Origin of the sequence: Galactobacter caseinivorans, from assembly GCF_003640665.1 — a bacterium.
In the GTDB taxonomy this organism is placed as follows: domain Bacteria; phylum Actinomycetota; class Actinomycetes; order Actinomycetales; family Micrococcaceae; genus Galactobacter; species Galactobacter caseinivorans.
The window spans coordinates 1-57,671 of sequence record NZ_QQXL01000007.1; the positions used below are offsets into that span (position 1 = coordinate 1).

Sequence of the window (57,671 nt, forward strand, 5' to 3'; positions counted from 1 at the left end):
TACACCGCCCTCTCACGGCGGCAGCACGGGTTCAAATCCCGTTGGGGTCACCAAGGTCAAGGGACCGGTTCTTCGGAACCGGTCCCTTGTTCTTTTCCAGGCACGACGCTGGCTCCTGTTCTTTTCCAGGCACGACGCTGGCTTCCAGGCACGGCGCTGGCCTGGGACGATGGATGCGTGAGCACTCCTGATTCCCCCGAGCAGCCCCCGGCGCCCGCTGGTACCGTCGCCGAGGCGAGCGAATCCCGCATCATCGAGATCCTCCTCGCGTCCTACCCGCAGGCCGCGCCCGCAGCCGCTGAGACTCACGCCCACGCGGCCGGCTCCGGCGTGCTGCTGGGCATGGGCGACGACGCGGCGCTGCTTCGCTTCCCGGGCGGGCGCGTACTCACCACCGTGGACAGCCTGGTGGAGGGGCAGGATTTTCTGCGCGAATGGCCCTGCGGCTACCGCACCACGGGGCGGGACGTCGGTTTCAAGTCCACGGCCCAGAACGTCTCCGATATCAACGCGATGGGCGGCCGCTCGGTCGGCGCGCTGGTGGCGCTCTCCCTGCCCCGCGACGTCGAGCTGGCCTGGGTGCAGGGCTACGCCCAGGGTGTGAGCGACGCCGCGCGGGTCCTTGGCGCGGACGGCTTTGGCATCGTGGGCGGGGACCTGAGCCTGGCCGGCGAGGTGACCGCCACCATGACGGTCCTTGGCTCCCCGGGGGAGGCAGTCGTCACCAGGTCCGGCGCCAAGGCGGGGGATCGCATCGTGGTGGCCGGGCACCACCTGGGACGAGCCGACGCGGCGCTGTCCCTGCTCAACTCCACCGAGCCCCAAGACCGGGTGGAGACCTGGGGTGATCTGGAGCGCCGCGTGGCGGAGGCCATGTTCCGGCCGCTGCCCCCGCTGTCCGTGGGCCCGGAGGCGTGCCGCGTCCTGACCTCCCTGATGGATGTCTCAGATGGTCTCCTCAGGGACGCCTCGAGGATTGCCGCGGCCTCCGGAGTGGCCCTGCGCCTGGACCCTGCTGCCATCGACGAGGAGGGCGCTCGCTTGAGCGGCTGGGCCGGGCGCCACGCCGGTGACGCGGTACGTCGCGTGCTGCTGGGCGGCGAGGACCACCTGCTGCTGGGCACCTGCCCGCCGCACGGCCCGCTCCCTGATGGGTTCCGCGAGCTAGGAACGGTGACCGACGGGCAGGGTGTGTGGCTGGGGGAGCGCAGCCTCGACGCGGCGCGCGGCTTTGATCACTTCTCGTAGGGCTGGCCTAGTTGCGCAGGGCGGAGGTGAGCTGCGCGGCCACCCGGCAGATGGCTTCCGCGTGCATCTTGCCTGGATGGCGGCTGAGGCGCTCAATCGGCCCAGACATGGACAGCGCCGCGATGACACGTCCGGAAGGCCCGCGCACCGGCGCGGAGACAGAGGCGACCCCAGGCTCGCGTTCGCCGAGCGACTGAGCCCACCCGCGGCGTCGAACACCGGCCAGGACCGTCGCCGTGAAGCGAGCCCCCTCCAGGCCGTCCACCAACCGGCCGTGATCCTCCCAGGCCAGCAACACCTGCGCGGCGGAGCCCGCGCGCATGGAGAGCTGCGTGCCCACGGGGATGGTGTCCCGCAGGCCCACCGGGCGCTCGGCGGAGGCCACGCACACGCGGTGCTCGCCCTGGCGGCGGAAGACCTGGGTGCTCTCTCCCGTGAGGTCTCGCAGGTGGAGCAGCAAGGGGCCGGCGGCGGAGACCAGGCGGTCCTCGCCGGCCGCGGAGGAGAGCTCCACCAGGCGCGGGCCAAGCATGAAGCGCCCGTGCACGTCCTTGGCCAGCAGGCGGTGATGAACCAGGGCCTGGGCCAGGCGGTGCACCGTGGGGCGGGCCAGGTGTGTGGTCTCCACGAGTTGCGCCAACGACGCGGGCCCTGCCTCCAGTGCGTCCAACACCTGAGCGGCCTTATCAATGACTCCAACACCACTGGGATCGTCCATGCGGGCAACTCTCCCATCTCATATAACGAGATGCAAGACCGCATATTGGACGGTCGCCGCCCAAGGTGTGAGCATTGAAGGACCAAGCAGGACACCCGGTTGGAGGAACAAGATGGCGACGACGTCGCGGCCAAGCACGTTGGCTGAGAAGGTCTGGGCGGACCATGTGGTTTCGCGCGGCGAAGGGGAGGGCTCGGATCGCCGGCCTGATCTGCTCTACATCGACCTGCACCTCCTCCACGAGGTGACCTCCCCGCAGGCCTTTGAGGGCCTGCGCCTGGCAGGGCGCCCGCTGCGCCGTCCAGAGCAGACCATCGCCACCGAGGATCACAACACCCCCACGCTGGCGATTGATCGGCCCATCGCGGACCCCATCAGCGCCAAGCAAATCGATACGCTGCGCAACAACTGCGCCGAGTTTGGCGTGCGCTTGCACTCGCTGGGTGACAAGGAACAGGGAATTGTGCACGTGGTGGGCCCGCAGCTGGGTCTGACTCAGCCGGGCATGACCATCGTGTGCGGAGACTCTCACACCTCAACCCACGGCGCCTTTGGTGCCCTGGCCTTTGGCATTGGCACCTCAGAGGTGGAGCACGTCATGGCCACCCAGACGCTGCCGCTCAAGCCCTTCAAGACCATGGCCATCACCGTGGATGGGACGCTGCGCACCGGTGTGAGCGGCAAGGACATCATCCTGGCCGTCATCGCCAAGATCGGGACGGGCGGCGGGCAGGGATACGTGCTGGAGTTCCGTGGCTCCGCCATCCGTGCGCTGTCCATGGAGGCGCGCATGACCGTGTGCAACATGTCCATCGAGGCAGGAGCACGCGCGGGCATGATTGCGCCGGATCAGAAGACCTTTGACTTTGTGCAGGGCCGCCCGCACGCGCCGCAAGGCGCGGACTGGGACGCCGCGGTGGAGTACTGGAAGACGCTGCCCACAGACGAGGGCGCCAGCTTTGACGCGGAGGTGTTCCTGGACGCCGACGAGCTGGAACCTTTCGTGACCTGGGGAACCAACCCGGGCCAGGGCGTCTCGCTCTCCGACTCCGTGCCGAACCCCGCGGAGATGGGGGATGAGAACGCTGCGGCGACGGCGCGCAAGGCCCTGGAGTACATGGGGCTGGAAGCCGGGACGCCCATGAAGGACATCCGCGTGGACACGGTCTTCTTGGGCTCCTGCACCAACTCCCGCATGGAGGACCTGCGCGCGGCGGCGGACATCATCCGTGGGCGCCAGAAGGACCCGCAGATTCGCATGATCGTGGTGCCGGGGTCCGCGCGGGTGCGGCTGGAGGCGGAGGCGGAGGGGCTGGACCGCGTCTTCACCGACTTTGGTGCCGAGTGGCGCTTTGCGGGCTGCTCCATGTGCCTGGGCATGAACCCAGACCAGCTGGCCCCGGGGGAGCGCTGCGCCTCCACCTCAAATCGCAACTTTGAGGGCCGCCAGGGCAAGGGTGGGCGCACCCACCTGGTCTCCCCGCTGGTGGCGGCCGCCACCGCGATCCGCGGCACGCTCAGCTCACCGTCAGACCTGCCTGCCCTGCAGCCGGTCGCCTGAGCCCGCGTCGCGTCAGAATCTAAGGAGACACCATGGACAAGTTCACCTCCCACACCGGCATCGGCGTCCCGCTGCATTCCTCCAATGTGGACACCGACCAGATCATCCCGGCCGTGTATCTGAAGCGGATCACCAAGACCGGATTTGAGGATGCGCTCTTTGCCAACTGGCGCCAGAACCCGGAGTTCATCCTGAACCAGGAGCCGTACAACCGCGGCTCCGTCCTGGTGGCCGGCCCAGACTTTGGCACCGGTTCCTCGCGTGAGCACGCCGTCTGGGCTCTGCGGGATTACGGGTTCAAGGCAGTGATTTCCGCCCGCTTTGCGGATATCTTCCGTGGCAACTCCGGCAAGCAGGGGCTGCTGGCAGCAGAGGTGGAACAGGGCGATGTTGAGCTGATCTGGAAGGAGCTGGAGAACTCCCCGGGCACAGAGGTCACCGTGGATTTGCCCTCCCGCACGGTCAGTGTCGGCTCGCTCACCGTGCCCTTTGTCATTGACCCGGACACCGCCTGGCGCCTGTCGGAGGGGCTGGATGATATTGACCTGACCCTGCGCAAGGAGGCGGATATCACGGAATACGAGAACCGCCGCCCCGGTTATAAACCTCGGACACTACCGGCTCGCTCCTGAGCTGGCCCGGCGCGCCGCCAGAGCGCCCCAAAGGGCGTCAGCTCGGCTGGCTGGGTATGATGATCCAGCCCCTGGAAACCCACGGGGCGCTCGACGACGGCGAGGTGCCAGAAGCGTGTTGAACAAGGTCCTGACGATCAACGGGGGGCAGCCCCTCAAGGGAACCGTGGCTGTTCGCGGTGCCAAGAACCTGGTCCCCAAGGCGATGGTTGCCGCCCTGTTGGGTGACTCACCGTCGGTGCTGCGCAATGTCCCGGAGATCAAGGACGTGGACGTAGTCACGGGTCTCCTGAACATTCACGGCGTCACCGTGGACAAGGATTCCGTCACCGGAGACCTCACGCTGAACCCGGCCGCGGCCAAGTCCGCCTCCTCCAAGGAGATTGACGCGTACGCGGGGGACTCCCGCATCCCGATCCTCTTCTGTGGGCCGCTGATGCACACCATCGGCGAGGCGTTCATCCCTGACCTGGGTGGTTGCCGCATTGGCGACCGCCCCATTGACTACCACCTCAACGTGCTGCGCGAGTTTGGTGCCGTGGTGGACAAGGCCCCCAACGGCATCACCATCTCCGCGCGCAACGGGCTGCACGGAGCCAAGCTTCACCTTCCCTTCCCCAGCGTGGGCGCCACCGAACAGGTGCTGCTGACCGCGGTCAAGGCCCACGGCGTGACGGAGCTGAAGAACGCGGCCATGGAGCCAGAGATCATGGACTTGATCTCCGTGCTGCAGAAGATGGGCGCCATCATCAACGTGCGCAGCGAGCGCACGCTGGTCATCGAGGGCGTCACCCAGCTGCGTGGATACGACCACACGGCGCTTCCGGATCGCAACGAGGGTGCCTCCTGGGCCTCCGCTGCGTTGGCCACGGGTGGCGACATCCTGGTGCAGGGCGCTGACCAGAAGGATCTGTCCGCCTTTTTGAACACCTACCGCAAGCTCGGCGGCGAGTTTGATGTGGTGGGTGATGGCATCCGCTTCTATCACCCCGGCGGCGAGCTGAACCCGCTGGTCGTGGAGACGGACGTGCACCCCGGCTTCATGACGGATTGGCAGCAGCCGCTGGTCGTGGCTCTGACGCAGGCGCAGGGCGTGTCGATTGTGCACGAGACCGTGTACGAGAACCGCTTTGGCTTCACCGACGCCCTGGTGCGCATGGGTGCAACCATCCAGCTGCACCGCGAGTGCCTTGGCTCCAATCCCTGCCGCTTTGGCCAGCGCGATTTCTTGCACTCCGCGGTCATCACGGGCCGGGCGCCGTTGCACGGTGCCGACTTTGTGATCCCGGACCTGCGCGGCGGCTTCTCGCACGTGATCGCTGCCCTGGCGGCGGAGGGAACCTCTAACGCCAGCGGCATTGAGCTCATCAACCGCGGCTACGAGCACTTCCTGGACAAGCTGCAGGGGCTTGGCGCCGACGTGGAGCTGCGGGACGCGGCACTCTGATGCGCCGCCCCGCGGAGCCGCTGCGCACCCGCATCATCTTTGCCGCCCTGGCCGGCCTGGTCCGCCCGGTGATGAATGCCTTCATTGGGCATCGGTGGGAGGGCTTTGACAAGCTTCCGGACGGCTGCATCATCGTGACCAACCACATGACGGAGATTGATCCGTTTGTGGTGGCTCACGCGATCTACTCCAACGGCAAGTACCCCCGTTTCCTGGCCAAGCAGTCCCTGCTGAAGCTGCCCGTGGCCGGGTGGCTGTTGAAGCAGACCGGTCAGGTTCCGGTGGATCGTGGTGGCGCGGGTGCCGGGGCGTCCCTGGAGGCGGCAACCGAGTTGCTGGCGCGCGGCGGCGTCATTGGCATTTACCCGGAGGGGACGCTGACGCGGGACCCGGATCTGTGGCCCATGAAGGGCCACACCGGGGCCGCACGCCTGGCGCTCAAAACCGGCGCGCCGGTGGTCCCCGTGGTGCATTGGGGGGACCAGGAATTCTTCCCCAGATACGGCAAGATGATCCGGCCCTTCCCGCGCAAGCGGGCAACGGTGAAAGTGGGAGACCCGATTGACCTCTCCGCGTTCCACGGCTTGCCGCTGACCAAAAAGGTGCTCTCTGAGGCCACCGAGGTCATCATGAGCGCCATCACCGATGAGGTGCAGTCCCTGCGTGGCGGCACCCCGCCCGCCCAGCGCTGGAACCCGCTGGCGCACGGCCAGAGCAGCACCGGGCGCCTCAAGAATCAAAACCCCGGCTCCCACCGGAATCAGGACCACGGAACGGACGGTGCAGCATGAAGGCTTCTCCCCAGCGCATTGCCGTCATGGGTTCAGGATCGTGGGGCACCACCTTCGCTAAGGTCCTGGCGGACTCCGACCCCACCGCAGACGTGGTCCTGTGGGCCCGCCGTGCCGAGGTGGCCACCGAGATCTCCGAGTTGCACACCAACTCCACCTACCTTGGGGACCTGCCATTGCCGGCCAACATCACCGCGTCCACGGACCCGGCGGCGGTGCTCGCCGGCGCGGAGCTGGTGATCCTGGCCGTGCCGGCGCAGTCGCTGCGTCAGCAGCTCACCGAGTGGGGCAAGGCCGTGGAGCCGGGCGCCGTCCTGGTTTCCTTGATGAAGGGCCTGGAGCGCGGCACGGATCTGCGCATGACAGAGGTCATTGCCCAGGTGCTGCCTGTGGATCAGTCCCAGCTCGCAGTGGTTTCCGGGCCCAACCTGGCCAAGGAGATTGCGCGCGGGGAGCCCACCGGCTCCGTCGTTGCCGGCTCTGATCGGGACACGGTGGAGTGGATCGCCCGCGCCTGCACCCCTTCCTACTTCCGCCCGTACACCAACTCGGACATCGTGGGTGTGGAAATTGGCGGGATCGTCAAGAACGTGATTGCCCTAGCCGTGGGCATCTGCGATGGCATGGGCATGGGGGACAACACCAAGGCCACCATCATCACGCGCGGCCTGGCAGAGACCACCCGCCTGGCCACCGCGTTGGGTGGCAGCGCAGAGACCATGGCCGGCTTGGCCGGCTTGGGTGACCTGGTCGCCACGTGCTCCTCGCCGCTCTCACGCAACCGCACCGCGGGCAGGCTGATCGGCGAGGGCAAGACCCTTGAGCAGGTGGCCCAGGAGATGACCCAGGTGGCAGAGGGCATTAAGTCCGGCGCCGCCGTGTTGGATCTGGCCGCGAATCACGGCGTAGAAATGCCCATCACGCAGGCCGTCGTGGCAGTGATTGAGGGCAAGGTGGGCGTGAGCTCCATGGCCCGCATGCTGTTGGAGCGAGATTTGAAGTCTGAGGAGATTCACTGATGAGCAGCGCCCCCCGCCCCCGCGTCCTTCTGCTCTTTGGAGGGCGTTCGTCGGAGCACGCGGTCTCTTGCGTGACCGCGGCCGGGGTGATGCGAGCCATTGATCGGGACAAGTATGACGTGGTGCCGGTGGGCATCACACGTTCCGGCACCTGGACGCTGCTGGAGGGCACCACGGATTCCTTCCGCCTGGATCAGGGGCAGGTTCCGGAGATCCTGGATTCCGGGACGCACGTGCGCCTTGGTAGCGCGGGCACGGATCAAGCGCACGACGCCGTTGCTTCGCGCGGGTTGGGCGATGCGGTGGGCCTGGGCAGCGTCGACGTGGTGTTCCCGCTGTTGCACGGCCCCTACGGTGAGGACGGCACCCTCCAGGGCATGCTGGAGTTGGCGGACATTGCCTACGTGGGCTCCGGAGTGGCCGCCAGCGCCATGGGCATGGACAAGCACTACATGAAGGTGGTTTTTGAGTCCGCCGGATTGACGGTTGGCCCGTATGAGGTCATCACGGACAAGCAGTGGCTCAACGCGCCGGAAGAGGCGCTGGCCCGCTGCGAGCGACTGGTGCGCCCCCTCTTTGTGAAGCCGTCCCGTGCGGGATCCTCGGTGGGCATCACCCGCGTGGACGTGGATGGCGATCTGCGCGCGGCCGTGGAGGCGGCGCGGATTCACGACCCCAAGGTCGTGGTGGAACAGGGCATCTCCGGCCGCGAGATTGAGTGCGGTGTGCTTGAGGGGCGCGGCGCCACGCCGACCCGCTCCTCGCTCCCCGGCGAGATCGTGGTCCAGCCCGGAGACCACGGCTTCTATGACTTTGACGCAAAGTACGTTGACGGCGCCGCGGCCAAGACCAGCTGCCCGGCTGACCTGACCCCGGAGCAGACCCAGTCCATCCGCGAACAGGCGGTGGTGGCCTTTGATTCCCTGGGCGGCGAGGGCCTCTCACGCGTTGACTTCTTCCTGACCCCCGAGGGGGAATGGGTCATCAACGAGATCAACACCATGCCTGGGTTTACCCCCAGCAGCATGTACCCCCAGATGTGGGCGGCCAGCGGCATTGAGTATGCGGAGCTCATCGACGAGCTGGTGCAGCTGGCCCTGCACCGCAAGCGCGGACTGCGCTGAGGGCTGAGTAGCCCCAGCGGCGGAGTTCGCCCAGCAGCCGGGACGCCGCCCCTTACTGAGACGGCGTCGGTGTGGGCTTTGCCTGGCAGCGCTTGGTGGGCTGGGCCCGTTGCACGGACTCGGTGAGTGCCGTGGCGACGGAGGCGGAGGTGACCTTGGAGGTATCCAGCGTCACCTCGATGCCGGGGACGCGGCCGTAGGCGGTCAGCGTCCAGGAGTCCTTGGGCTGGTTCTCCGAGGCAATCCAGTCGACCTCCTCCACCGTGGTGCACGGATCCGAGGTGGGGCCCGGATCCGGGGTTCCGCACCGCAGCACAATGCTGGTCGGTGTGCCCCACGATGCCGTGGACTGGCTGGTGGTGGTCCGCTTCTCCTGACCGTCAATCTCTTCCGGAAGGGAGAGCATGACCTCGGAGCAGGCGGCGGAGGCCGCTGAGGGCGCCGGTTCCACCTTCACCGGCGCGGAGCATCCGGCCAGCATGCTCAGGCCCACCCCGCCAAACAGGATCGCGCCAAGCAGGCGGCGCGGGGTGTGGCGCGGGGTGTGGGGGGCGGCGGGGGACAAGACGCGGGGACTCACCTCTCCAGGGTATCGCCCGCGGGTGGATAGACTTGAACCGCCAGTGGCGCCGCACACAGCCGCGCGCCCGGCACCGCCAGCTAAGGCAACAGACGAGGACAGTCCCATGAAGCAGCGCTTGAGCACCGGCTACCCCGCCGTGCTGGAGTGGCTCAGAATTGCTGTCCGCGAGCTGGCTAATCACTCTGACCGCCTCAATGCCATCAACGTCTTCCCGGTTGCAGACGGGGACACGGGCAGCAATCTCTACCGCACGGCCCGGGCCGCCCTGGATGAGGTGGAGGCCCGCCCGGAGGCCAAGGACTTGGGAGCGCTGCTCAGCGTGGCGGGCCGCGCCGGTCTTGAGGGGGCCCACGGTAACTCCGGGACGCTCCTGGCCGTGGTCCTGGCAGGCATGGGCGAGTCCCTTCAGGACGTGCGCAACCTCACGGGGGAGTCCCTGGCGCGGGCGCTGGATGCCGGGCGTGTGCGCGCTTGGTCCGCCCTCTCCGAGCCGGTGCCCGGGACCATGCTCTCCGTCGTGGAGGCGGCCTCCACGGCCGCCCGAGACGCGGTGGACACCGCGGCGCCTGAGGAACAGGGGCGCGCCCTGCTTGGCAAGGTGATAGACGCCGCTTTGGACGCCTCCTATGAGGCGGTGCGCGCTACGGAGGCCCAGTTGGACCGGCTCACCCAGGCGCGTGTGGTGGATGCCGGGGCCGTTGGCCTGCACATCGTGTTGGACGCGCTCTCCTGTGCGGTCAACGCCCGCACGTTCTCCGACGCCCCGTATGAGCCGCTGGACGGCTACGGCATTGACGATCTTCCCGTGCTGGATGCCGTGGAGAGCAATACCGGGGTGGAGGTGATGTGCTCCGTCACCGCCGCGCCGCTGGACGCCGCACTGCTGCGGGCGGCCCTGGATTCGGTGGGGGACTCGGTGCTGATGTCCCCGGTATCACCGGTGGGTGAGTCCTTCCGCTGGCGGGTCCATGTGCACGTTCAGGACGCCGAGCTGGCCTTGCAAGAGGTGGCGCGGGTGGGCACCCCTGAGGACGTCTCCATTACTAGCCTGTGCACGCATCCCGATGACTGATCCGAGCTCGGCACCCGACCCGGCCCAGAAATCCCAGGCGGCCCGGCAGACCCAGGCGGCGGTCAAGGACCCCAGCGCCCTGCGCCCGGAGACTGATCTGGTGCGGGTCATCGGCGCTGCGAGCGCCAAGGTGATCCAGCAGGCCTTTGGTTACACCACGGCGGGCGAGCTGCTGATGCACCTGCCCAGGCGTTATGTGGACGTGGGAGAGATCACGCCCATCACGGCGCTGGCTTTGGGGGAGGACGCCACGGTGGTCGCCACCGTGACGCATGCCTCTCAGCGCCGCATGCACAACCGCCGCGGCTTCCTGTTGGAGGTTGAGGTGGAGGACCAGGATCCCGAGTCAGCCGGGCGCCTGCGCATGACCTTCTTTAATGGCTTTCAGGCTGCCAAGGAATTGCTTCCGGGGGCTCGCGCCGTCTTTTCTGGGCAGGTGGAGGACTACCGGGGTCAGACGCAGCTGAGCCACCCCGAGTACACACTGCTTGGCCAAGATGACGAGGCGGAGGCCCGCCCCTTCCCTGTGTACCCCAGCAGCGGCAAGCTCTCGCAGCTGCGCCTGCGCCGCACCATGGCGACGGTGCTGGACGGCGTCAGTGAGGGCGGCTTCCCGGACCCGGTTCCCGGGGATGTCAGGGCCCGACGCCGCTTGCCCGGCTTGGTCAGCGCGCTGGAGTCGGTGCATAGGCCCCGCCAGATCCCCGAGGCCTATGCCGCCCGGCGGCGTTTTGCCTTTGAGGAGGCGCTGCTGCTGCAGACGGTGCTCGCGGAGCGCCGGTTGGAGAACGCAGGGCGCTCCGCTGTGCCACGCCCGGGAAGTGCGGACGGCCTACTGGCCGCGTTTGATGCGGCCCTGCCGTTCACGCTGACGCAGGGGCAGGTGGAGGTCGGCGCCGAGCTGGCCCGGGACCTTGCGCGTCCCCACCCCATGAACCGCCTGGTGCAGGGGGAGGTGGGTTCCGGTAAGACCCTGGTGGCGTTGCGCGCCATGTTGCAGGTGATTGATTCTGGTGGGCAGGCGGCCATGCTGGCGCCCACGGAGGTGCTGGCCTCACAGCACGCGGCCACGCTGCGGCGCATGTTGGGGGAGCTGGCCCTGGCCGGGCAGTTGGGCGGCGCGGAGCGCGCTACCACGGTGGAGCTGCTGACCGGGTCCCTGCCCGCGGCCCGCCGGCGTGAGGTGCTCTTGAACGCCGCCTCCGGTCGGGCCGGCATTGTGGTGGGCACCCACGCCCTGCTCGGGGACCAGGTGCAGTTCGCGGAGCTGGGGTTGGTGGTGGTGGATGAGCAGCACCGCTTTGGGGTGGAGCAGCGTGACAAGCTGCGCGGGGGAGGCGAGGGGGACGGCCAGACGCCTCACACCTTGGTGATGACGGCCACGCCCATCCCGCGCACAGTGGCCATGACGGTCTTTGGGGATGTGGAGACGTCCATCCTGAAGGGCCTGCCTGCCAACCGTGCTCCGGTGCGGACCTTTGTGGTGCCCGTGCAGTTGCCCGCCTGGCGGGAACGGCTCTTCAGCCTGATGCGTGAGCAGATTGACGCGGGCCACCAGGCCTATGTGGTGGTCCCGCGCATTACCGAGGATCCGGCCGAGGAGGACGCGACGCGGGCGCGGGGCGCCGATCAGGCTGATGCGGCGCCGTTGCAGCGCACCGCGCTAGAGACCATGGAGCAGGTGCTGCGCGCCCACCCCGCGCTGCAGGGCGTGCGCATCGGTACGCTGCACGGCAAGCTGGCCGCGGAGCAGAAGGCGGCCGCCATGGCGGATTTTGAGTCCGGGCGCACCCAGCTGCTCCTGGCCACCACGGTGGTGGAGGTCGGGGTGGACGTGGCCAACGCCACCGTCATGGCGATCATCGATGCCGAGTCCTTTGGCATCTCGCAGCTGCATCAGCTCCGCGGGCGCATTGGGCGCGGCGGCTTCCCCGGAACCTGCCTGTTGGTGACCACCCTGGAGCACGAGCACCCGGCCGTGGAGCGCCTGGAGGCCGTGGCGGCCACGAGCGACGGCTTTGAGCTGGCGGAGAAGGACCTGGAGACGCGCCGCGAGGGTGACATCCTGGGCGCCAGCCAGTCCGGTGGCAGATCCACGCTCAAGATTTTGCGGGTGATGCGCGATGCCAAGGTGATCGCGCAGGCCCGGGAGGATGCCGCCGAAGTGGTGGTCCCGGGCTGGCGCGAGCGCCACCCACACCTCGCGGCCGCAGTAGAGGCCCGCCTAGATACCTCCGAAGCCGCCTACCTGGAAAGGGGCTGACATGTCCCGGATCATTGCCGGTGCCGCCGGCGGACACCCGCTCACCTCCGTGCCAACGGACGCCACCCGGCCCACCACTGACCGCGTCAAGGAAGCGCTCTTTTCCCGGCTGGAAAGCTGGGACGTGCTCGCAGACGCAGTGGTCGTGGACCTGTTTGCCGGCTCCGGTGCCCTGGGAGTGGAATCCGTGAGCCGCGGAGCGCGCTCGGCCCGGCTGGTGGACTCTGCGCAGGCCGCCATGCCAGCGTTGCGCGCCAATGCGGCGCTCGTGAACTCCGCGGTGCGTGCGGACCGGGCTCGCGCGGTGCGTTCCTCCGTGTCCTCCTACCTGGTCGGATACACGGAGGAGCTCATTACCCTGGCCTTTCTTGACCCGCCGTATCCGGTGGGAGAGGAGGAGCTGGCGCAGGTGCTCGCGGCGCTGGCTCCGCAGCTGTCCGACGACGCTGTGGTGGTCTTGGAACGCTCCAGCCGCTCCCCGCGCCCCACCTTCCCGGACGGGTGGAATGTGCTCAAGGAGCGCAAGTACGGCGAGACCACGCTGTGGTTCGCGGAGACGCGGGCACCCGAAGCGGACGAGTCCTAAAACCCCAGGCCGCGCAGGTCCATTCCGGCGCTCAGCCCCGCGGGGTGTGGGCCCGCGGCCCGGACCTCCTCGCGCTGAGCGGCACCCCAAGGCGTGTGCGAGGCAAGGAGTAGCAGGTTCCCTTCCCCCTCGCCGCCGAGCATGTCGCTTGGCCCGGTGACCCACACCGAGGCTCCGGCCGCCTGGAAGGAGCCAACCAGTCGCCGGGTGGCGGGCAGTCCAGGGTCATCGCCCACATTGACGATCACGGTGCCCTGAGGGGTCACCGTGGCCAGCAATTCCCTAGCGTAATCAACGCTAAAGAAGGCATCCGGCGAATGCTGATCCATCGCAATGTCAAGCACGCACAGGTCAAAGCCGCCCGGTTCGCCGACGCGGGGCAGGACGCGCAGCACGTCGTCGATGATGAGCTCCGTGTGCTCCGGTGCCGCCAAGGGGAAGGCCTCCAGGACAAAGGGCATCAGCTCGCTGTCCAGGTCCACCACGACCTGGCGCGTTCCAGGCCGCAGCGACTCGACGAAGCGCGGCAGGGTGAGCGCGCCGCCACCCAGGTGCAACACACCGGCGCGCCTGTGCTCCGGGAGGGCGCTCAGCACCACCTCGGTCACCTTAGCCACCCTGGCCAGGTACTCGTAGATCACCGTCTGGGGGTGCCCCGGTACCAGCGTGGATTGCTCAGCGCCGCCCACGAAAAGCACCCACGCGCCGTCGTGCAACGGGTCCCGCTCCCAGCGGGCCTGAACGCCGGAGGCATCAAGCCAGGTGCTCTTCAGCGCCGGTGCGTGTGGCTCGCTCATGCCGGACCGGCTTCCAAGACGGCGGCCAGGCGGGGGAGGCCCGTGCGCAGGCGCGCCGTGGCCTCGGAGATGACCGCGTCCTGTTTGCAGTGGGCAAAACGCAGCAGGGACCGGAACGCGGGCTCGTGTTCGGGGACGCAGAAGACGCCCACGGGAATGCCCACCACGCCCACCTCCTGAGGCAGAGCCCTGGCGGCCGCCGTGGCGTCGCGGATGCCAAGCGGCGCCAGGTCGGCGATCACGAAGTAGCCGCCCTGCGGAAGGTGGACCGTGGCGCCGGCCGCACGCAGGCCATCCGCCAGGATGTGGCTGCGCCGAGCCAGGTCCGCCGCGCGCTCCGCGAAGAACTCGCGTGGCAGGCCAAGGCCGTGCGCCACCGCCGGTTGAAAGGCTGGGCCGGAGGAGTAGCTGAGGAACTGCTTGACCGTGCGCAGCGCCGCGATCAGCGACTCAGGCCCGGTTGCCCAGCCGATCTTCCAGCCGGTGAGGGAGAACGTCTTGCCGGCGGAGGAGACGGTGATGGTGCGCTCCCAGGCTCCGGGCAGCGTCGCGAGGGGGCGGTGCTGGCCGTCAAAGACCAGATGTTCGTAGACCTCGTCCGCCAGGAGGACCGCGTCGTGACGCGCGGCCAACTCCACCAGCTTGGCTCGCGTGGCGTCATCAAAGCGTGTGCCGGTGGGGTTGTGCGGGTCGTTCACGATGATCACGGCGGTGCGCTCGTCCACGGCCGCCTCAAGGCCTGCCAGGTCCGGCTGAAAACCGGGCGCGAGGAGCGGCACGGGGTGCAGCTCCGCTCCGGCGAGGGAGGCGATGGCGCCGTAGGAATCGTAGAAGGGTTCCAACACCACCACGTTGCTGCCTGGCGTGCAGAAGGCCAGGAGTGTGGCGGCGATGGCCTCGGTGGCCCCGCTGGTCACCACCACCTCACGCTCCGGCTGGACCTCCAGGCCGTACCACTCGCGTTGGTGCTGGGAGATGGCGGCGCGCAGCAGCGGGTGACCGGCGCCTGGGGCGTATTGGTTGAGGCTGCCGAGCACGCCGTTCGCGGCGATCTGGCGCAGTTCCTCTGGGCCGTCAGTGTCCGGAAATCCCTGCCCCAGGTTCACGGCGCCGGTGCGCTGCGCCGCGGCCGTCATCTCCTCAAAGATGGTGGGTGCGGCGTGTCCGTCGGCGCCAATCAGGCGCGCGCCCTGGGCGGCACGCAGCCACGGCGCGGCCTGCGCATTGATGTGGGAACTCATGGGAGTGGGTCCTTCCGGTGGGCTTCTTTTACGCTACCGCCACCATGCGGGGCCAAACGCCGTTAGGGTGGCTGATATGCGTCGAGTTGTCTGCCCCGGATCGTTTGACCCCGTTCACAAGGGCCACCTGGAAATCATCATGCGGGCCGCAAGCCTCTTCGATGAGGTGGTGGTGTCCGTCTCCACGAACCCAGCCAAGAAGTACCGCTTTTCCGAAGAGGAACGCATCGACATGGTGTCGGAGTCCCTCTCCGGCTTCAGCGGCATCTCCGTGGAGCCCATGGGCGCCGGCCTGCTGGCAGAGTACTGCCGCCGGATCGGAGCCAACGCGATCGTCAAGGGCCTGCGGGGCTCCTCTGACTACGAGTTTGAGGCTCCCATGGCCACCATGAATCGTCATCTTTCTGGTGTGGAGACCGTCTTCTTTCACGGAGATGGTCGCTATCAGCACGTCTCATCGAGCCTGATTAAAGAGATTTCTGCCCTGGGCGGGGACATCAGCGAGTTTGTTCCCAAGCCGGTGCTGCAGCGTCTCTGAGGCCGCCTCACAGGGCTTCACCAGCAGGACTTCGGTAGTCTAGGGAGTCGCGATCCCTCGCGATCTTCCCTGCCCAAGGAGCATTCATGGCTGACGACGCCCAAACGAGCGGTTACGTTCCGCGTCGATTCCACCGTAGACCGCGCAAGGTGGTGCGGGTCATTCTGCTCTCCGCCTTGGTGCTTGTGGTGACGGTGGTGGGTGTTGGTGGGGCCTACGCCTCTAAATTGCAGCAGGCTTTTGCCTCAGCAACCTTGGTGGAGAAGACGGACATCCTGCCGACCTATGAGGGGCAGCCCTTCAAGGATCCCGGGGATGGCAGCCGCAACATTCTGCTCTTGGGAGCGGATAAGAGCGAGGACGGCACCGAGCTTGACCTGACTGCCACGGGCACAACTCAGCGCTCCGACTCGATGATGCTGGTGCATATCCCGCAGAATCGCAAGGGAATCTATGTGATGTCCATCATGCGCGATACCTACGTGCAGATCCCCGATGGCCACGGCAGGGCCAAGATCAATTCGGCCATGCAATTCGGTGGCGTGCCCCTGCTGCGCAAGACCATCGAGTCCATGATGGATGTGCACATCGATAACGTGGCGGCACTGGATTTCAACAGCTTTAAGGGCCTGACCAAGGCCATTGGCGGCGTGACGGTGGACAACCCCATTGACTGGTGCACCGACAGCGGTAAGGAGTACTGCTTCAAGAAGGGCAAGGAGCAGATTGAGGGCCAGCGTGCCCTGCGCTGGGTGCGCGAGCGCCACGCGTTCCTCACGGGGGATTACCAGCGGGTCAAGAACCAGCAGCAGTTCATCAAGCAGGTCTTCAAGAAGCTGATGAGCTCCGAGGTGATGGGCAACCCGAACAAGATTGCGGACGTTGCCAAGCAGGTCATGCCGTTCGTGACCATGGACAACGAGCTGGGGGATGAGCAGGTGCTCATTGGCCTTGGCATGCAGATGACGAGCCTGCGTGCCAGCGACATCCACAGCTTCACCCTGCCCAACGCCGGAACCGGCCAGGTGGGCGCGCAGTCTGTTGTGCTCAACAGCCCCGAGTGGGACCGGAAGCTGGGTAAGGCCATGCGAGGGGACAGCATGGAGACCCTCTACAAGAGCCTCCCCTCAGAATTTAAGGGCGACTGACGCGGCGAACGTCCGCGGTTCCGGCCTGGCCGGAAGCTAGACTCTCCACCGGACAGGCCCTTGCCGGCCCACCTCTGACGAAGGAATATTCGCGTTCATGAACGCCGCTGAGTACGCCGAGCAGCACGGGCTGCAGAGGGTCGGTGCCCGCCCAGGGCTCTGGACCTATCTGCAGCAAACCTGGGGTCGACGAGACTTTGCCTACACCCTGGCCAAGTCCCGCATCCAGGCCCGGAATCAAGCCAACCGCCTGGGCGTGGTGTGGGAGATCGTTAAACCCACACTGAACGCGCTCATGTACGGAGCCATCTTCGGGATCCTGCAGGGCGGCAAGCAGGGGCCGCAGTACCCGGCGTTTGTGGTCATTGGCGTCTTCCTCTTTGAGTTCTTCTCCAGCGCCATGTCAGAGGGCGCCAAGTCCATCACGAGCAACCGCTCCCTGGTGCAGTCGCTGAGCTTCCCGCGGCTCACCCTGCCCTTCTCCACGATCATCCAGCAGCTGCTCACGCTGGCTCCCATGATGATCGTCATGTTCATCTATGTGCTGCTGTTGGGCGGGGCGCCGCAGTGGTCCTGGCTCATGATCATCCCGTTGCTCTTCCTCTACACGCTCTTCAATACCGGGGTGGCCCTGATCTGCGCGCGCCTGACCGTGCACCTGGCGGACCTGACGCAGCTGCTCCCGTTGATCACGCGCGTGCTGTTTTACACCTCTGGCGTGCTTTTCAACGTGAACACGATCTTTGCGGCGCACCCGTGGGTGGTGAAGCTCTTTGACTTCCACCCCGTCTATCAGGTGCTGGAGCTGGCACGGGCCATGATCCTGGTGGGTCACCCGTACAACCCCATGCACTGGGTGTACCTCTCCTGCTTCGCCGTTGTGGTGTTTGTCGCGGGCGTCATCTTCTTCTGGCAGGCTGAGGAGCGTTATGGCCGAGACATCTGAGCCCGTGTTCCAGACCGACAAGGACGGGCGTCAGCCCGTGGTGGTGGTGCAGGACCTGCACGTGAAGTACAAGGTCTTCTCCTCCGGCAAGGCCGTGGGCGCCGCCGGCATGGGAGGCCTGCTCAAGCGCGGTATGCGCGGGCTGCGGGAGGTGCACGCTCTCAAGGGCATCACCTTCGTGGCCTACGAGAACGAGTCCATCGGGATCATCGGCTCCAACGGCTCCGGAAAGTCCACGCTGCTGCGCGCCATCACTGGTCTGACGCCGCCGGCGGAGGGCGCCGTCTTCGCGTCCAGCCGGCCCAACCTGCTGGGCGTGGGCGCCGCGCTGATCCCTGCGCTCTCTGGCAATACCAACATCACGCTTGGCAGCCTGGCGTTGGGGTTCACCCGGGAGGAGATCGAGGAGCTGCGGCCCAAGATCATCGAATTTGCCGAGCTGGAGGACTACATCGACTTCCCGATGAAGACCTATTCCTCTGGCATGTCCGCGCGCCTGAAGTTCGCCATCGCCGCCTCCAAGCAGCACGACATCCTGATCGTGGACGAGGCGCTGGCGGTGGGTGATGCCCGCTTCCGCAAGCGCTCCGAGGCCCGCATCCGCGAGATCCGCGAGAACGCCGGCACGGTGTTCTTGGTCTCCCACTCCATGAAGTCCATCCGCGACACCTGCAACCGCACCATCTGGATTGAGAAGGGCGTGCAGATGATGGACGGCCCCACAGATGAGGTTGTGAAGGCGTACGAGGACTCGCGCAAGTAGGCAGGTTCGGCCCACGCTCCGGTTCAGAAGGAGTGCGCGCGGTGGCGTCATCTGGACATACGCCGACCGCAGGGGCTGCCGCTCGACCCCCATCCATGGGGGTAAGACATCACACGGCTGTTACAGGGTAATCCTGAGCCGGCCACGCTCGAAAGGTAGACAGCAGCATTATGGGAGTTAAGGCACTCATCACCAAGGCGCGGAGCAAAAGCGGGGAGCTGACTCGGCGTGAGGTGTATGCACGAGCGCTCAAAGCACCGTTGCGTGGTGACGCTGTCATGTACGAATCCTTCTCGGGTAATGGTGCGCTGTGCAACCCGGAAGCGGTCTTTCACGAGCTGACGTCTTCTCCTGACTTCGACCATCTCAAGCACATTTGGGTGCTCAAGAAGACCACCCCGGACTACGAGACTGTCGTTGAGCACCTGAAAAGCCGTGGCAATGTGGAAATCGTGGAGTACCGCTCCACTCGTTATTGGACGGCCCTGGGGACCAGTAAATTTGTCATCAACAACGCCACCTTCCCGTGGGAGTTCGTCAAACGAACTGGCCAGATATACGCCAATCTTTGGCACGGGACTCCTCTGAAAAAGATGGGCTATGACGTCGAGGACGGCGGTCCGGACGCACGGAACATCGTGCGCAACTTCGTCGCTGCCGACTACTTGGTCGCCGCCAATGAGCGTATGACCGACATGTATCTGCGCGCTTACAAGATGGCGAACATCTTCAAGGGCTCCCTGCTTGAGACCGGCTACCCGCGTACAGATCGCCAACGACTCAACCCTGAAGAGGTAGAGGCAGCCACGGGACGCCTTGCTGAGGCGGGCATCGTGCTCGGAGACCGCAAACTTGTGGTGTTTGCACCAACGTGGAAGGGGAGTTCCTTCTATTCCCCTTCGCAGGATGGCGAGCGGCTGCTGCAACAGGCCCAGCAACTCGAAGAGTTGCTGGGTGCAGAGCACTTTCAGGTGGTGCTCAAAGTCCACCAGACGTTGGCCGCTCACGCTTCGTCGCTGCCAGCCGCGCGGGGCCGGCTGATGCCGCATTCCGTCCCGACGAACGTCGGCCTGGGCCTGGCGGACCTGCTCGTCACGGACTACTCGAGCATCTACGTGGACTACCTGGCCACGGGACGCCCCCTTGCGTTCTACCTTCCCGATCTGGACCAGTACGAATCTTCGCGCGGCATCTACGACACCCCTGAGGAACTCCCTGGGCCGGTGTCTACGAGCCTGGAAGATCTGGCCCGTGACCTGCGCCTCATGGAAACCGCAGGGCACGCTGAGGCTGTGCGCTGGTCGCAGGTTCGTGACGAGGCCGCCCAGCGGTTCACGCCACGAGAGGATGGCCGAGCCTCTGAACGATTCGTAGATGTGGTCTTTCGCGGCAGGACAGATGCCGAGGGGGTGCGTCAGGACTTCGCCGACGGGCGTGAATCCATCTTGATGTACTTGGGTGGAATGAGTTCCAACGGGATCACGTCCTCTGCCCTCAATCTGCTCAGGAACATAGATCACGACCGATTCGATGTTTCAGTGCTCTACTCGCACAGCCGAGCCAATGACAAGCGCAAGAACGAGCGGCTCATTGATCCAAGGGTGCGCCTTTTCTCCCGCCAAGGCACGGTCACGGCGACGTTGCGTGAACGCACCCGCTACCAGCGGCAGAACGCCGAGGGCCTGCCGCCACACGGTCCTCTTCGGCACGAGCTAGACGAACTTTGGGCTCAGGAATCCCGGCGGTGTTTTGGTGACGCATCCTTCGATCACGCCATCGATTTCAGCGGCTACAGCCCCTTCTGGTCTCGCATCATTCTTGGCAGCCGGGCAGATCGCAAGTCAGTGTGGCTGCACAACGACTTGCTGGCGGACTCGCGGCGTACCGTGGATGGGCAGCAGGCCCATAAGGCGAACCTGGAGTCCATGTTCACCCTGTACCGGGACTTTGATTCCTTGGTGTCCGTTTCCTCCGCGCTGGCGGAGTTGAACCGTGAAAACCTCGCGGAGTTTGCTCCCCGCGACCGGTTCGTTGCGGCAGTCAACACTATCGATGCTGAGCGAATTATCGACATGGCCGGCACCGTCGAGGCGCCGCTGATAGAAGGCGCGCGGGTAGACATCGCGGCCGGTGCCCCCCTGAGCTCCGCGATTGAGGAGTTGGCAGCAGCCTATGGAACTGCGGCGCTGGCCCAAGCGGTCAGCCGCACGAGCCGCCTGCAAAAATTCGACCTGGGCGTCTCAGCCGAGCGGCCCGTCTTTGTTTCTGTAGGGAGGCTCTCTCCTGAGAAGAATCACGAACGTCTCATCAGGGCGTTCGCGTCCGTCCGTGACGAGGTGAGCACCGCTCGTCTACTCATCCTGGGTGGGGGGCCGCTGAAGAAGCACCTGCTGGGACTCGTTGAGGAGCTTGGGCTTCAAGGCGCCGTCAACCTTGCAGGTCCCCAGGACAACCCGTTTCTCCTCATGGGGCAGTCGGATTACTTTGTGCTCTCGAGCGACTATGAAGGCCAACCCATGGTGATTCTCGAAGCACGAACTCTGGGGCTCCCGGTGATTTCGACCGCTTTCGGGTCTGTATCCAGTGCAGTGCCCGAGGGCAGCGGGATCGTCGTTGAGCGCGACGTGGACGCCCTCGCGGAGGGCATGTTGCAGGCGGTGCGTCGCCAGATGGTGGCTCATCCCTTTGACCCGGACGCCTACAACACGAACGCCATGGCACAGTTTTACTCGGCCATCAGCACACGCTCGCGACCGGCCGGGGAGCGGGGCGTAGGCTCCTGGTGAGACTGTTGGGAATCAAGCGCATCCGCCCAGTGCATTCTGTCTGATCTGCTTGAAGAAAGGACGTCTCTCATGCGTGGAATCATCCTGGCCGGAGGAACGGGCTCGCGGCTGCACCCGTTGACGATCGCCGTCAGCAAGCAGCTGATGCCGGTTTACGACAAGCCGATGATCTATTACCCGTTGTCCACCCTGATGTTGGCTGGCATCAATGAGGTGCTGGTCATCACCACGCCTGAGGAACGCCAGCGTTTCTGGTCGCTCTTGGGTGATGGTTCTCGATTCGGTATTTCCCTGGAGTACGCCACTCAAGATAGCCCTGATGGCTTGGCGCAGGCCTTTACCATCGGCAAGGATTTTATCGGCAACGAGCCGGTGGCCTTGATCTTGGGTGACAACCTGTTTTATGGGCCCGGAATGGGTGGCAGATTGCAACGACACTCGAATCCAGACGGGGCGGTCATTTTCGGGTACTGGGTTGCCGACCCCCGGGCATATGGGGTGGTTGATTTCGATGCAGACGGCATAGCTACTTCACTGCAAGAAAAGCCTCAACAGCCGCGTTCACACTTCGCCGTGCCGGGGCTCTATTTTTACGACTGCTCCGTCGTTGGCGAGGCAGCCTTGCTCAAGCCGTCGGATCGCGGAGAGCTTGAGATCACAGATCTCAATCAGCGCTACCTGGATCGGGGAGCCTTGACAGTGGAAGAGATGCCGCGAGGCACGGCCTGGCTGGACACGGGGACATTTGACTCCCTCAATGATGCGTCCAACTTCATTCGCACGCTTCAGGCACGTCAGGGCTTGTCCGTCGGGTGTCCAGAGGAGATCGCCTGGCGCCAAGGCTGGCTGAGCGACGAAGAGCTGGCTTCTCGAGCGGAGCCCCTCGTCAAGAGCGGCTACGGCACCTATCTTCTCAACCTCCTCGAGCAGGATCGAGTCTGAAATGAACCCCCGAGTCAGTGTGATCGTTGCCGCCTATAATTCCCCGGCGGAACTCGACATGCTTATTGCCTCCCTTGACGCCCAAACCTTGCCGCAACGCGACTTTGAAGTGTACTTCGTTGACGACGGATCGACGGATGGGACCCTGGCGCGGCTGAACGCCATCGCCAAGTCGCGTCCAAACTATCGAGTCGAATCCATACCGAATAGCGGATGGCCGGGAAGGCCCCGCAACGTTGCTCTGTCTCAGACTGATGCGGATTGGGTTTTCTTCGCGGATCACGATGACTACTTTTTCCCTGATGGGCTCCGGGCAGCAATCGACTTTGGCGACTCCGTTGAAGCCGATGTGGTGCACCCGAAGGAGACGGTGCATGGATGGCGAACGCCAGGGTGGGACTCCTGGCGCGAACAACTTTCGAGCCTGGAGACATGGCGAGCACAGGATGTTCGGTGCATCACGCCCCACAAGCTGTACCGAACTGCCTTCCTCAAGCGACACGGGATCGTCTTCCCCGAAGGTCGGATTCGTTTGGAGGACTTTTCCTTCAACGCAGAAGTCTGGGCGCGCACAGACCGCGTGGCTATCTTTGCGCAGGCCCCGTCTACAAGTGGATGATTTATGATAACAATTCACACAAAGGCGGGTATGACTACGACGTATACTGGCGCTCTTTCGAGGATTCGCTCCAACCAATTCTGACCATAGAAAATGAAGCGAAACGCCTGGTTCTACTGGAACGTTGGTATCGGAGCCGTATCCTTGAACGGCTCGGTCCCCAGTTCAAGGACTATTCCGAGGATTATCGCGCTACTTTAATGCGAACATTCTCGGGACTCCTGCATTATTTCCCTGTTGAGGTCGATTCCTTGTTGACCCCGACGGACCGGCTTCGCTCAGTCTTGCTGCGACGCCAGCGACCCGCTGAGTTGCTGGCTTTGGCGCGGTTGGATGCGCAAGCGTCGCTGAAGGCTGACGTCTCACATCTATCGTGGGACTCGAGTGGCCGGCTGGATATACGCTACGAGGTGCGCCTCATGCAAGATGATCAGGAAATGGTCTTTGTGCGTGAGGGCGAGACGGTGCGCAGGGTGCTCGGCCCGGACTTGGAACAAGCTGTTGATGACGACGTGCGGGATGTGAGTCGTGATTTAGGAACCCTGTGGTCAGAGGTGGTGATCCGCGCGCGATCCACGGACGTCGATTGGAGCGTGCCGGGGCAGGGCAACGCTGTGTGGGTTCCCACCGCTGAAGGTCAGGGGCACATTGTGTTTGAGGGGGTAGCGACCGTTGATCCGGCGGTCGCCGCCTACGGAGCACCACTTGACGGCGATGTTTGGGACACCTTTGTGAGGATCAACGGTCTCGGGTTCGGCGGTGCCCCCCGGCTGAGGATTGTGGGAGGCAAGGCCACCGCGGCGGTAGTGCATGGTCGGCCGTTTGTGGCCTACCGCACCAAGACTGGGGCGTTGGCCATCGACCTGTGTGAAAAGGTGCGTACCGTCGTGGGTACCGGGGGAGCGCGCGCAGAGAGCGTGTACAGCCAGGAGGGAACCCGCCGCGTGGCCCTGCCCAACACTCGCTTCGTGGGTGAAGTCCCGTTGCGAGGGGCCTTCGCGACACCAAGCTGGTCGGCGCCAGCCACCGTGGAAGCCGACGGACGCGACGCTGTGTTGGTGATTCACAATGTAGATCAGCCATTGGCCGATGGGCGGGTGACGTTGCTCGGCGCGCGTAGTGCGGTGCTGTGGGGCACGGAGGTCGATGACTACCCGGCTACGCTGCCGCAGCGACCCGGCCAGCGTTGGCTTCAGAAGTCCCAGAACGCGTTACAAAGTTCACGCACCCTTGCCGGCCTTGCACGACGTGCTGCGGGCAAGCTGCGAGGCAACCAGTGAAAACGAAGGACAAGAATTCTATGAACACGATCATGGTCACAGGCGGGGCGGGTTTCATTGGATCCAACTTTGTACATCACGTGATCGCGACGACGACCGCTGACGTGGTGGTACTTGATAAGTTCACCTACGCTGCCAGCCGCACTTCTCTGGACGGGCTGCCAGCTCGCCGATTGCGTATTGTCGACGGCGATATTTGTGATGCTGGTCTTGTGGACAGCTTGGTGGCGTCAGTGGATGCAGTGGTGCATTTCGCCGCAGAGTCGCACAACGATAACTCGCTTCACGATCCTTCGCCCTTCGTGCAAACTAATCTGATCGGCACATTCACGCTACTGGAGGCAGTCCGGCGTCACGGGCGGCGCTTCCACCATGTGTCGACAGACGAGGTTTACGGTGATCTGGAACTCGACGATCCGGCTCGCTTTACTGAGAACACGCCGTACAATCCCTCGAGCCCCTATTCGTCCACCAAGGCCGGGTCAGACCTCTTGGTTCGTGCCTGGGTGCGTTCCTTCGGTGTTGAAGCAACCCTCAGTAATTGTTCGAATAACTATGGTCCGTTCCAACACGTTGAGAAGTTCATCCCGCGTCAGATCACCAACTTGATTGACGGGGTGCGGCCCAAGCTCTATGGGGCAGGCCTCAACGTACGCGACTGGATTCACGCGGAGGATCACTCGAGTGCTGTTCTCACCATCCTCACGCGAGGACGCATCGGAGAAACGTACTTGATCGGTGCAGACGGCGAGCGGGACAACCTCACTATCCTGAAGGCGCTGCTGGCCATCTTTGGGCGTGACTCCGACTGGTACGACCCGGTGCCTGATCGGCCGGGGCATGATCTGAGATACGCAATTGACTCCAGCAAGCTCCGGGCAGAGTTGGGCTGGGTTCCTCAGCGCCCGGATGTTGAGGCAGGACTGGCGGACACCGTGCGCTGGTACAGGGAGAACGAGTCCTGGTGGCGCAGCGACAAGGCCGCGACCGAAGCTCGATACGAAGCGCAGGGTCAGGCATGAGCGCAGAACTGATCGTTGACCGAACGCCGATTGACGGCCTGCTGGTGATAGAGCTGCCGATAAATGGTGACAGCCGTGGTTGGTTCAAGGAGAACTGGCAGCGCGAAAAGATGGTGGCACGCGGTCTGCCTGACTTCGCGCCCGTGCAACAGAACATGTCCTTCAACGAGAGCCCCGGCGTCACGCGCGGCGTGCATGCAGAGCCCTGGGACAAGCTTGTCTCTGTCGGAATTGGGCGGGTGTTCGGCGCCTGGGTTGATCTGCGACCTGGGGAGGGCTTCGGCACAGTCTTCACTACCGAACTGACCCCTGGGCGTGCCGTCTTCGTTCCACGCGGAGTGGGCAACGCGTTCCAGACACTCGACGCAGGCTCGCTGTACTCCTACCTGGTCAACGATCATTGGTCGGCAGCAGCGAAGTCTGAGTACACCTTTGTGAACCTCGCGGACCCTGCGCTGGGGATCGACTGGCCCATTGACCTAGAACGAGCGATTCTGTCGGACGCTGATCGGGCGCACCCGCTTCTCGCCGACGTCGTTCCGATGCTCGGTGCTCGCACCGTCGTGATCGGTTCGGATGGTCAATTGGGTCGTGAGCTACGCAAGTCGCTGGACCCACGGACCACACGTTTTCTGACGCGTGATCATGTGGACCTGGCACGGCCCGCTTCAATCGAGGCACTTGATTTGCAAGGTGTGGGTACCTTGATCAACGCAGCCGCGTTTACGCAGGTCGACGCGGCGGAGACGCCAGAGGGCAGAACGCTGGCGTGGGCGGCAAATGCCTCCGGAGTGGCTCACCTCGCCGCGCGCTGCGCCTCTGCAGGCGTCACGCTCGTCCATGTCTCCAGTGACTACGTTTTTGACGGATCCTCTGCTTCGCCGTACACCGAAGGCGACGCTCTGAGCCCGCTTGGCGTGTACGGACAGAGCAAGGCTGCCGGCGATCTGGCTGCTGAAGCCTCAGCGAGGAAGCACTACATTATTCGCACCAGTTGGGTGGTTGGCGATGGAAAGAACTTCCTGTCAACCATGGCATCGCTTGCCGACCGTGGCATGAAGCCCACAGTGGTGGACGATCAGCGGGGGCGGCTGACCTCCACCCGCTTGATCGCACAGGGGATCCAGCATTTGCTCGCCAGCGACGCTCCCTACGGCATTTACAACGTCACCGGAGGCGGCGAGCCGAAGAGCTGGGCGGAGATCGCAGCGGTGGTATACGCACAGCGCGGCCGGCCGGGCTCGGATGTGATTCCGGTCAGCACAGCGATGTACGCTGATGGCAGGGCCATGGCAACAAGGCCGAAAAACTCTGTTCTCAATCTTGATAAAATAAATTCCACCGGGTTCCATATACCGGATCATCTTGAAATCATAAGCGAAGTACTCGCTCAGATTAATTGAATTTGCATTAGGAGGATACAGGCATGCCGAAAACCGTTATTACCTATGGCACGTTTGACCTGTTTCACGTCGGACACCTCAACATCCTGAAGCGTCTGAAGGAGAAGGGCGACCGCCTGATCGTCGCCGTCTCCACGGATGAGTTCAACGCCGTGAAGGGCAAGAAGCCCATCGTCCCGTTTGAGCAGCGCATCGAGATTGTCCGCGCCATCAAGTACGTGGACATGGCCATCCCGGAGGACAACTGGGAGCAGAAGCGTACCGACGTGGACAAGTACGACGTGGACGTCTTTGGCATTGGCGAGGACTGGAAGGGCAAGTTTGACGACCTGGAGGACAAGGTCGAGGTCTACTACCTCCCGCGCACGGACGGCATCTCCACCACGGAGCTCAAGCGCGTCCTGTCCAACTTTGACGAAGTGAAGGTGGAGGCCCTCAAGGGCACCCTGGACACGCTCAGCCAGATTGTGAAGGAGCTGAGCTAGGGCCTAGCGTCCTAGCCACCCCGCCCCACGTCACCGAATCGGATTCGAAGGTATGCACCCCAGTTCACTCAGGTCATCTGCCCTTGCCCCCGCCATCACCGTGGTGATTGCTGTCTACAACGACGTGGACCATATCGGAGCCGCCGTTGATTCAGTCCTGAATCAAACGATGGATTCGGTAGAGGTCATCGTGGTGGATGATGGCTCGACAGACGGCACCGTGGACCTGCTGGAGCGCACCTATGCGTCTAATAGCAAGGTAGTGACCCTGCGCATGCCCTCTAATTCGGGTGCCGCTGGCGCTCCGCGCAATATGGGAATGGACCATGCGCGGGGTCAGTACCTGATGTTCTTGGACAGTGACGACGTGCTGGAGCGCCACGCGTGCATCAATATGTACCGCGTGGCTGTCAAGACCGGTGCCGGCCTGGTGATGGGGCAGACCAAGCGCGAGCACGTCGGCGCCGACCGCATGGCGGGGTGGCATACGCGCTTGTATACAGAGCGGCGCTCTGTTGAGAGCATCGAGGACGAGGCCGATCTGGCGATCGACACCAATTCGGTGGCCAAGTTGTATCCTCGAGCCTGGCTGGATGCGCACGAGCTGCGGTTCCCGGAGGATATTCACTACGAAGATCTGGTTTTCACTGCACAGGTTTTTGCCTTGGCGCAGAACATTGAAGTGATTCCAGAAGTTGTTTATTACTGGAGAATCTATCCTAGCGATGAGCGGGAATCGATTACCCACCAGAGGTCCACCACGCGGAGCATCGACTTTAGGGTGGAGGCGCTGCGCCGGATCATCGCGGGGATCGATCCAGCACGCAACCCGAACCTCCGGTCCAGGTTGCAGTTGAAGATCTTGCGGCACGACGCCCGGGTGTATCTCAACGACATTGCAGATGGTGCATCGGACGAATTTTCGCTTGAACTCTTGGTCAGGCTGGCACCGCTGATCCAGGATGTGCCGCTTGAGATATTTGACGACATTGATTTGGCGGAACGCCTTGCCCTCGCAGCTGCGCTTGCGCAGCAGCCTGCCTTAGTCCGAGAAGCCATCTCTGTCCTTAAGGGCAAGGTAGATCTGCCCGGAACAGTCCAGATTAAGGACGGAATCACGCTGTGGCGCCCGGAGGTTTTTGGCGAGGTTGAGGCGGGCCACCGTGCCCGTCAGCTCGCCACCTTCTCCGAGGAGGAGATTGGCTCCATCACGTGGTTCGGGATGAAGTTTGAGCACCGCTTGCAGTCCATGAAGCGCGTCAAGGGTGGCGGTCTGCGACTGGCAGGAACCACGGCGGATCAACTGGGCCACCTGGAAGGGGTCCCCGGGCTTCACTGGCAGGCGCGCCTCTATGAGCGCGAAGGTCTGCAGCGTGACTGGGTCTTTCCGATGGAGGTCGTCCGCTCGGAAGACAGCATCGGTTGGTCCTGGAGCGCCGTCGTCTCTCTGCCGGGCGCCGTGGACTTTACCGTTCTTCCACGCATGACGCTTCGCATTGACCTCCAGGCCGGCGCCGTGCGTAGTTCCGCCGGCATCACGGTCACGAAGAAGCACAAATGGGCCACGTACCGTCGGGCCTCGGGTGGCGCCGTCTCGCGTCTCTTTGGTGCCCGGTATCAGCCGTATAAGACCGTGCAGAATACGCTGGCGCTCAAGCCCTCCCCGGTCCAGGGCCAGCGGAACCGCCTGCGCGTGGCCCTGCGTCCGTTGTGGGCCGCAGCGCGCCGTCTTGAGGCACAGAAGTGGGTCCCGATCCCAGAGCGTGATGCCCTGCACGTGAAGTTTGCCTATTGGTTGATGCGGCGAATGCCTCTGCAGAAGCACATCGTTTTGGTCGATTCCCACATGGGTACCTCCACCTCGGATTCGCCCCACGCGATTGCCCACGCTCTTCGCGAGCAGTTCCCGAACGTCACTGTGGTGCGCGCGGCCTCGGCCGGACGCCCAGTGTGGGCGGCCGGACAGGACGACGTGGTGCGCATCGGCACGTGGAAGCATCTGAGCCTGCTCGCCCGCGCCGGAGGCATCGTCGATAACCAGTCCCTGCCGTGGTACTTCATCAAGCGACGGGGGCAGGTCTACGTGCAAACGTGGCACGGGATCCCGCTCAAGCGTATGGGTTTGGACCAAGCCGAGGTGGCAGGTGACAAGGCCCGCGTTGCGGACCTGAAAAAGCGGTCCGGGTACTGGGATTACCTTTCCATTCCCTCCGAGTTCTTCCGTGAGGTCTTTGTGCCGGCCTTTGCCTACAAGCATGCCGAGCTACCCGTTGGATCGCCGCGCAATGACGAGCTGGTGCTCAGCAATGCGGACACCACGCGAGAGGCCAAAGCCCAGCTGGGCCTGGACCCCCTGCGCCAGACGGTGCTCTACGCACCCACCTTCCGCGACGGGCAGCGGGGACCTGTGGCCCTGGAACTGAACCTGGACGAGTGGGTCGCGCAGATGGCAACGGACTTTCAGTTGCTCGTCCGGCCGCATTACCTCAATCGGATCAATGTTCCGCGCCACCTGCGCCGCCACGTGGTGGACGTATCCTCCGTCAAGGACACGAACCTCGTGATGCTGGCCGCAGATCTCCTCGTCACGGACTATTCCAGCGTGATGTTCGACTACCTGGTCTTGGACAGGCCGCAGGTGCTGTACACCTACGACTTGGAGAGGTACTCCGGCTCCCTTCGCGGAACGTACTTTGATCTGCGTGAGGACGCGCCGGGGCCGCTTGCCATGGACCAAGAGCAGCTGCTGGAAGAGGTGCGGCGGGGCCTGGAGCGCGATACGACGGGTGCCCAGCGCGCCGAATTCCGCACTAAATTTGCCGGCGATGAACCAGGCAACGTTTCCCGCGCGACCGTACAAGCAGTGTGGGGAGAGAAATGAGCGAGCGCCGCTTTAAGAAGATTGTCGTGATGGGCAACGAGGTGGACCGCCTTGGCGGGATCGGCCGCTTCATGAATCAGGTCGCGATCGAGTTCTTCGATCGCGGCTACGAGGTGGAGATGGTGGGGATCGCCCCTCCTCCCGATGGGCATTTCCAGCCCATGCAGCGGCCTGCGGGCATCGCTCAGCAGTTGCTCATGAGCTCGCAGATTCCGGAGGAGTGGACGTTACGAACCCGTGCGCACCATTGGAATCCGGCACGCCGGCGCCGCTACGCCAAGCGCATGAGTCTGCGGGCTGAGGCGGTGGCCAAGCTCAAGGTGCTGCTGCCCCAGTGGGGCCCTGACACACTCATCCTCTGCACCCAGGTCTACGGCATGGAGCACCTGCTCGAGGCCGGCTACGACAGCAACGATCCTCAGTTGCCTCGGGTGATTGGCCAGTACCACGGCTCCGCGCGTGAGGCGCGCCATGTCGGGGACATGAGGCGCGTGCTGCGTGCCTACACCGACGTCGAACGGTTCATCTGCCTGTCCCCGGTTGATGCCGAGGAGTTCCGCAGAGCCGGGCTGAACAACGTGGGCTGGATCGCGAATCCCGTCGCCGTTCCCGAACATGGCGCTGAGACGCAGCGCAAGGTGTTTATGTCCCTGGGTCGTTACGACCCCATCAAGTCGCTGGATCTGTTCATCCGGGCGTGGGCCCAGATCGCGGACCAGCTGCCGCAGTGGTCGGCCGAGTTGTATGGCGAGGGCGCCGAGCGTGAGACGCTGCAGAAGTTGATCGACGAGCAGGGAATCCCGCGTGTGAGCCTGATGGGTAAGACGGACAAGGTGGGCCACGTGTTGGCCTCAACCAGCGTGCACGTTTTGTCCTCTCAGAATGAGGGTTTGCCAATTGCCATCGTTGAGGCGGGCCTGCTCGGCGTCCCCACCGTGTCCTTCGACTGCGCACCCGGAATTTCCGTGCTCGTGGAGGACGGAGTGGACGGATACATTGTGGATCAGAATGATGTTTCTGGCTTGGCGCAACGCATGCTGGAGCTGGGCCGTGACGAGCAGCTGCTGAGCCAGATGTCCGGGGCCGTTGCCTCGTCCTCGCGCCGGTTCCTGCCAGAGAACATCATGAGCGAATGGGACGCCGAAATCGCGGAGCTGTCCCTCTAGTGCGCCACGTGCAGCCATCTCAACTCGCAGCCGTGGCGGCCCGCGGCGCGCGTGGAGTCCTCCGCGTGGCGAAGGCACGGGTGCCGGGCATGGCGCAGCAGGTGGCGCCCTCTTCCGAGTCCGTGCTTCTGGTCTTTGCCGGCGGCAGGTCGCAGGCGTATCAGGCCCTCCAATGGCTCTGGGCCTTGGAACGGCTCGATGACCGCGTGCGGGGCGCTGGCGGCGGCGTCGGCATCGTGTGCCGCGATCCGGACGTGGTCTCGATGCTGCAGGCAAGGACCGGCCTGCCGGTCCGCAGCGCGCGCACCACCCGGGCGCTCAGCCAGGAACTGCGCGCGCCTAAGGTCCGGGTGGCGTTTTACCCAAACCAGGCCGCGCTGAACTTTCAGGCGCTTGCCTCCCCGCTCCCTGCCCACGTGCACCTGAGCCATGGGGAGAGCGAGAAGGTCTCCATGGTCTCCAACAACTTGAAGTCCTACGACCACGTGTTCACGGCCGGGGCAGCGGCGCGTGAGCGGATCGCGGAGCATCTGGTGGCCTTTGACCAGAGCAAATGCATCGACGTGGGCCGGCCGCAGCTGGATCAGCTCTCACCGCCACCTCCCGGTTTTCCCGAATCGGAGAGGCCCACGGTGCTCTACGCCCCCACGTGGGAGGGGGATAGCGCGGCCATGTCGTATTCCTCCGCGCTCTCTGCCGGCCCGCGCATCATCGCGGAGCTGCTGGAACAGGGCTGGCGGGTCATTTACCGCCCGCACCCCCAGCTGGGCAAGCGCAAGCGTGCCTTTGCCAAGGCGGACAAGGAGATGGAGCACCTGCTCCAGACCGCCGGGCCGGAGCATGTGGTGGACCGGGGTAGCGCCTACGGCTGGCAACTCGGGGTGGCGGACGCCATCATCGCTGACCTCTCAGCCGTCGCCTTCGATGCGGTCGGGATGAACACCCCCGTCATCGTGGTTACGCCGGACGCCTCGGGTGCCGCCGTGCTGCACGGCGGGATCCTGGATCACGTCCCCACGCTTGACCCGCAGCGGTTGCGCGTGCGGTCCGCGCTGGAACACGCCGCGAGTCCGGAGGCCGCCACGCGGCGTCGGGCGCTGGCGCAGCGGCACTACGGCGACACCGCGCCCGGAGCGCAAATAGAGCGCTTTATCAACGCGAGCCTGCGGGTCATCGAGGAACGCGAGGCGGCGCTGCAGGCCAGGGACAGCGCCTACGGCACTCGCCGCGAAAGCTAAGCTAGGTCAGCGTCGGCGGTAGCCGGCGACGAGAGGAGCAGCACTGTGCAGGTACGCGAGGTCGTCAACTCGGCCCTAAAGTCCGAGGCGTGGAAGCGCACCAGCCAGTGGATCCGCGGCACTACGGGGCGCGGCCCCGCCGCAGGACACGAGCTGGACGGGGTGAAGGTCCCTGCCCAGGTGGTGGTCTACTTCGGGGACGACGCGGAGAAGATTTACCAGATCCAGCAGTGGATCCCGGTGCTGGAACGCCTGAACCAGACGCGCCCGGTGGTGCTCGTCTTCCGTAAGCTCTCCGCGCTGCGCGCCACCAAGTCCATGACCGCCCTACCCAAGATCTTTGTGCGGCGCTTCGAGGACCTGATGAGCCTGTACGGGGAAAACGAATACAAGCTGGCGCTGTACGTGAACAACGGCGTCAACAACTTCCAGTCCATCAATGAGGCGCACGCGGTCCACGTGCACGTCAACCACGGGGAATCAGACAAGATCTCCATGGTGGCCAATCAGGTCAAGGCCTACGACCGGGTGTTTGTGGCCGGTCCCGCCGCCGTGGCCCGCCACGAGCGCGTCCTCTTCGACTTTGACATGAACCATCTGGAGACCGTGGGGCGCCCGCAGCTGGACATCGAGTTCCCCGCGGAACTTGACCCAGTTCCCGGCCTGCGCACCGTGATGTACGCGCCCACGTGGTCGGGGGAGAACGAGGCCAACAACTACACCTCGCTTGACCTCTACGGCCGCGCCATCGTCAAGACTCTGCTGGGTGCGGACGACGTCCGGGTGGTCTACAAACCCCACCCACGCGTCGCGGATGCGGACGACGCCGCGGTGCGGGCTGCGCACGAATGGATCGTTGCGCAGTTGAAGAGTGACAAGGCGAACACCGGCCGCGCGCACGAGGTGCGCATGGAGGGCAACATCCTTGCCATGTTCGATGCGGTGGAGGCGATGATCACGGACGTTTCCTCCGTGGGCCTCGACTTCCTCTACACCCACCCGGAGAAGCCGCTGGTGCTCACCGATCGGCGCAGCGACCCGGAGGCGCTGGCGGAGGAGGCCCCGGTCTCTCGCGGGTGCGCCGTGGTGGATGCCACCTCGGTGCAGGACGTGAAGTCGCTGCTGCGCGGCGCCATTCGCCAGGATCAGTTCCAGGAGGAGCGGGCCCGGATCCGCACCTTCTACTTTGGCGATGTGCAGCGTGGGGACTCCACGGCGCTGTTCACCGGTGCCATTGAGCGTCTCATCGAGGAACGCGGGGCGCAGGTCATTGATCGCCGCGCCCGCTTTGGTGAGTCCGCCAGCGTCGTCGGCGAGTAGTGAGGCGCGCCACAGCGCGCCACGCCACGCCCGAGGCGTTTGGAGCGAGGGCTGGCGCGGGATAGACTGATGTGTCGGTTTGTGTTTGTCGATCCAAGGAGTCACGGGAATCATGGGTGTTAAAGCGCGCTCTACTGCGCTTAATCCTGCTTCCAAGTGGGTCTTTAACGTGCGAGACCTGGTCAATGCGGCCGGAATCATGCGTGAGGAGACGCTGACGCTCCCGGCGCCCGTTGAAATGGGCGTCGCGATGATCGGAGTTCAGGAAGGCTCACCAGTTGAGCTGGACCTGAGGTTCGAGGCCGTGCACGAGGGGGTCCTGGTGACCGGTACCGCCTCCGTCCATGTGACGGGGGAGTGTGGGCGCTGCCTGGACCCTATCGCGTACGACCTGGAAGCCGACGTGCAGGAACTCTTCTTCCTCCAGAAGGAAACTTCGGGGAAGGAAGAGGATTCCGAGCAGTTTGTCGTGGTGAATGATGAGCTGGACCTGGAGCCTGTGCTCCGGGACGCGATCGTGACCCTCCTGCCGTTCCAGCCCGTCTGCCGGGAAGAATGTCAGGGCCTGTGCTCCGAATGCGGAGTGCGGTTGGACGAGAACCCCGGGCATCACCATGACGTGGTGGACCCGCGCTGGGCGGCCCTTCAGGGCCTAGCCGGCGCCGTTGCCAAATCGGCGACGGAGACCAAGAGCAACGAGATGGAAGAGAGATAGCCGTGGCTGTTCCGAAGCGGAAGATGTCCCGCGCGAATACCCGCGCCCGCCGTTCCCAGTGGAAGGCCACCGCGCCGACCCTGGTGAAGACCGTCGAGAACGGCCGCGTGACCTACAGCCTGCCGCACCAGGCCAAGGTCGTGACGGATTCCAATGGCACCGAGCTGTTCCTTGAATACAAGGGGCGCAAGGTCGCTGACGCCTGAGCGCGTTGATGACTGAACAACAGTTGCTAGCGGAGCGCCTCGGGGTCAACATTGATCCTGAGACGCTCCGTTTGGCGTTAACACACCGCTCGTACGCCTACGAGAACGGCGGGCTGCCCACGAATGAGCGCCTGGAGTTCCTGGGCGATTCTGTGCTGGGCTTTTCCGTGACGGGTCACCTGTACTCGCACTACCCGCACCTGCCGGAGGGTGAGCTGGCCAAGCGCCGCGCCGCCGTCGTCAGCACCCGTGCGCTCGCGCGCCTGGCGCGGGAGATTGGCGTGGGTGAGTTCATCTTGCTTGGCCACGGAGAGGTACGCACCAACGGACGCGAAAAGTCTTCCATTCTGGCGGACACCATGGAGGCGCTCTTTGGCGCCACCTACCTGACGGGCGGCCTGGAGCCGGCCCGTGATCTGGTGCTGCGACTTGTTCTTCCGTTGTTGCGTGAAGTGGACGAGTCCGGGGCCGGCACAGACTGGAAGACCTCCATCCAGGAGGCCGCAGCGGAGCATCACCTGGGTCAGGTGCGCTACGACGTCACCGGCGAGGGGCCGGATCACGCTCGGGTCTATCACGCCATTCTGCGCATCGGCGAGGCCAGCTATGCGGGCGGAACCGGCAATTCCAAGAAGGAAGCGGAGCAGGAAGCCGCCGAGGCCTCCTGGAAGATCCTGAGCGCCGACCTGGCAGCCAAGCAGGCCGGTTCCCGAGGCTCCAAGAAGTCCTAGCGTGCCGGAGCTGCCAGAGGTTGAGGTAGTCCGCCGCGGCCTGGAAACCTGGGTGGTTGGGCGGCATGTTTTGCGCGCCCGGGTGCTGGATGCCCGCTCCGTGCGCCGGCACCAGGACGGACCGCAGGACTTTGAGCTCAGCCTGAGCGGCGCCACGGTGGGTGCCGCGGTGCGCCGCGGCAAGTTCCTCTGGCTGCCGCTGAGTGCGCCAGACCCCCTGCCCGACGCCGCGGCTGGGGTGGCGCTGGTGGCGCACCTTGGCATGTCGGGACAGTTGCTGGTGGAGAACGCCGGGCAGCCACAGGAAAAGCACCTGAAGGTCTCGCTGGACCTGGCAGACGCGCCAGGGGAGGGCATGAGCGGTGGGGAAGCCGGAGTCCCTGGGGCGGCGGCCGGGACCAGGCAACTGCGCTTTGTTGACCAACGCATCTTCGGTGGCATGTGGCTCTCCCCGTTGATCCCCACGCCGGATGGGGGCCCGGGCGGGTGTGGATCCGACGCGGCCAGTTTCCCGGCGGACGCGGCGCACATTGCCCGGGATGTACTGGATCCGCTGACCACTGCGTCCGCGCTCAGAGCCTCCTGGAAGACCAGGCGCGTGAGCGTGAAGACCGCCATTCTGGACCAGTCGCTGCTGGCCGGCGTCGGGAACATCTACGCAGACGAGGCGCTGTGGCGCACCCGTCTGCACTACCTCACGCCGGTCGCTTCACTCTCTTTGGCCCGCACCGCGGAGCTGCTTCAGGCGCTGCGGGACGTCATGGGTGACGCGCTGGAGGCCGGGGGGACCAGCTTTGACGCGCTGTACGTCAACGTGAACGGTGCCTCCGGCTACTTTGACAGGTCGCTGAACGCCTACGGACAGCAGGGCAAGCCGTGCTCGCGCTGCGGGACCCTGATGGTGCGCGAGAGTTACATGAACCGCGGCTCGCACTTCTGCCCCACGTGCCAGCGACGGCGTTGACCGCCTGTGCGCCGGCTGGCTAATCAGTCATCGGCACGTTGACGTCCGCCGCCCACTTCCTGATGGCCTTGCGCTCGGAAGCGTTGCAGACGTAGCCATATCCCACCCAGGCATTGCCTTGCTTGAGGTCAGGCTCGTCGAGGTACTCGAGTGAGTAGCAATCTGCCATGGACTCGTGGCTGCCGCGGAACAGGCCCTTCTTCAGGAGCTTGTCCATCTCGCTGGCCTTGGGCCAATTGCGCTCCTCGTCCACGACCTGATAAACGTGAGCCATCTCGTGAACCACGATCATCTTTTGTGACCATTGCCCAAAGGTTCCATCGCGGCGCCGAAGGTGAATCTTGGCCTTGTTGTCTTTGACGCAGCCACCGATTTTCATATCGCCCTTCAGCTTGGAATTGCACGCGGTGGTGGCGTCCCAGGACAGCGCGACAAATCCGTCCGCGCTGTCATCGACATACTGCTCAATGCTGGTTCCAGAGGAGTTTCCTCGACGCTTCTTGGCGGCTGCGATGGCCTTCTCGAGGCTCTCAAGGTGCTGGCGTGCCTCGGTTGCGGCCTTCTTGGCATTGGACTCGGAGAGCCCGGACTGGCTCAGGTACCCCTCTAGGTAGCGGAATCTCCTCTCGTTGGTCACGAGCGGAGCCACGGGGTTGCCGTTGAGCTTGGCGGCCAAGGTGTTGAACTTGTCCCTGTCCTTCTTAAACGCTGCAATGACCTTGGCCACGGGGTCCGTGCTTGGTGCGGAAGGGGCCGGCTGAGGAGCCGGACGCGTGGGCAGCGGCTGCCGGCTGGGGAGCGGCGCCCTGTGAGTGGGGATCGGGATCTGCCTGCTTGGCAGGGGCGCCTGCCGGCTGGCCAGCGGCGTTCGTGGCTGCCGCGTGTCGGGGTCAGACGGCACCAAGGAACTGCTGATAAGAGCCGAGATTAGGGCGACGGCGCCAACCAGCGTGAGTGAGCCGACGCCAATGACCCAGCCCCATGCGCCGCTGCGCCGCGGGGTCAGCTGCTGGGGCCGCATGCTGTTCGGGTTCACCGCGGCAATCCACTGGCGCAGCTGCGGGTACGCCCTGGGGTGCTGGGCAATCAGCGCGTGAAGGTCCCAGCGCCGGGCCGCAATGTCGGCAAGGAGTTGGGGGTGTGCATTCGGGTCGCGTGCGGCGAGCCAGTCACGATCCGCAGGTCCCATTGCCATGTCCACATGATAGACGTCATCCACGGAAGCGCATCAGAGCCGTTTTGCCAGCGTCCTACGCTCAGGCAGACGCCGCGGCCAGGGCCCCTCCATCACACGCCGCCGGTGACCCTCAACGTGGTCCCCGAGACGTAGCTGGCCTCCGGGGAGAGGGCGAACGCCACCACCGCGGCCACCTCCTCCGGCCGCCCAATCCTGCCCATGGGGTGGCGCTGAGCCACCCGCTGGCCCCGGTCGGGGTCCCCGGCGCCCGCATGAATGTCCGTCTCGATGGTGGAGGGCGCCACGCCGACCACGCGGATGCCCAGCGCGGCCACCTCCAACGCCAGCCCCGTGGTCAGGGCGTCCACACCAGCCTTGGCCGCCGCGTAGTGCACATACTCGCCGGGGGAGCCCGTGGCCGCTGCCCCGGAGGACACATTGACCAGCACGCCGCCCTCGGGAAGCAACTGCACCGCGAGCCTGGCCACCAGGATCGCGGACGTGAGATTCAGATCTACCACCCGCCGAATCACCTCCACCGGAGTCTGGGCCAGCGTGCCGGTGTGAAGGGTGGCTCCGGCGTTGTTCACCACTCCGTCCAGGCCGCCGGACCAGGCCAGGGCCGCCTCAAACAGCTCATCCGGCCCGGTCTCGGTGCCCAGGTCCGCCTGCACCGTGAGGCACCGAACGCCCAGCTGCTCCACCAGCAGTTGCGCCTCCCCGGCGGCGTCCCGGTCCCGTGAGTAGCCCAGCACCAGATCATGCCCGGCAGCGGCCAAGCGCAGCGCGCACGCCCTGCCGATGCCTCGGGTGCCGCCGGTGATCAAGTACGTTCGCGTTTGCACGCGACGATCCTACGGGGAGCTTCCTGAGGTGAGAAGGGGCGACCATCGGCCCGGCGCTGAGCCTGTTGTCAGGGCTCTTGCGTAGACTGAGTCGTGTGAAAGCGACCAGTTGCGACCGTGCCACAGCACGTCCGCGCGGACGGGCTGGCTGAGCGCTTTGTACCTGAAAACCCTCACGGTTCGTGGCTTTAAGTCCTTTGCCTCCGCCACTACCTTCGAATTTGAGCCCGGCGTCACCGCGGTGGTGGGACCCAACGGTTCCGGCAAATCCAACGTGGTGGACGCCCTGGCCTGGGTCATGGGAGAGCAGGGCGCCAAGACCCTACGCGGCGGCAAGATGGAAGATGTCATCTTTGCCGGCACCTCTGATCGCCCCGCGCTGGGCCGCGCCCAGGTCACGCTGACCATCGACAACACGGACGGCGCGCTGCCGATCGAGTACACCGAGGTCACGATCAGCCGCACGCTCTTTCGCTCCGGCGGCTCCGAGTACGCCATCAATGGGTCCCCGTGCCGCCTCCTGGACATTCAGGAGCTGCTCTCAGATTCCGGCCTTGGCCGCGAAATGCACGTCATTGTGGGGCAGGGCCAGCTTGACCGGGTCCTGCGCGCCACCCCTGAGGATCGCCGCGGCTTCATCGAGGAGGCCGCCGGCATCCTCAAACACCGCCGGCGCAAGGAGAAGACGCTTCGCAAGCTGGACGCCACGCAGGCCAATCTGCAGCGCCTGGAGGACCTGACTCAGGAGATTGGCAAGCAACTCAAGCCCCTGGGTAAGCAGGCCGCGGCCGCCCGGCGCGCGCGCACCGTCCAGGCCACCGTCCGGGATGCCCGCGCCCGCTTGCTTGCCGATGACCTGGTGGGATTAGAGGATCAGGCCAAGACCGCTCGCGAGGCGTTGGAACAGCTCGAGGAGCTACGCAGGGCGGCCGCGCAGGCCCAGGAGGGCGCGGCTGGAGAGGTGGCCCGCCTGGAGGCGGAGGCCGCGCGCAGCGCCCCGGAGACGGCGGCGGCCCGCACCACCTGGTATGAGTTGGCCCGGCTGCAGGAACGCTTTAAGGCCCTGGGTTCGCTGGCTCAGGAGCGCCGCCGGTTACTTGGCGCCACGGAGGAGCCGGTGGGAGGAGAGGATCCCGACCGCCTGGAGCACCGCGCGGCCCAGAGCGCGCAGGAGGCGCAGCAGGCGGAGCAGGCGGTGGAGATGGCGGCGGCAGCCCTGACGGAGGCCGGCACCGCACGCGGGGCGGCGGAGAGCGCCCAGGCGCAGGAGGATGCGCGGCTCACGGCCCTGCTGCGGGCGGTTGCGGACCGCCGCGAGGGGCTGGCGCGCCTGGCCGGGCAGGTCGGAACGGCGCGTCAACGGGTGGAATCCAGCGAGGGTGAGCGCCTGCGCGCCGCCCAGCAGCGCGACGCGGCACGGCAGCGCCACGACGAGGCGAGCCAGGCCCTTGGCGGTGCGCAGGAGGCGGCCACGGACGCCTCCGCACAGGCCACCGAGCCCACGCAGCGGGTGGCCCGCGAGCGCGAACTCTTGCGCGCCGCACGGGCAGAACTGACTCAGGCCCGCGAGGCGGTGGGGCCCCTCGCGGAGCGTCGAGCCGCGTTGGAGGCGCGGGTCCAGGTGTTGGGGGAGTCCCTCCCCGGAATCGAGGGCGCCCAGGAGCTGCTGCGCCCGCACGCCGAGCGTCTGCTGGGCGTCCTGGGAGACAAGATCACGGTGCGGGCCGGCGCGGAGGCCGCCGTGCAGGCCGCCCTGGCCGGCGCGGAGCGTGGGGTGATTGCGGCGGACCCCCAGCTGCTCCTCGACGTGGCCGACGCCGCGGCGTCGGGTGTCGCGGGTAGCGTCCGGTTGCTTGGCGCCGGCTCCGCGACGGAGCAGGCTTCCTGGCCCACGGGGCTTGGCCGAGTGAGCGAACTGCTGACCGCGGACCAGGAGGCGGCCGGGATCGTTGACGCGCTCCTGAGCGGGATTGCCTGGGCGCCGAGCGACGCGGAGGCGGCGCAGGCCGCCCGCGAGCACGGGCTGGTGGTGGTGACCATGGACGGGCACCGCTGGGACCCCAACGGGGTCAGCATCGGCGCCGGAAACGACACGGCGCTGCTGGTCCGCCGCCGCTCGCTGGAGGAGGCGGGCACCGAACTCGAAGCCGCCCGGACGGCGGAGGCCGCGGCTCGCACCCTCGCGGCGGAGCACGCCCCCGCCGTGGACGCCGCCCAGGCCCGGCTGGCGGACGCGGAGCACCACGCCCGCGCGGCCGCGGACGCCTCGCGGGCAGCGGGAGCGGAGGCCCAACGGCTGGAGTCGCTGAGCTTGCACTCGGCCCAAGACGCGCAGCGCGCCACCCTGGCGGAGGCCAAGGCGGCGGAGCAGGTGGCACTGGCGCACACCGCCCTGGCGGAGCTGATGGAACGGCTGGAGGCGGCACAGGCCGTTCCGGCAGAGCAGGAACCCTCCACGGCGGATCGCGACCGGCTGGCCCACGCCGCCGTGGACTCGCGCGCGGCGGAGGTGGAGGCCCGCCTCTCCCTGCGCACCGCGGAGGAGGGCGCCCGGCGCCTGCGCGAGAGGGAACGCGCCCTGCTGCGCGCAGCGGAGGCAGAGCGCCGCGCCCGCGAGGAGGCACAGCGTCGCGCGGCCCAGCGCGCCCGCAAGGCGGCCCGCGCGGAGACGGTGGCACACGCCGTCGAGCAGGCATTGCGCCCCCTTGGTGCGTCCGTGGAAGCAGCCGAACGCGCAGTGCAGCAGGCGGAGGAGGCGGAGCGCCGCCGGTCGGTGGAGCTGGAGACCAGCCGCGCCCGCCTGAGCGCGGCCAGCGCGGAACTGGCGCGCCTGCTGGAACTGGCGCACGCGGACGAGCTAGCCGGGGCGGATCGCCAGGCACGCTGGGAGCACCTGGCCGAGCGGGCGCTGAGTGAGCTGAGCATGACGCCGGAGCATCTGGTGGAGCACTTTGGGCCCCACCGTCCGGTTCCCGTGGAGGAGGAGGGCGGGGACAAGTGGGCAACGCTGCGCCAAGAGGTGGACCAGGACGGCGTGCCGACCGGGGGAGTGCCCTTTGACAGGACCGAGCAGGAGAAGCGCCTCAAGCGCGCCGAACGCGATCTGAGCACGCTGGGGCGCGTGAACCCGCTGGCGCTGGAAGAATTTGCGGCCCTGGAGGAGCGCCACGGCTACCTCACCGGACAGTTGGCGGACCTGCGGCGCAGCCGGCAGGACCTACTGGAACTGGTCCGCGAGGTGGATGAGCACGTGCGCGCCGTCTTTGCGGAGGCCTTTGACGACACGGCCCGCGAGTTTGTGAAGGTCTTTGACAGGCTTTTCCCAGGCGGCGAGGGGCGGCTACGGCTCACTGACCCATCTGACATGCTGACGACCGGAATCGAGGTGGAGGCGCGCCCGGCAGGCAAGAAGGTCAAGCGGCTCTCGCTGCTCTCCGGTGGCGAGCGCTCCCTCACGGCCATTGCGCTGCTGGTGGCGATCTTCACCGCCCGCCCCTCCCCGTTCTATGTGATGGATGAGGTGGAGGCGGCGCTGGATGAGCGCAACCTGATGCGCCTGCTTTCCGTGTTCTCCGATCTGCGCCAGCACAGCCAGCTGATCATCATCACCCACCAGAAACACACCATGGACATCGCGGACGCCCTCTACGGAGTGTCCATGCGCGGCGACGGGGTGACCAAGGTGATTTCCCAGCGACTGGACCGCGAAGGCGCTTAGCCGCGCCACCACGCGGATACCATGAGGGGTGCCTACGCCAGGGCGCACACAGCAGAGCAGGAGCCCAGCATCATGGTGGATCAAACCCCACTCGTCAGCGTGATCATTCCCGTCTACAACTCCATGCCTTACCTGACGCAGACGCTCAGCTCCGTGCTGGCGCAGGATCTGCCAGACGGCGCGCTGGAGGTCATCGCGGTGGATGATGGGTCCACGGACGGCTCCGGCGAGGAACTTGACCGCTTTGCCGCACTGGATGCCAGGCTCACCGTGATCCACCAGCCCAACAGCGGCTGGCCCGGTATGCCCCGCAACAAGGGCCTGGCGCTGGCGAGTGGCGAGTTCGTGTTCTTCATGGATTCCGATGACACCATGGCGCCGGACGCCCTGCGGGTCATGGCGCAGATGGCGCAGGAGGACGGCGCGGACGTGGTGATTCCGCGCATGCAGGGCACCGGCGGCCGCGGCGTCCAGGGGCTCTTCACCAAGCACCCCCACGGCAAGATCACCGTGAACCGCGCCATGGAGACCATCTCCCCGCAAAAGCTGTTCCGGATGAGCCTGGTGCGCCAGCACCAACTGGGCTTCCCGGAGGGCAAGGTGCGCCTAGAGGATGGCATGTTCGTGGCGCGCGCCTATGTGCTCGCCACGCGGATCGACATCTTCACCGAGCGCCCGCTCTACTTCATCGCCACGCGGGATGACGGTCAGAACATCTCGGCTCAGTCCTTTGACCCGGCCGGCTACGACCAGTCGGTGCGCACCATCGCCGGGATCCTTCGCGAGGGCACCCCGGACGCCGCCGCCGGGGACCGGCTGGTGCTTGAGCTCTTCCAGCGCAAGGGCCTGCGTTTCTACGCGCCCAAGCGGTGGCTCAAGATGAAGCCGGAGCGCCAGGCGGCGTGGATTCGCCTGCACCATCAGTTCATGCAGGACCTGATCCCGGCGGGCCTCGAAGCCAGCGCCGCTAAGGCCACGGATGCCAGCAAGCTGGCGCTGATCAGGGCCTCTGATCTGGAGGGCATGCGTGAGCTGGTCTCCGCAGCATCCCAGTTTGAGCACGCCGCCGTGCTGGCGGCGGCCACGGCGCCCGCCGGCGTGCTTGACCTCAAGATCAAGGTGAACCGGCCGGTCGCGGCCGCCAGCCGCGACACGGAAAAGACCGTGCCCGCCCGGGCCAAGGCGGCCTCCGTGGTGGCCCTCGCAGCCACCCCGCTGCAGCGCTGGAAGCTGACGCGTGGCGCCACCAGGCGCCTGGAGGAACTGGTGGCTGGCTCCGGCCCGCAGGTGCTGCTGGAGCTCAGTGGGCGCAAGAAGAACAAGATCACCGCCATCCGGGGGCGCCTGCACTCGGTCTCCGCGGACCGAACGGAGCTGGAGTATCACTTTGTGATCCCGGATGAGCGGCTGCGGCACTACCGCGGGGACATCGTGGATGCCTGGACCGTGGGGCGTTCAGAGAAAGGGCGGCTGGGGGAGCGCGTGCGCGTCTCAGTGGGCGGCGGCGCCCCCTTGGCTCACGCGCGCGGCCTGCGCAACTACGCCACGATTCAGAACAACTTCAGCATCGATCTGCGCAAGTCCAAGTAGCCGCGCGGTTCAGGCCCGTCGCGGTTCCTTGACGCGAGCCCAGGCCAGCACGCCGGCTGCCATCACCACACCGGAGAGCACAAAGGCCCACTGGTAACCCCAGTGATCCGCGATCCAGCCGGCGATGATGGGCGCGAAGATGGCGGGCAGGTCAGCAGACATCTGGAAGGTGGCCATGGTGCGGCCGGCGCTGTAGTTGGGCCCCACGGTGTCCGCGACGGTGGCCTGCTGGGAGGGTCCAAAGAGGCCCGTGCCAAAGCCCGATATCAGGGAGGCGGCCACCAGCACCCAGGCGTTGGGGCTGAATCCCACCACCGCGCTCGTGGCCGCGGCAATGCTCATGCCCACGATGATGGGTGTGCGCCGGCCCACCCGGTCAGACCAGCGACCGGAGAACGTCAGGGCCGCGGCGTTGCCCGCAGCAAAGGCGGTGAGCACCAGGCCCACCTGCAGCGGATCAAGCCCAAGGGCCATGGCCGCAAAAAGCGGGATGATGGCCGTGCGCACACCAAAGGTGACCCAGCCATTGCCGAAGTTGCCGATCAGGGCCGCGCGGTAGGCGGGAACCTTCCAGGCCTGGCTCAGGGGCAGCGGCGGCTTGGTGTCCTGATCGCGTTTCCTGGCCTTGCCGCCCACGCCCACCAGGAAGAAGAAGACCACGCCGGCGGCAATCACCAGCGCCACCCCGTAGATGATGAAGGGCATGCGGTAGCCAAGGGGTGCCAGCAGCCCGCCGACCAGCGGCCCGGCCACGTTGCCGAAGAGGAAGGCCCCGCCGTAGAGGCCAGAGATGCGCCCACGCAGGGAGGCGGGGGAGCGGCGGGCAATGAAGCTGGCCGCGGAGACGGTGAAGAGGGTGGAGCCAACCCCGCCAAGGGCGCGTACGGCGATGAGGGTCCAGTAGTCCTGAGCAAAGGCGCACCCCAGGGTGGAGAGGGCCACGATCAGCACGCCTGTCACGTAGCCCACGGGCTCACCGAAGCGCTCCGTGATGCGGCCGGAGAAGGGAGCAAAGAGCAGGCGGGTGGCGGCAAACACGGAGACGATGGCCGCGGCGGCGGCGTTGGTGACGTCAAAGCTCTTGGCGTACTGCGGCAGGATCGGGGCAATCAGCCCAAAGCCGAGCGCAACAATCACAGCGGCGGCAATGAGCACCAGAATGTCGCGGGGGATTCGTTCTTCTGGCAGTGTTCGCGCGGCGGCGGGAGGAGTAGGCATGGCGACTCAATGCTAGCCCCGTGCGGCCGCGACGGGCGGGCTGGGGCGGGGCGGCTGTGAGAGAGTTGCTTTTGTGACTGACATTGCCCTTCCCCTGATCATCGCCGCCGTTGTTCTGGTGGTTGTTCTTGCGGTCGCGATCCCGCTCCTCGTGAGCGCCTCGCGTCGGCGCAAGACCACCGACACCGGCCCGCGAGATGCCAATGATCCAGCCCCCGCCCCGACCACCACGGTCCCCATGTCCGCGGACGAGGGCGCCCCGGTGGCGACCGGGCCTCCTGGCACCGGCGCAGACGCGCTGGCCACGGAGGACGCGGAGGCGCCGGCTGAGACCGCCCTGGAGCGTCCGGAACCAGTCCAGGGCCGCCTGGCGCGCCTGCGGGCCCGGCTCTCCAAGTCCAACAACGTCTTTGGCAAGGGCCTGCTTGCCCTGCTCTCTCGCGAGACCATCGACGAGGACGTGTGGGATGAAATCGAGATCACCCTGCTCTCCGCAGACCTGGGAACGGATGCCACGGATGACCTGATGCTCCAGCTGCGTGCCCGCGTCAAGGTGGAGGGCTCCCGCACCCCGGAGCGCGTCAAGGAGATCCTCACCGAGGAGCTGCTTGAACTGGTGGATCCGTCCATGGATCGCAGCCTCTCCACGGATCGCCTGGATGACAAGCCAAGCGTGATCCTGGTGGTGGGCGTAAACGGCGTGGGCAAGACCACCACGATCGGCAAGCTGGCTCGCGTGCTCGTGGCAGAGGACAAGGATGTGCTGCTGGGAGCGGCAGATACCTTCCGCGCCGCCGCCGCGGAGCAGCTGGCCACGTGGGGAGCCCGCGTGGGCGTGCCCACCGTCAAGTCCTCCCAGGACGGTGCGGACCCCGCCTCCGTGGCCTTTGACGCCGTCAAGGCCGGCGTTGATGCGGAGGTCGACGTGGTCATGGTGGACACCGCAGGGCGCCTGCAGAACAAGTCCAACCTCATGGATGAGCTGGGCAAGATCAAGCGCGTCATCGAGAAGACCGCCCCGGTCCGAGAGACGCTGCTGGTCCTTGACGCTACGACAGGGCAGAACGGCCTGCAGCAGGCCAAGGTCTTTGCCGAGGTCGTGGACATCACCGGGATTGTCCTGACCAAGCTGGACGGCACGGCCAAGGGCGGCATCGTCGTGGCCATGCAGCGCCAGCTCGGCGTCCCCGTCAAGCTGATTGGTCTGGGAGAGGGCCCGGATGACCTGGCCCCGTTTGAGCCCCAGGCCTTTGTGGACGCGATCCTCGACTGAGCACCCCGTTCACCCGCGCCGCAACAGGCGCCACCCACGCACGGCGCGTGGCCCGCAGTCTGGGCCACGCGCCGTCGTGCATCGGAAGGCCCGCGCCGTCGTGCATCAGAAAGGAACGCGCCGTCGTGCAGTAAAAAACCCGGCCCGACGACGCCGCCTCACCTCCCGGGGAAACGGCGCCGAAACCTGCCAGACACGCGCGCTACACGGGGCGGGCCGGATGGCAACAGGAACGAAACCTCATTCTCCCCTTGACTGAAACACCGGGGCGGGAGGCTTAAGGCCATGCGGGAAGCTCGCCCGCTCGTGACCTTAGGAGGATGGCGATGGAGATGACCACCGCTCAGGTATGGCAGATGGTTGCCGCCGCGATGGTGTTGCTGATGACACCGGCGCTGGCGTTCTTCTATGGGGGAATGACGCGCGCTAAGAGCGTGCTGAACATGATGATGATGAGCTTCGTGGCCGTGGGGGCCGTCGGAGTGGTGTGGGTGCTGTGGGGCTTCTCCATGGCCTCCGGCGGCACCAGCATGGGAGGCCTCTTTGGGGACCCCCTCACCGCCTTTGGCCTGCGTGGCCTCTTGGAGGGCGAGTCCTTTGACGCCGGCGTGCTGATCAACGTGGGCTACCAGGCCACCTTCGCCATCATCACGGTGGCGCTGATCTCCGGCGCCATCGCGGACCGCGCCAAGTTTGGTGCCTGGGCCGTGTTTGCCCCGATCTGGGTCAGCCTGGTGTATTGCCCCATCGCCTTCTGGGTGTGGGGCGGCGGGCTGCTCTCCTCCGAGGGCGCCATTGGGTCCTGGGCCGGCGAGGCTATTGACTACGCGGGCGGCACCGTGGTGCACATCAACGCGGGTGTGGCCGGGCTGGTGCTCGCGCTGATCCTCGGCAAGCGTCAGGGCTTTGGCAAGGACCCCCGCCAGCGTCCGCACTCCATCCCCTTTGTGATGCTGGGCGCCGCGCTGTTGTGGTTCGGTTGGTTCGGCTTTAACGGCGGCGCCGCCACGGAGGCCGGCGAGGCCGGTCTCATCTGGATCAATACCCTTGCCGCCCCCGGCGCCGCCATGATCGGCTGGCTGCTCACCGAGCGCTTCCGCGACGGCAAGTCCACCTCCTTCGGCGCCGCCTCCGGCATCGTCGCCGGCCTGGTGGCCATCACCCCCGCCTGCGCCAACGTGACCCCGGTCGCCGCGATTGCCCTTGGGCTGGTGGCCGGCGTGGCCTCCGCCCTGGCCGTGGGCCTGAAGTACCGCTGGGGCTATGACGATTCTCTGGACGTGGTGGGTGTGCACCTGGTCTCCGGCGTCATCGGGACCCTGGCACTCGGCTTTGTTGCCCTGCCCTCCGGTGAGGGCCACGTCGGCGGACTGTTCTATGGTGGTGGGCTGGCCCAGCTCTGGGCCCAGCTCGTGGCCGTGGTCGTGGCGATGCTGTGGACCGCCGTCCTGACCGCCATCATTGGCCTGGCCATTCACAAGACCATGGGCTTCCGAATCTCGCGTGAAGAGGAAGTGGCGGGCATCGACCTGGACCAGCACGCGGAGACCGCCTACGAGTTTGGTGGCCTGGGGACCGGCTCACGCTTTGTGCCCCACCCCGCCACCTCCGGTCACCTGCAGAGCCGCCACGCCACGGCCGGCGCGGGTGGGGGAGCCCCAGGCACCGGGACCGGCACCGCCCAGACCAAGAACCAGGAGAAGTGAACATGAAACTCATTACCGCGATTATCCGTCCGGAGAAGCTGGACGAGGTCCGCGAGGCCCTGGCCTCCGCCGGGGTGCATGGGCTCACCGTCTCCGAGGCCGCGGGCTTTGGCCGCCAGCGCGGCCACGTGGAGGTGTACCGCGGCGCGGAGTACTCCGTTGACCTGCTGCCCAAGGTGCGCCTGGAGGTTGTTGCAGAAGCGAACGACGCCCCGGGCGTGGTGGACGTCGTTGTCGCCGCCGCGAACACGGGGCGCCCAGGAGACGGAAAGGTGTGGGTCACCACCCTGGATGAGGTGCTGCGGGTCAGCACCGGGGAGCGCGGGGTGGCCGCGGTCTAGGGGCGGAGAGCGGGCCGCCTCATGACGGCAGCGGTCTGTGAGACACGGCGGGGCCGGCGCATGGTGCGCCGGCCCCGCCGTTTTCTTTCCGTATTCTTCCCAGTGCCGCGTACGCCTCAGCGGGGCGGCAAGCCCGTGCCGTCGTCCTCTTCGGGGACGGGCCAGGCGACGGGCCCGTCCGATCCGGCCGGGTATTCCTCCAGCTCCACCTCGTCGCGGCCCCAGGCCTCAAGGATGGGATCGACGATGCGCCAGCACTCCTCCGCCGCGTCCCCACGCACGGACAGGGTCAGGTCGCCATCCATGACGGAGGAGATGACCTCGCCGTAGGGCAGGACGCGGGAGGAGGACAGGGCCGTTTTCAGGGCAACCCGGTCCAGTTGGAAGGGGTTACCGGGGCCGTTCACGTCCAGCTCCAGCTTGAGGGTGGCCGGGCCAAGACCAATGCGCAGCCGGGTGGGGTTATCCACCCCGGTGAAGCCCGCGGGCAGGTATGAGACGGGCTTGAAGGTCACCACAATCTCCTTGCGGGGCTCCCCAAGGGCCTTGCCGGAGCGAATGGTGATGGGGACGCCGGCCCAGCGGGAGGCCTTGACCCGCAGGCGGATCTGCGCCAGCGTCTCGGTGTGGTTGGTCTCCGTCACGCCGGGCTCGCTGACGTAGTCAGGAACGGGGCGGTCCTGGATACTTCCCGCCGAGTAGCGCGCGCGGCGCGTGGCCTCTTCCATGGTGCCGTCCAACTCCGTGGCTCGCAGCACTTCACCCACGCGGTCCCGCAGGTCCCGCTCCGTGAGCGTGCTGGGCTGATCCATGAGGATGAACGCCATGATCTGGAGCAGATGGGACTGAATCATGTCCCGCAAGGCGCCGGCCGTGTCGTAGTAGCCCGCGCGGCCCTCAAGGGCCAGGTCCTCGTCATAGATCACGTCGATGCTCTCCACCTCATCGGCGTTGAGCATGGGCTCAATGAAGCGGTTGGCAAAGCGCAACCCAAGAATGTTGAGCACCGTTGACTTGGCCAGGAAGTGATCTACGCGGTGAATCTGTGACTCCGGCACCAAGCGGGTCAACGCCTGGTTCAGGTGACGGGCGCTGGCCTGGTCGTGGCCAAAGGGCTTCTCCAACACCAAGACGGTGCCCTCGGCAAGAGCCCCGGGTTCCAGTGCCTCCAGGCCCTTCTGGGTCACGGCGGGCGGGAGAGCAAAGAAGAGCGCCGTGTGTCCCGGGTCAATCGCAGAGACGCGGGCCAGGAGGGCCGGATCGCTGGCGTCTCCCGTGATGAGGGTGGCGCCCTCCAACGTTCGCTTGAGCATCTCGTCGCCGTTACCGCGAGACTTCCCAATCCACGGTGAGAACGCAGCGTTGATGCGGTCGTGGAAGGCCTCCGTGGTGTGCTGCGGGCCAGCCACGCCCACGATGTTCAGGCCCTTTGTCTGGCCCTCCGCCAAGAGGGAGGCGATGCCGGGCAGCAACAGTCGCGAGGTCAGGTCACCGGAGACACCCAGGATCACCAGGGTGCTCACACGCTCAGGCGTGGCGACGGAATGGGCGGGGCTGACAAAGGCTGGTGAGATCACCCGCCCCACTCTGGCCTGCTCGCCGCCCGCGCGCAACGATCCGCGCCACAGTGTTGCTGTGCTTTGGCTCTCGCGAGCACCGGCTCTCCCCGACATGACGCGCTCCGTTCGCGTTGCGGGACGCTTGCCACGACGCGCCGTGCCGAGCGCCACCGGGCCGCGCCGCGGCGTCGGGCATGGCCTGTATCCTGGGTGGTCGGGACGAATGTCCCCTCGCCGCCTGGACGGGCGGTGTTTACGAAGTCCCTCACGTCAGGAAGCGCACACACGTGTTCAACTCACTCTCGGACCGCCTTTCCGCCACGTTCAAGAACCTGCGCGGCAAGGGACGCCTCACCGAGGCGGATGTCGACGGCACCGTCCGGGAGATCCGCCGGGCGCTGCTGGACGCCGACGTTGCGGTGTCCGTGGCCCGTGAGTTTGCGGCCAAGGTCAAGGAACGCGCCCTCGGCGCCGAGGTCTCAGAGGCGCTGAACCCCGCCCAGCAGGTCGTCAAGATCGTCAACGAGGAGCTGCAGAGCATCCTCGGTGGCCAGACCCGCCGCCTGAATTACGCCAAGGTTGGCCCCACCATCATCATGCTGGCGGGCCTGCAGGGTGCGGGTAAGACCACGCTGGCCGGCAAGCTGGCCAAGTCGCTGGCCTCTGAGGGCCACACGCCGCTGCTCGTGGCCGCCGACCTGCAGCGACCCAACGCCGTGACCCAGCTCAAGGTGGTGGGTGAGCGCGCAGGCGTGCCCGTGTACGCGCCGCACCCCGGCGTGCAGTCTGACTTTGATGAGCTCACCGGCGATCCGGTCGTGGTGGCTCGCAACGGTGTCTCCGAGGCCCGCCAGAAGCAGCACGATGTGGTCATCGTGGATACCGCCGGCCGCCTGGGCGTGGACGCGGAGCTCATGAAGCAGGCCCGCGACATCCGCGACGCCATCCGCCCCAACGAGATCCTCTTCGTCATCGACGCCATGATTGGCCAGGACGCCGTCAACACGGCGCTGGCCTTTGACGAGGGTGTGGACTTCACCGGCGTGGTGCTCTCCAAGCTGGACGGCGATGCCCGCGGCGGCGCCGCCCTGTCCGTGGCCTCCGTGACCGGCAAGCCCATCATGTTTGCCTCCACCGGCGAGAACGTGAATGACTTTGAGGTCTTCCACCCGGACCGCATGGCCGGACGCATCCTCGACATGGGTGACGTGCTCACCCTGATTGAGCAGGCGGAGAAGACCTGGGACAAGGGCGAAGCCGAGCGCATGGCCCAGAAGTTTGCCGATCAGGAGGACTTCACCCTTGAAGACTTCCTGGCGCAGATGCAGCAGATCAAGAAGATGGGCAGCCTCAAGAAGATGCTGACCATGATGCCCGGCGCCAACGTCTCCAAGCAGCAGCTGGAGCAGTTCGACGACCGCCAGGCGGACCGTATCGAGGCCATTGTGCGTTCCATGACCAAGCACGAACGTGTGGCACCCAAGATCATCAACGGCTCACGCCGCGCCCGCATTGCCCGCGGTTCCGGCGTCTCCGTCTCCGAGGTGAACCAGCTCCTTGAGCGCTTCACCGAGGCCCAGAAGATGATGAAGAAGCTTGCGGCAGGCGGCGGCATCCCCGGCGTCCCCAGCGCCCGCGGCGGGAACAAGAAGAACGCCAAGGGCGGGAACAAGAAGAAGCAGAAGTTTGGCAACCCGGCCAAGGCGGCACAGGCGGCCCTGGAAGCGGAGAACAAGTCCAAGGCCCAGGCCGGCGCCGCCTTCGGTGCGGCCAAGAGCGCCGACATCAAGCCAGAGGACCTGAACCTGCCCAAGGGCTTTGAGAAGTTCCTGCGCTGACCCCGCTTGACTGAGCCCGTCTCACGGGGCGGGCCACCGAGGCCCTGACCGAGCCGCCCGAAAGGACACCCAGCGATGGACCTGAGCTCCCTGTCCCGCACCGATGCCACCCCGGATGAGCTGCGCGAGCAGCTGGAGCCGGTGGTGTTTGAGCTGCTGTGGACCGCCAAGGACCGGCTCTCGCGGCTCAGCGCCGTGGAGCAGACGGCGGCCTACCTGCGTGAGCAGGGCGTGGTGGGTGCGCTGCACACCGCAACTCCCGTGCGCATGGGCCTGAAGGCCACCCTGGTGCTTGCCACCGTGGAGGGTGACATGCTGCGCGCGGCTGAGGGCCAGGCGCTGACGGCCCGCGGGGATCACGAGGAGTGGGCGGAGCAGCTGGCGCAGCACGCCGGTGCGCTGGTGCTCATGAATGATCACGGCGGTCCGCGCATGGTGGGCGGCGACGAGGAGGCCCTGGCGCGTGCGCTGGAGGAGTTCCCGGAGGGGGACGGCCTGAACGCGGCGGTCACCGGCGCCGCCTATTGGGGTCAGCTTGACCCGCAGGCGTGGGCGCGGGCTGTGGGTCAGGCGGAGAGCCAGGAACCCGGTTCCGGATCCGGCTACACCCTGCACCGCGAGGCCGTGCTGTACAGCGGCACGCGCCCCCTTGACGCGGTCCCCGGCAGCACGGTGTTAGAGGACATCGAGCCGGTCGACGACCCGGCTCTGGCTGACGAGCTGCGCGTGGACGCGTCGCTGGCCGAGGGGCAGGCCCTCTGGTCGACGCCGCCGCGACCGGCCACCTTGATGGTCCAGGACCGCGGCGGTTGGGTTGCGCTCAGCTTCACCCCGCGGCTGGCCGCCAACTCTGCGCCGGGTGAGCGCGGCTCGGGTACCGGCGCGCAGGGCGGCGACGGTGAGGAGGCCCAGCACCTGGTGGACTCCCGGCACCTCATCGAGGAGGGCGCGGTCCTGACCGCGTCTGCCGGTCTTGGCCACAGCCTGTTCCCGGAGACCGGCCCGGCCGGCCGCCTGGCGGAGCTCCTGGCCTCAGACTTTTTGGGCTTCAACGAGGACGACGAGGCGGAACTGGTCCACGCGATTGGCCCCGTCCGCGCCGCAGAGGTGATCCGTGGGCTGCGAGGCATGGCTCAGGGGCGCCGGGTGGCGGAGGGGCGCCTGGCCGGCCAGGAATGGCTCGGCGAGTTGCGCGACACGGTGGAGATGCTGGACTTTGACCCGGCCTGGGTGGGCGTCTTGGCTGGCGTGAGCAAGGCCCCGGAGCCTGGGGAGCCGCTGACACCGCGCGTCGCCGACGGTGCGATGCCTACGGGAGCCGACGCCGCGGCGTCGGGCGCTGCACCGGGGGAGAGTTCCGGGGACGTCCCCGGAACGGCCCCGGAGCCCGTGACCTCCGAAGAGGCCCCCGCAGTAACGAACAAGCAGAGCCAGGCCGCCTACGCGGTGGTGGTCGTGGCGATGATCATGGGCGCCGCGTTCCTCTTCCTGAAGCCGCTTCCTTGGGAGGCCGCAAACCTTGGCGTGGCCGCGGTGGCCATCGCGGCCGGCGTGGCGCAGCTGTGGCTCACCGAAAAGCGTCACCGCCGTGAACAGGCCAACAAGGGCAACGAGTGAGCCTTGACCCGCAGGATTGGGGGCCGCCTCAGGACTGGGACGAAAGCCGCGCCTGGCTGCCTCAGCTGGAGGCGGGTCTTTGGGCCTGACACCGTGATCCCGGCCCGCCGCAAACGTGCACCGGGGCCGCGCAAATGGGCGTTTGGTGGGCCGATCGTGGCATGATCGGGTCAGTCCCCGGCAGTTGTGGCGTCCGTCCGGGGCCTCCAGATCCAGGGGCGCCGAGGCAGGGGTACATCGGTGAGGCAACAGGGCGAGGGCACAGCGGCGGCGCCAGAGGTGGCTGCCAGCATTGAGCCCAGTGCGGTCTGGCGCGTCACGTTGGCCTGGTCCGTCACCTCAGAGAGCGGCCGTCAGGATCGAGTTGATGGGCTGCAACAGCTGCTTTCGGCGCGCGCCGTGGTGGGGCTCATGGGTCCCGGCCGGCCCACCCGCGAGGGCATGGTGGTTGACCTGGTGCTCCCGGTCTCTGACGCAAGCATTTTGATCGCCGCCAGGGATGGCGCGCTGCAAACCGGTCCCGTGGGGGACGACTTCGCTTGGGAGCTTCACCGCTACACGGGCGCCGTGGTAGTCAACGGTGACCTGGCCACCGGCGACTTTGCCGTGCTGGCCTCAGACGACTCTCTGAGCGACAACGAACTGGCGCGGCTCCTGGATGAGCCGCTACAGGCGGCGCTTTTGGTGGGCACCGTGGGTACGGGAGTGGTAGAGGAGGTGGCCGATCGCCTGGAGGTGAGCGGCTGGATCTCCGATGGGAAGAGCCCGGTCGTGGCCGCCCGCCACCTGCCTGCGGACCCCACCTCACTGATTCTTCCGGGAAACGAGGGCCTGTCCATCGCCCTGCGCGAGCGTCCCGGCCGCGTGGATGTCCTGATCTGGGGGAACCAAGCAGAGGGTGAGGCGGCCCCGCCCACGAGGCGGCGCAGGGCAGCCCACCGCGCGCCCATCGTCTCCACCCATCTTGGCGCGCGCTGCCGCCCCGTCGTCCTTCCCGAGTTCATGCGCCCAGAGGGCTCCGCCGCTGACCGCCTGCTGCAACGCTTGAGCGAGGACTTTGCGCCGCTCTCCGGCGACGCAGTGTTGGCGCTTGGCCGCGTGCTGCCCGCGGCGCGCGTGGATGCGTTGGTGCATGCCGTCAACGACGCACCGACCCGCGGCATGGACCCGGAAGCCGGCGTGCTGGCCCCCATGGAAGAGGGGCTCATGCCGGGCGAGGAAGTGGCCTCTGAGCCAGAGCGTGCAGCGCATGCGGATGCCCGCGCCGTGCTTGCCGCGCTGGGTGAGGATCCGGGGTGGGCCCGGTTGTACGACGGCGTGGCTCCCGTGGGCCGCGGCGCCCGCCCGCTGGGCAAGCGCGTGGCTGAGGCTGAGACGGCAAGCATGCCGCCGGTCGAGGGCCGGGTCCCGGACGCCCCGAAGCCGCCGGAGAGAAAAACAGCCAACGCCCAGTCCGCAGGAAGGGTGCCGGTGGCACCCCCGGTGGAGGGCGATCTCCCCACCTTGGCGCAGGCTGGCGACCGCTCCGCCGCCGCACGGCTGCAGCGCGGCACCGCGCCGGAGGGTGGGCGCCACGGCGGGTTTTCCTCCCTGGTGCAGCGCCACACCGCGCCGGTGCCGGTCATGGACTTCGACGCCGTGGTGCGCCCTCACGGGGCGAGCGGCGCCAGCGATGCCGGCGCGACGGCGAGCCCGCGCGCCGTGGAGGCCGAGGCCGCCCACAACCAGGCCGCACTCACTCAGTCCGCGCACACCCAGTCCGCGCCGGAGAGCGCCGGCATGGGAACGGTCCCGCGGCCCACGCCGGCGGCGGGCACACCCGCCTCCTCCGCCGGGGACGATTCCGCGTTGGCCCCTCGGCGCAGCTGGCCCGTCGTGCTGCTCATCGTTGGGCTCGCGGCCGTGGTGAGCGCCGGCATCTTGGCCTGGGTGGCCCCCAATCTTGGCGCGGCAACCGGGACCGGGTACATCGTGGCTATTGCCCTCGGCATCGCGGGCTTGGGCGCCGCCATTGTGGGCGGGACCTCACTGCGCCGCTAGCGCGCACGTGATTCCTGCGACCTTGGCCGGTTGGATGTCACATCCTGGCCCGCGCTCTGGCACAATAGGACGGTACTCGGTTCGCTGACCTTCGGGTTGGCGTGTGCCGGACAGTAGGAAGTGGCCCCCTATCCCGCCTCGGCGGAGCATTCGGGGCAGCCTCCGCCCATACATATAGGAGTGACCACACAAGTGGCCGTTAAGATTCGCCTGAAGCGCTTCGGCAAGATGCGCGCCCCCCACTACCGCATCGTTGTCATGGACTCGCGCACCAAGCGCGATGGCCGTGCCATCGAGGAGATCGGTCTCTACAACCCGATGGAAGAGCCTTCTTTCATCAAGGTTGAGTCTGACCGCGCTCAGTACTGGCTCAGCGTCGGCGCCCAGCCGACCGAGCAGGTTGCCGCGATCCTGAAGATCACCGGTGACTGGCAGAAGTTCAAGGGCATCGATGGCCAGGAGGGCACCCTCAAGGTCAAGCAGCCCAAGGAGGCCTTCGTGGCCCCCACCAAGGGCTCGGTCATCCTGCCCGAGGCAGTGACCCCGAAGAAGGCCGCCGCCGATGAGGCGCCCGCTTCCGAGGAGTCCACCGAGGCCACCGAGGCCGAGTAAGGTGCTGGACGACGCGCTGGACCACCTCGTCCGGGGGATCGTTGATCACCCCGATGACGTCGACGTGAGCCGTAAGGCTGGGCGTCGTGGCGATGTCCTTGAGGTGCGAGTGCACCCCGAGGACCTCGGCCGGGTGATTGGCCGTCAGGGACGCACGGCGAAGGCCCTGCGGACCGTCGTGGATTCCCTTCCGGGTGGTCACGACATTCGAGTCGACGTTGTCGACACGGATCGACGCCGCTAGACGGCGCGAACATGAGATCGGCCCCGGGCCCGCAGCTGCGGGACCGGGGCCGATCTCGTCTGCTGGGGGCGCACGCCCGGTGGACACGGCAAGACACGTTGCACCCCTTGATCTGTTCCCTGAGGAGAATCCCTATGAAGTTGCAGGTGGCCCGCGTTGGCAAACCCCACGGCATCCGCGGCGAGTTGACGGTGCAGCTCTTCACCGATGATCCCGAGGCGCGCTTTGCCCCGGGCGCGGTGCTGGAGACGGAGCCCGCCACGGCCGGGCCGCTCACCGTGACCTCCGCACGCTGGAACAAGCAGATCCTGGTCGTGGGCTTTAGCGAGGTCAGGGACCGCAACCGCGCGGAGGAACTGCGCGGAACCACGCTCTTTGTCGAGACCTCTGAGGAAGAGGTGGAGGACGACAGCGAGGGATGGTACGAGCATGACCTGCAGGCGCTGAAGGCCAAGGTGGATGGCGAGACGATCGGCGAGGTCACAGCGTTGATCACCGGCACGGCCCAGGACCTTTTGGTGATCACGCGCACGGACGGCGCGGAGGTGCTGGTGCCTTTCGTTGAGGAGATTGTGCCGGAGGTGGACGTGGAGGCCGGGCACATCATCCTGACGCCACCGCCCGGCCTGCTTGACCTCTCAGACGCTGCGACGGAAACGGGCACCGACTCGGAAACGCAGGCCTGAGCATGCGCATCGACGTCTTCACGATCTTCCCGGAGTACTTCTCCGTCCTGGACATCTCACTGGTGGGCAAGGCGCGGGAGAAGGGGCTCATCGACGTCCACACTCACGATCTGCGCGACTTTGCCCACGACCGCCACCGCACGGTGGATGACACGCCCTACGGCGGCGGCGCGGGCATGGTGATGAAGGCCCAGCCGTGGGCTGAGGCGCTGTCTAGCGTGCTACCAGAAGGCGCGGATGAGATGCCGCACGCCAAGCGCCCGCTGCTGCTGGTTCCCTCACCGGCCGGGCAGGTGTTCAAGCAGGCCACGGCCCAGGAATGGAGCTCGCGTCAGCACCTGATCTTTGCCTGCGGCCGTTACGAGGGAATCGACGAGCGGGTGCTGGAGTGGGCCGCGGAGCGCGCCGATGTGGTCCCGTTCTCCCTGGGGGACTACGTCCTCAACGGCGGCGAGGTGGCGTCTCTTGCCATCATCGAGGCCGTGGGTCGCCTGATTCCGGGCATGGTGGGCAACCCCGCCTCGCTCGTGGAGGAGTCACACTCCGACGGCCTCCTGGAGTACCCGGTCTACACCAAGCCCTCCACCTGGGAGGGCCTCGAGGTCCCAGCGGTGCTGCTCTCCGGGGATCACGGCAAGGTGGATCGCCAGCGGCGCGACTGGCAGCTGGAGCGCACCTCTCAGCGCCGTCCCGACCTCATCGAGGCGCTAGAGGTCTCCGGGCTGGACAAGAAGGACAAGGCCACCCTGACTGGGCTGGGCTGGGCGTTGAACGCGGCGCAGCCGCGTCGTTCTCACTGAGTCCGCGCCGCCCGTCCCGCGCCCGCGCGCGGTGCCAAGCAGGCGGCGTCGGGCACATCTCTTGGCAGCCTGAGCCACGGCACGTGGGGACTGTGGCAGAATAGTTCTTTGTGCCCACCGGGCGCGTGACTGCCGCAGGGGTCACGCACCATCACGGTAGGGTCCGGAGCCG

At 66.3% G+C, this 57,671-nt stretch carries 49 protein-coding genes; 41 read left to right on the forward strand and 8 right to left on the reverse strand.

The annotated features are described in order from the left end of the window. The first annotated feature begins 177 nt into the window (after nt 1–177). Nucleotides 178–1,248, forward strand: coding sequence for a thiamine-phosphate kinase (thiL, locus tag DWQ67_RS11210; protein WP_158595445.1), 1,071 nt, complete (start codon nt 178–180; stop codon nt 1,246–1,248). A 7-nt stretch (nt 1,249–1,255) separates the two neighbouring features. Here the strand turns inward: thiL and DWQ67_RS11215 are convergent, their stop codons facing one another. Then, on the reverse strand, nt 1,256–1,966 hold the full coding sequence (locus DWQ67_RS11215; protein WP_121485710.1) for an IclR family transcriptional regulator: 711 nt from the start codon (nt 1,964–1,966) through the stop codon (nt 1,256–1,258). Between the two features lie 112 nt (nt 1,967–2,078). Here DWQ67_RS11215 and leuC point away from each other — a divergent pair, with 112 nt between their 5' ends. The 6 genes from leuC to DWQ67_RS11245 all read left to right on the forward strand — a co-directional run bounded on the left by leuC (nt 2,079) and on the right by DWQ67_RS11245 (nt 8,540). Then, entirely contained in the window at nt 2,079–3,527 is a 1,449-nt protein-coding gene (gene leuC / locus DWQ67_RS11220; RefSeq protein ID WP_121485711.1) for a 3-isopropylmalate dehydratase large subunit, read from the forward strand. A 32-nt stretch (nt 3,528–3,559) separates the two neighbouring features. After that, nucleotides 3,560–4,159, forward strand: a complete 600-nt coding sequence (leuD, locus tag DWQ67_RS11225; RefSeq protein WP_121485712.1) for a 3-isopropylmalate dehydratase small subunit — start codon at nt 3,560–3,562, stop codon at nt 4,157–4,159. Nucleotides 4,160–4,277: 118 nt separating this feature from the next. Further along, nucleotides 4,278–5,606 (forward strand): UDP-N-acetylglucosamine 1-carboxyvinyltransferase, encoded by a 1,329-nt coding sequence (murA, locus tag DWQ67_RS11230; RefSeq protein ID WP_121485847.1) that lies wholly within the window; start codon nt 4,278–4,280, stop codon nt 5,604–5,606. Further along, nucleotides 5,606–6,397, forward strand: a complete 792-nt coding sequence (locus DWQ67_RS11235; RefSeq protein ID WP_121485713.1) for a lysophospholipid acyltransferase family protein — start codon at nt 5,606–5,608, stop codon at nt 6,395–6,397. The genes murA and DWQ67_RS11235 overlap by 1 nt, the downstream gene beginning before the upstream one ends. Then, nucleotides 6,394–7,416 (forward strand): NAD(P)H-dependent glycerol-3-phosphate dehydrogenase, encoded by a 1,023-nt coding sequence (locus DWQ67_RS11240; protein WP_121485714.1) that lies wholly within the window; start codon nt 6,394–6,396, stop codon nt 7,414–7,416. Before DWQ67_RS11235 ends, DWQ67_RS11240 begins: the two co-directional genes overlap by 4 nt. Then, entirely contained in the window at nt 7,416–8,540 is a 1,125-nt protein-coding gene (locus DWQ67_RS11245) for a D-alanine--D-alanine ligase family protein (RefSeq protein ID WP_121485715.1), read from the forward strand. The genes DWQ67_RS11240 and DWQ67_RS11245 overlap by 1 nt, the downstream gene beginning before the upstream one ends. Before the next feature lie 52 nt (nt 8,541–8,592). Here the strand turns inward: DWQ67_RS11245 and DWQ67_RS11250 are convergent, their stop codons facing one another. Beyond that, nucleotides 8,593–9,120: a DUF3515 family protein gene (locus DWQ67_RS11250; RefSeq protein WP_158595446.1), complete on the reverse strand. Its 528-nt coding sequence runs from the start codon at nt 9,118–9,120 to the stop codon at nt 8,593–8,595. A 106-nt stretch (nt 9,121–9,226) separates the two neighbouring features. On the opposite strand from DWQ67_RS11250, the gene DWQ67_RS11255 reads away from it, so the two are divergent. The 3 genes from DWQ67_RS11255 to rsmD are packed head-to-tail and all read left to right on the forward strand — an operon-like array spanning nt 9,227 to nt 13,044. Further along, nucleotides 9,227–10,195: a DAK2 domain-containing protein gene (locus tag DWQ67_RS11255; RefSeq protein ID WP_121485717.1), complete on the forward strand. Its 969-nt coding sequence runs from the start codon at nt 9,227–9,229 to the stop codon at nt 10,193–10,195. Further along, nucleotides 10,188–12,458, forward strand: coding sequence for an ATP-dependent DNA helicase RecG (locus DWQ67_RS11260; RefSeq protein WP_121485718.1), 2,271 nt, complete (start codon nt 10,188–10,190; stop codon nt 12,456–12,458). The genes DWQ67_RS11255 and DWQ67_RS11260 overlap by 8 nt, the downstream gene beginning before the upstream one ends. A gap of 1 nt (nt 12,459) precedes the next feature. Next, complete coding sequence (rsmD, locus tag DWQ67_RS11265) at nt 12,460–13,044, forward strand: 16S rRNA (guanine(966)-N(2))-methyltransferase RsmD (RefSeq protein WP_121485719.1); 585 nt, start codon at nt 12,460–12,462, stop codon at nt 13,042–13,044. On the opposite strand, the gene DWQ67_RS11270 is transcribed toward rsmD, so the two are convergent. Next, nucleotides 13,041–13,841 (reverse strand): spermidine synthase, encoded by an 801-nt coding sequence (locus DWQ67_RS11270; protein ID WP_121485720.1) that lies wholly within the window; start codon nt 13,839–13,841, stop codon nt 13,041–13,043. The genes rsmD and DWQ67_RS11270 overlap by 4 nt on opposite strands. After that, nucleotides 13,838–15,082 (reverse strand): aminotransferase class I/II-fold pyridoxal phosphate-dependent enzyme, encoded by a 1,245-nt coding sequence (locus tag DWQ67_RS11275; protein ID WP_121485721.1) that lies wholly within the window; start codon nt 15,080–15,082, stop codon nt 13,838–13,840. The genes DWQ67_RS11270 and DWQ67_RS11275 overlap by 4 nt, the downstream gene beginning before the upstream one ends. Nucleotides 15,083–15,158: 76 nt before the next feature. On the opposite strand from DWQ67_RS11275, the gene coaD reads away from it, so the two are divergent. The 19 genes from coaD to mutM all read left to right on the forward strand — a co-directional run bounded on the left by coaD (nt 15,159) and on the right by mutM (nt 36,235). Next, nucleotides 15,159–15,620 carry a pantetheine-phosphate adenylyltransferase gene (gene coaD, locus DWQ67_RS11280; RefSeq protein WP_121485722.1) on the forward strand — a complete coding sequence of 154 codons (462 nt, stop codon included), beginning with the start codon at nt 15,159–15,161 and terminating at the stop codon, nt 15,618–15,620. Between the two features lie 86 nt (nt 15,621–15,706). Further along, nucleotides 15,707–16,768: an LCP family protein gene (locus tag DWQ67_RS11285; protein WP_121485723.1), complete on the forward strand. Its 1,062-nt coding sequence runs from the start codon at nt 15,707–15,709 to the stop codon at nt 16,766–16,768. Between the two features lie 97 nt (nt 16,769–16,865). After that, nucleotides 16,866–17,714, forward strand: coding sequence for an ABC transporter permease (locus DWQ67_RS11290; protein WP_121485724.1), 849 nt, complete (start codon nt 16,866–16,868; stop codon nt 17,712–17,714). After that, nucleotides 17,698–18,477, forward strand: coding sequence for an ABC transporter ATP-binding protein (locus DWQ67_RS11295; RefSeq protein ID WP_121485725.1), 780 nt, complete (start codon nt 17,698–17,700; stop codon nt 18,475–18,477). The genes DWQ67_RS11290 and DWQ67_RS11295 overlap by 17 nt, the downstream gene beginning before the upstream one ends. 170 nt (nt 18,478–18,647) lie before the next feature. Beyond that, nucleotides 18,648–21,263, forward strand: a complete 2,616-nt coding sequence (locus DWQ67_RS11300) for a glycosyltransferase (protein WP_121485726.1) — start codon at nt 18,648–18,650, stop codon at nt 21,261–21,263. A gap of 69 nt (nt 21,264–21,332) precedes the next feature. Further along, nucleotides 21,333–22,205 carry a glucose-1-phosphate thymidylyltransferase RfbA gene (rfbA, locus tag DWQ67_RS11305; RefSeq protein WP_121485727.1) on the forward strand — a complete coding sequence of 291 codons (873 nt, stop codon included), beginning with the start codon at nt 21,333–21,335 and terminating at the stop codon, nt 22,203–22,205. Between the two features lies 1 nt (nt 22,206). Continuing rightward, nucleotides 22,207–22,824 (forward strand): glycosyltransferase family 2 protein, encoded by a 618-nt coding sequence (locus tag DWQ67_RS11310; protein WP_121485728.1) that lies wholly within the window; start codon nt 22,207–22,209, stop codon nt 22,822–22,824. Next, the gene (locus DWQ67_RS11315) at nt 22,821–24,104 is read left to right on the forward strand and encodes a hypothetical protein (RefSeq protein ID WP_147433687.1); all 1,284 of its coding nucleotides are present in this window, start codon (nt 22,821–22,823) and stop codon (nt 24,102–24,104) included. The genes DWQ67_RS11310 and DWQ67_RS11315 overlap by 4 nt, the downstream gene beginning before the upstream one ends. Nucleotides 24,105–24,124: 20 nt before the next feature. After that, nucleotides 24,125–25,126, forward strand: coding sequence for a dTDP-glucose 4,6-dehydratase (gene rfbB / locus DWQ67_RS11320; protein WP_121485730.1), 1,002 nt, complete (start codon nt 24,125–24,127; stop codon nt 25,124–25,126). Continuing rightward, the gene (locus tag DWQ67_RS11325) at nt 25,123–26,529 is read left to right on the forward strand and encodes a sugar nucleotide-binding protein (protein ID WP_121485731.1); all 1,407 of its coding nucleotides are present in this window, start codon (nt 25,123–25,125) and stop codon (nt 26,527–26,529) included. Before rfbB ends, DWQ67_RS11325 begins: the two co-directional genes overlap by 4 nt. Before the next feature lie 23 nt (nt 26,530–26,552). Continuing rightward, complete coding sequence (locus DWQ67_RS11330; protein WP_121485732.1) at nt 26,553–27,014, forward strand: adenylyltransferase/cytidyltransferase family protein; 462 nt, start codon at nt 26,553–26,555, stop codon at nt 27,012–27,014. A 52-nt stretch (nt 27,015–27,066) separates the two neighbouring features. Next, on the forward strand, nt 27,067–29,895 hold the full coding sequence (locus DWQ67_RS11335) for a bifunctional glycosyltransferase/CDP-glycerol:glycerophosphate glycerophosphotransferase (RefSeq protein ID WP_121485733.1): 2,829 nt from the start codon (nt 27,067–27,069) through the stop codon (nt 29,893–29,895). Next, on the forward strand, nt 29,892–31,061 hold the full coding sequence (locus tag DWQ67_RS11340; protein ID WP_121485734.1) for a glycosyltransferase: 1,170 nt from the start codon (nt 29,892–29,894) through the stop codon (nt 31,059–31,061). Before DWQ67_RS11335 ends, DWQ67_RS11340 begins: the two co-directional genes overlap by 4 nt. Before the next feature lie 65 nt (nt 31,062–31,126). Next, the gene (locus DWQ67_RS11345; RefSeq protein ID WP_121485735.1) at nt 31,127–32,299 is read left to right on the forward strand and encodes a CDP-glycerol glycerophosphotransferase family protein; all 1,173 of its coding nucleotides are present in this window, start codon (nt 31,127–31,129) and stop codon (nt 32,297–32,299) included. A 45-nt stretch (nt 32,300–32,344) separates the two neighbouring features. Beyond that, nucleotides 32,345–33,619 carry a CDP-glycerol glycerophosphotransferase family protein gene (locus DWQ67_RS11350; RefSeq protein WP_121485736.1) on the forward strand — a complete coding sequence of 425 codons (1,275 nt, stop codon included), beginning with the start codon at nt 32,345–32,347 and terminating at the stop codon, nt 33,617–33,619. Nucleotides 33,620–33,731: 112 nt separating this feature from the next. After that, nucleotides 33,732–34,334, forward strand: coding sequence for a YceD family protein (locus tag DWQ67_RS11355; protein ID WP_121485737.1), 603 nt, complete (start codon nt 33,732–33,734; stop codon nt 34,332–34,334). Between the two features lie 2 nt (nt 34,335–34,336). Next, nucleotides 34,337–34,540 (forward strand): 50S ribosomal protein L32, encoded by a 204-nt coding sequence (rpmF, locus tag DWQ67_RS11360; RefSeq protein ID WP_121485738.1) that lies wholly within the window; start codon nt 34,337–34,339, stop codon nt 34,538–34,540. An 8-nt stretch (nt 34,541–34,548) separates the two neighbouring features. Then, entirely contained in the window at nt 34,549–35,271 is a 723-nt protein-coding gene (gene rnc / locus DWQ67_RS11365) for a ribonuclease III (protein WP_121485739.1), read from the forward strand. A gap of 1 nt (nt 35,272) precedes the next feature. Further along, on the forward strand, nt 35,273–36,235 hold the full coding sequence (gene mutM / locus DWQ67_RS11370) for a bifunctional DNA-formamidopyrimidine glycosylase/DNA-(apurinic or apyrimidinic site) lyase (protein ID WP_121485740.1): 963 nt from the start codon (nt 35,273–35,275) through the stop codon (nt 36,233–36,235). A 19-nt stretch (nt 36,236–36,254) separates the two neighbouring features. On the opposite strand, the gene DWQ67_RS11375 is transcribed toward mutM, so the two are convergent. Beyond that, nucleotides 36,255–37,430, reverse strand: a complete 1,176-nt coding sequence (locus DWQ67_RS11375) for a variant leucine-rich repeat-containing protein (RefSeq protein ID WP_147433688.1) — start codon at nt 37,428–37,430, stop codon at nt 36,255–36,257. Nucleotides 37,431–37,522: 92 nt separating this feature from the next. Next, on the reverse strand, nt 37,523–38,257 hold the full coding sequence (locus DWQ67_RS11380) for an SDR family NAD(P)-dependent oxidoreductase (RefSeq protein WP_121485742.1): 735 nt from the start codon (nt 38,255–38,257) through the stop codon (nt 37,523–37,525). A gap of 157 nt (nt 38,258–38,414) precedes the next feature. Between DWQ67_RS11380 and smc the strand changes: the two genes are divergently transcribed. Together smc and DWQ67_RS11390 are read left to right on the forward strand one after the other, a co-directional pair. After that, complete coding sequence (gene smc, locus DWQ67_RS11385; protein ID WP_121485743.1) at nt 38,415–41,975, forward strand: chromosome segregation protein SMC; 3,561 nt, start codon at nt 38,415–38,417, stop codon at nt 41,973–41,975. 72 nt (nt 41,976–42,047) lie between these two features. Then, on the forward strand, nt 42,048–43,565 hold the full coding sequence (locus DWQ67_RS11390; protein ID WP_121485744.1) for a glycosyltransferase family 2 protein: 1,518 nt from the start codon (nt 42,048–42,050) through the stop codon (nt 43,563–43,565). A gap of 9 nt (nt 43,566–43,574) precedes the next feature. Here DWQ67_RS11390 and DWQ67_RS11395 read toward each other — a convergent pair whose 3' ends face one another. Next, on the reverse strand, nt 43,575–44,783 hold the full coding sequence (locus DWQ67_RS11395) for an MFS transporter (protein ID WP_121485745.1): 1,209 nt from the start codon (nt 44,781–44,783) through the stop codon (nt 43,575–43,577). A 73-nt stretch (nt 44,784–44,856) separates the two neighbouring features. On the opposite strand from DWQ67_RS11395, the gene ftsY reads away from it, so the two are divergent. From ftsY to DWQ67_RS11410, 3 genes are all read left to right on the forward strand, one after another. After that, nucleotides 44,857–46,056 carry a signal recognition particle-docking protein FtsY gene (ftsY, locus tag DWQ67_RS11400; protein ID WP_121485746.1) on the forward strand — a complete coding sequence of 400 codons (1,200 nt, stop codon included), beginning with the start codon at nt 44,857–44,859 and terminating at the stop codon, nt 46,054–46,056. 326 nt (nt 46,057–46,382) lie between these two features. Then, nucleotides 46,383–47,762, forward strand: coding sequence for an ammonium transporter (locus DWQ67_RS11405; RefSeq protein ID WP_121485747.1), 1,380 nt, complete (start codon nt 46,383–46,385; stop codon nt 47,760–47,762). A gap of 2 nt (nt 47,763–47,764) precedes the next feature. Continuing rightward, nucleotides 47,765–48,103, forward strand: a complete 339-nt coding sequence (locus DWQ67_RS11410) for a P-II family nitrogen regulator (RefSeq protein WP_121485748.1) — start codon at nt 47,765–47,767, stop codon at nt 48,101–48,103. 116 nt (nt 48,104–48,219) lie between these two features. On the opposite strand, the gene DWQ67_RS11415 is transcribed toward DWQ67_RS11410, so the two are convergent. Next, nucleotides 48,220–49,626, reverse strand: coding sequence for a glucose-6-phosphate dehydrogenase (locus tag DWQ67_RS11415; protein ID WP_233556068.1), 1,407 nt, complete (start codon nt 49,624–49,626; stop codon nt 48,220–48,222). A 323-nt stretch (nt 49,627–49,949) separates the two neighbouring features. On the opposite strand from DWQ67_RS11415, the gene ffh reads away from it, so the two are divergent. The 7 genes from ffh (at nt 49,950) to trmD (ending at nt 57,499) form a co-directional block, all read left to right on the forward strand. Then, nucleotides 49,950–51,500, forward strand: a complete 1,551-nt coding sequence (gene ffh, locus DWQ67_RS11420; protein WP_121485750.1) for a signal recognition particle protein — start codon at nt 49,950–49,952, stop codon at nt 51,498–51,500. A gap of 75 nt (nt 51,501–51,575) precedes the next feature. Further along, nucleotides 51,576–53,117 (forward strand): hypothetical protein, encoded by a 1,542-nt coding sequence (locus tag DWQ67_RS11425; protein WP_121485751.1) that lies wholly within the window; start codon nt 51,576–51,578, stop codon nt 53,115–53,117. Between the two features lie 240 nt (nt 53,118–53,357). Continuing rightward, on the forward strand, nt 53,358–55,157 hold the full coding sequence (locus tag DWQ67_RS11430) for a hypothetical protein (RefSeq protein WP_121485752.1): 1,800 nt from the start codon (nt 53,358–53,360) through the stop codon (nt 55,155–55,157). A gap of 192 nt (nt 55,158–55,349) precedes the next feature. Further along, entirely contained in the window at nt 55,350–55,769 is a 420-nt protein-coding gene (rpsP, locus tag DWQ67_RS11435) for a 30S ribosomal protein S16 (protein WP_121485753.1), read from the forward strand. A gap of 1 nt (nt 55,770) precedes the next feature. Beyond that, entirely contained in the window at nt 55,771–56,013 is a 243-nt protein-coding gene (locus DWQ67_RS11440; protein WP_121485754.1) for an RNA-binding protein, read from the forward strand. A 134-nt stretch (nt 56,014–56,147) separates the two neighbouring features. Next, nucleotides 56,148–56,699, forward strand: a complete 552-nt coding sequence (gene rimM / locus DWQ67_RS11445; protein ID WP_121485755.1) for a ribosome maturation factor RimM — start codon at nt 56,148–56,150, stop codon at nt 56,697–56,699. Nucleotides 56,700–56,701: 2 nt separating this feature from the next. Then, complete coding sequence (trmD, locus tag DWQ67_RS11450; protein WP_121485756.1) at nt 56,702–57,499, forward strand: tRNA (guanosine(37)-N1)-methyltransferase TrmD; 798 nt, start codon at nt 56,702–56,704, stop codon at nt 57,497–57,499. Nucleotides 57,500–57,671 lie beyond the last annotated feature (172 nt).

What these genes read in the sequence shown, in the direction of transcription:
- DWQ67_RS11270 (WP_121485720.1), bottom strand. Translation starts at nt 13,841, where the DNA reads ATGAGCGAGCCACACGCACCGGCGCTGAAGAGCACCTGGCTTGATGCC.
- DWQ67_RS11310 (WP_121485728.1), top strand. Translation starts at nt 22,207, where the DNA reads ATGAACCCCCGAGTCAGTGTGATCGTTGCCGCCTATAATTCCCCGGCG.
- DWQ67_RS11405 (WP_121485747.1), top strand. Translation starts at nt 46,383, where the DNA reads ATGGAGATGACCACCGCTCAGGTATGGCAGATGGTTGCCGCCGCGATG.
- leuD (WP_121485712.1), top strand. Translation starts at nt 3,560, where the DNA reads ATGGACAAGTTCACCTCCCACACCGGCATCGGCGTCCCGCTGCATTCC.
- DWQ67_RS11410 (WP_121485748.1), top strand. Translation starts at nt 47,765, where the DNA reads ATGAAACTCATTACCGCGATTATCCGTCCGGAGAAGCTGGACGAGGTC.
- rimM (WP_121485755.1), top strand. Translation starts at nt 56,148, where the DNA reads ATGAAGTTGCAGGTGGCCCGCGTTGGCAAACCCCACGGCATCCGCGGC.
- DWQ67_RS11245 (WP_121485715.1), top strand. Translation starts at nt 7,416, where the DNA reads ATGAGCAGCGCCCCCCGCCCCCGCGTCCTTCTGCTCTTTGGAGGGCGT.
- DWQ67_RS11260 (WP_121485718.1), top strand. Translation starts at nt 10,188, where the DNA reads ATGACTGATCCGAGCTCGGCACCCGACCCGGCCCAGAAATCCCAGGCG.
- DWQ67_RS11275 (WP_121485721.1), bottom strand. Translation starts at nt 15,082, where the DNA reads ATGAGTTCCCACATCAATGCGCAGGCCGCGCCGTGGCTGCGTGCCGCC.
- leuC (WP_121485711.1), top strand. Translation starts at nt 2,079, where the DNA reads ATGGCGACGACGTCGCGGCCAAGCACGTTGGCTGAGAAGGTCTGGGCG.
- DWQ67_RS11290 (WP_121485724.1), top strand. Translation starts at nt 16,866, where the DNA reads ATGAACGCCGCTGAGTACGCCGAGCAGCACGGGCTGCAGAGGGTCGGT.
- DWQ67_RS11335 (WP_121485733.1), top strand. Translation starts at nt 27,067, where the DNA reads ATGCACCCCAGTTCACTCAGGTCATCTGCCCTTGCCCCCGCCATCACC.
- DWQ67_RS11295 (WP_121485725.1), top strand. Translation starts at nt 17,698, where the DNA reads ATGGCCGAGACATCTGAGCCCGTGTTCCAGACCGACAAGGACGGGCGT.
- DWQ67_RS11255 (WP_121485717.1), top strand. Translation starts at nt 9,227, where the DNA reads ATGAAGCAGCGCTTGAGCACCGGCTACCCCGCCGTGCTGGAGTGGCTC.
- DWQ67_RS11285 (WP_121485723.1), top strand. Translation starts at nt 15,707, where the DNA reads ATGGCTGACGACGCCCAAACGAGCGGTTACGTTCCGCGTCGATTCCAC.
- DWQ67_RS11330 (WP_121485732.1), top strand. Translation starts at nt 26,553, where the DNA reads ATGCCGAAAACCGTTATTACCTATGGCACGTTTGACCTGTTTCACGTC.
- DWQ67_RS11240 (WP_121485714.1), top strand. Translation starts at nt 6,394, where the DNA reads ATGAAGGCTTCTCCCCAGCGCATTGCCGTCATGGGTTCAGGATCGTGG.
- coaD (WP_121485722.1), top strand. Translation starts at nt 15,159, where the DNA reads ATGCGTCGAGTTGTCTGCCCCGGATCGTTTGACCCCGTTCACAAGGGC.
- DWQ67_RS11215 (WP_121485710.1), bottom strand. Translation starts at nt 1,966, where the DNA reads ATGGACGATCCCAGTGGTGTTGGAGTCATTGATAAGGCCGCTCAGGTG.
- rsmD (WP_121485719.1), top strand. Translation starts at nt 12,460, where the DNA reads ATGTCCCGGATCATTGCCGGTGCCGCCGGCGGACACCCGCTCACCTCC.
- rfbA (WP_121485727.1), top strand. Translation starts at nt 21,333, where the DNA reads ATGCGTGGAATCATCCTGGCCGGAGGAACGGGCTCGCGGCTGCACCCG.
- DWQ67_RS11235 (WP_121485713.1), top strand. Translation starts at nt 5,606, where the DNA reads ATGCGCCGCCCCGCGGAGCCGCTGCGCACCCGCATCATCTTTGCCGCC.
- DWQ67_RS11355 (WP_121485737.1), top strand. Translation starts at nt 33,732, where the DNA reads ATGGGTGTTAAAGCGCGCTCTACTGCGCTTAATCCTGCTTCCAAGTGG.
- DWQ67_RS11425 (WP_121485751.1), top strand. Translation starts at nt 51,576, where the DNA reads ATGGACCTGAGCTCCCTGTCCCGCACCGATGCCACCCCGGATGAGCTG.
- DWQ67_RS11375 (WP_147433688.1), bottom strand. Translation starts at nt 37,430, where the DNA reads ATGGCAATGGGACCTGCGGATCGTGACTGGCTCGCCGCACGCGACCCG.
- DWQ67_RS11340 (WP_121485734.1), top strand. Translation starts at nt 29,892, where the DNA reads ATGAGCGAGCGCCGCTTTAAGAAGATTGTCGTGATGGGCAACGAGGTG.
- DWQ67_RS11325 (WP_121485731.1), top strand. Translation starts at nt 25,123, where the DNA reads ATGAGCGCAGAACTGATCGTTGACCGAACGCCGATTGACGGCCTGCTG.
- rfbB (WP_121485730.1), top strand. Translation starts at nt 24,125, where the DNA reads ATGAACACGATCATGGTCACAGGCGGGGCGGGTTTCATTGGATCCAAC.
- rnc (WP_121485739.1), top strand. Translation starts at nt 34,549, where the DNA reads ATGACTGAACAACAGTTGCTAGCGGAGCGCCTCGGGGTCAACATTGAT.
- DWQ67_RS11315 (WP_147433687.1), top strand. Translation starts at nt 22,821, where the DNA reads ATGATTTATGATAACAATTCACACAAAGGCGGGTATGACTACGACGTA.
- DWQ67_RS11300 (WP_121485726.1), top strand. Translation starts at nt 18,648, where the DNA reads ATGGGAGTTAAGGCACTCATCACCAAGGCGCGGAGCAAAAGCGGGGAG.
- DWQ67_RS11395 (WP_121485745.1), bottom strand. Translation starts at nt 44,783, where the DNA reads ATGCCTACTCCTCCCGCCGCCGCGCGAACACTGCCAGAAGAACGAATC.
- DWQ67_RS11390 (WP_121485744.1), top strand. Translation starts at nt 42,048, where the DNA reads ATGGTGGATCAAACCCCACTCGTCAGCGTGATCATTCCCGTCTACAAC.
- trmD (WP_121485756.1), top strand. Translation starts at nt 56,702, where the DNA reads ATGCGCATCGACGTCTTCACGATCTTCCCGGAGTACTTCTCCGTCCTG.